This is a genomic window from Streptomyces pilosus (genome assembly GCF_014649835.1).
Taxonomy (GTDB): domain Bacteria; phylum Actinomycetota; class Actinomycetes; order Streptomycetales; family Streptomycetaceae; genus Streptomyces; species Streptomyces pilosus.
The window spans coordinates 230687-288357 of record NZ_BMTU01000002.1; the positions used below are offsets into that span (position 1 = coordinate 230687).

43 protein-coding genes (2 of these 43 running past the window's edge) are annotated in these 57671 nt (G+C 70.1%); 21 read left to right on the forward strand and 22 right to left on the reverse strand.

Annotated elements, in window-relative coordinates; all coding sequences use genetic code 11:
* The 7 genes from IE118_RS05960 to IE118_RS05995 form a co-directional block, all read right to left on the reverse strand.
* Positions 1–559, reverse strand: partial view of a GAF domain-containing protein gene (locus IE118_RS05960; protein ID WP_189556212.1) — the 5' portion only. Its footprint begins 83 nt before the window's first position; 559 of the gene's 642 nt are visible here — the first part of the coding sequence; the start codon lies at positions 557–559; the stop codon falls past the left edge of the window.
* On the reverse strand, positions 559–1146 hold the full coding sequence (locus tag IE118_RS05965; protein WP_189556213.1) for a GTP-binding protein: 588 nt from the start codon (positions 1144–1146) through the stop codon (positions 559–561). The genes IE118_RS05960 and IE118_RS05965 overlap by 1 nt, the downstream gene beginning before the upstream one ends.
* Positions 1147–1198: 52 nt before the next feature.
* A complete protein-coding gene (locus IE118_RS05970; RefSeq protein ID WP_189556214.1) occupies positions 1199–1612 on the reverse strand; it encodes a DUF742 domain-containing protein in 414 nt (137 codons plus the stop codon).
* Entirely contained in the window at positions 1609–2124 is a 516-nt protein-coding gene (locus IE118_RS05975) for a roadblock/LC7 domain-containing protein (protein WP_189556215.1), read from the reverse strand. The genes IE118_RS05970 and IE118_RS05975 overlap by 4 nt, the downstream gene beginning before the upstream one ends.
* A 71-nt stretch (positions 2125–2195) precedes the next feature.
* Positions 2196–3710, reverse strand: coding sequence for a sensor histidine kinase (locus IE118_RS05980; protein ID WP_189556216.1), 1515 nt, complete (start codon positions 3708–3710; stop codon positions 2196–2198).
* Positions 3711–3737: 27 nt separating this feature from the next.
* The gene (locus IE118_RS05985) at positions 3738–5642 is read right to left on the reverse strand and encodes a glycoside hydrolase family 15 protein (RefSeq protein ID WP_189556217.1); all 1905 of its coding nucleotides are present in this window, start codon (positions 5640–5642) and stop codon (positions 3738–3740) included.
* Positions 5643–5731: 89 nt separating this feature from the next.
* Positions 5732–6292, reverse strand: a complete 561-nt coding sequence (locus IE118_RS05995) for a DUF6415 family natural product biosynthesis protein (RefSeq protein ID WP_229846684.1) — start codon at positions 6290–6292, stop codon at positions 5732–5734.
* A 264-nt stretch (positions 6293–6556) separates the two neighbouring features.
* On the opposite strand from IE118_RS05995, the gene IE118_RS06000 reads away from it, so the two are divergent.
* Both IE118_RS06000 and IE118_RS06005 read left to right on the forward strand, forming a co-directional pair.
* The gene (locus tag IE118_RS06000) at positions 6557–7945 is read left to right on the forward strand and encodes an NsdA family TPR-like regulatory protein (RefSeq protein WP_189556218.1); all 1389 of its coding nucleotides are present in this window, start codon (positions 6557–6559) and stop codon (positions 7943–7945) included.
* A gap of 72 nt (positions 7946–8017) precedes the next feature.
* A complete protein-coding gene (locus tag IE118_RS06005; RefSeq protein ID WP_189556219.1) occupies positions 8018–8518 on the forward strand; it encodes an SAM-dependent methyltransferase in 501 nt (166 codons plus the stop codon).
* A 62-nt stretch (positions 8519–8580) separates the two neighbouring features.
* On the opposite strand, the gene IE118_RS06010 is transcribed toward IE118_RS06005, so the two are convergent.
* The gene (locus IE118_RS06010; RefSeq protein ID WP_189556220.1) at positions 8581–9090 is read right to left on the reverse strand and encodes an ATP-binding protein; all 510 of its coding nucleotides are present in this window, start codon (positions 9088–9090) and stop codon (positions 8581–8583) included.
* Between the two features lie 131 nt (positions 9091–9221).
* Between IE118_RS06010 and IE118_RS06015 the strand changes: the two genes are divergently transcribed.
* The gene (locus IE118_RS06015) at positions 9222–10463 is read left to right on the forward strand and encodes a helix-turn-helix transcriptional regulator (protein ID WP_189556221.1); all 1242 of its coding nucleotides are present in this window, start codon (positions 9222–9224) and stop codon (positions 10461–10463) included.
* A 63-nt stretch (positions 10464–10526) separates the two neighbouring features.
* Here the strand turns inward: IE118_RS06015 and cutA are convergent, their stop codons facing one another.
* Positions 10527–10853, reverse strand: a complete 327-nt coding sequence (cutA, locus tag IE118_RS06020; RefSeq protein WP_189556222.1) for a divalent-cation tolerance protein CutA — start codon at positions 10851–10853, stop codon at positions 10527–10529.
* Between the two features lie 89 nt (positions 10854–10942).
* Complete coding sequence (locus IE118_RS06025) at positions 10943–11614, reverse strand: nucleotidyltransferase domain-containing protein (RefSeq protein ID WP_229846685.1); 672 nt, start codon at positions 11612–11614, stop codon at positions 10943–10945.
* A 397-nt stretch (positions 11615–12011) separates the two neighbouring features.
* On the opposite strand from IE118_RS06025, the gene IE118_RS06030 reads away from it, so the two are divergent.
* Positions 12012–13070 carry a PDDEXK family nuclease gene (locus IE118_RS06030; RefSeq protein WP_189556223.1) on the forward strand — a complete coding sequence of 353 codons (1059 nt, stop codon included), beginning with the start codon at positions 12012–12014 and terminating at the stop codon, positions 13068–13070.
* 57 nt (positions 13071–13127) lie between these two features.
* Here the strand turns inward: IE118_RS06030 and IE118_RS06035 are convergent, their stop codons facing one another.
* The 6 genes from IE118_RS06035 to IE118_RS06060 form a co-directional block, all read right to left on the reverse strand.
* Positions 13128–15470 carry a UvrD-helicase domain-containing protein gene (locus IE118_RS06035; protein ID WP_189556224.1) on the reverse strand — a complete coding sequence of 781 codons (2343 nt, stop codon included), beginning with the start codon at positions 15468–15470 and terminating at the stop codon, positions 13128–13130.
* Positions 15467–22204 carry a DEAD/DEAH box helicase family protein gene (locus IE118_RS06040; protein ID WP_189556225.1) on the reverse strand — a complete coding sequence of 2246 codons (6738 nt, stop codon included), beginning with the start codon at positions 22202–22204 and terminating at the stop codon, positions 15467–15469. The genes IE118_RS06035 and IE118_RS06040 overlap by 4 nt, the downstream gene beginning before the upstream one ends.
* On the reverse strand, positions 22201–27621 hold the full coding sequence (locus IE118_RS06045) for a hypothetical protein (protein WP_189556226.1): 5421 nt from the start codon (positions 27619–27621) through the stop codon (positions 22201–22203). The genes IE118_RS06040 and IE118_RS06045 overlap by 4 nt, the downstream gene beginning before the upstream one ends.
* Entirely contained in the window at positions 27618–30677 is a 3060-nt protein-coding gene (locus tag IE118_RS06050; protein ID WP_229846686.1) for an SNF2-related protein, read from the reverse strand. The genes IE118_RS06045 and IE118_RS06050 overlap by 4 nt, the downstream gene beginning before the upstream one ends.
* Positions 30678–30807: 130 nt before the next feature.
* The gene (locus IE118_RS06055) at positions 30808–31983 is read right to left on the reverse strand and encodes a serine/threonine-protein kinase (protein ID WP_189556227.1); all 1176 of its coding nucleotides are present in this window, start codon (positions 31981–31983) and stop codon (positions 30808–30810) included.
* A gap of 233 nt (positions 31984–32216) precedes the next feature.
* The gene (locus IE118_RS06060; RefSeq protein WP_189556228.1) at positions 32217–32468 is read right to left on the reverse strand and encodes a helix-turn-helix domain-containing protein; all 252 of its coding nucleotides are present in this window, start codon (positions 32466–32468) and stop codon (positions 32217–32219) included.
* Positions 32469–33054: 586 nt separating this feature from the next.
* On the opposite strand from IE118_RS06060, the gene panD reads away from it, so the two are divergent.
* Genes panD through IE118_RS06075 form a run of 3 tightly spaced genes read left to right on the forward strand, consistent with a single transcriptional unit; the run spans position 33055 to position 34516 of the window.
* A complete protein-coding gene (panD, locus tag IE118_RS06065; protein WP_189556229.1) occupies positions 33055–33477 on the forward strand; it encodes an aspartate 1-decarboxylase in 423 nt (140 codons plus the stop codon).
* Positions 33478–33515: 38 nt separating this feature from the next.
* Positions 33516–33860, forward strand: a complete 345-nt coding sequence (locus IE118_RS06070) for a GNAT family N-acetyltransferase (protein ID WP_189556230.1) — start codon at positions 33516–33518, stop codon at positions 33858–33860.
* Between the two features lie 20 nt (positions 33861–33880).
* Positions 33881–34516 carry an aspartate/glutamate racemase family protein gene (locus tag IE118_RS06075; protein ID WP_189556231.1) on the forward strand — a complete coding sequence of 212 codons (636 nt, stop codon included), beginning with the start codon at positions 33881–33883 and terminating at the stop codon, positions 34514–34516.
* A gap of 526 nt (positions 34517–35042) precedes the next feature.
* On the opposite strand, the gene gnd is transcribed toward IE118_RS06075, so the two are convergent.
* Entirely contained in the window at positions 35043–36482 is a 1440-nt protein-coding gene (gene gnd, locus IE118_RS06080) for an NADP-dependent phosphogluconate dehydrogenase (RefSeq protein ID WP_189556232.1), read from the reverse strand.
* 396 nt (positions 36483–36878) lie between these two features.
* Here gnd and IE118_RS06085 point away from each other — a divergent pair, with 396 nt between their 5' ends.
* Positions 36879–38162 carry a transglycosylase family protein gene (locus tag IE118_RS06085; protein WP_189556233.1) on the forward strand — a complete coding sequence of 428 codons (1284 nt, stop codon included), beginning with the start codon at positions 36879–36881 and terminating at the stop codon, positions 38160–38162.
* On the opposite strand, the gene IE118_RS06090 is transcribed toward IE118_RS06085, so the two are convergent.
* A complete protein-coding gene (locus IE118_RS06090; RefSeq protein ID WP_189556234.1) occupies positions 38152–39378 on the reverse strand; it encodes a DMT family transporter in 1227 nt (408 codons plus the stop codon). The genes IE118_RS06085 and IE118_RS06090 overlap by 11 nt on opposite strands.
* Positions 39379–39606: 228 nt before the next feature.
* On the opposite strand from IE118_RS06090, the gene IE118_RS06095 reads away from it, so the two are divergent.
* From IE118_RS06095 to IE118_RS06120, 6 genes are all read left to right on the forward strand, one after another.
* Positions 39607–40341, forward strand: a complete 735-nt coding sequence (locus tag IE118_RS06095) for a (2Fe-2S)-binding protein (RefSeq protein WP_189556953.1) — start codon at positions 39607–39609, stop codon at positions 40339–40341.
* Between the two features lie 37 nt (positions 40342–40378).
* The gene (gene glgA, locus IE118_RS06100) at positions 40379–41530 is read left to right on the forward strand and encodes a glycogen synthase (RefSeq protein ID WP_189556235.1); all 1152 of its coding nucleotides are present in this window, start codon (positions 40379–40381) and stop codon (positions 41528–41530) included.
* A gap of 51 nt (positions 41531–41581) precedes the next feature.
* A complete protein-coding gene (glgC, locus tag IE118_RS06105) occupies positions 41582–42802 on the forward strand; it encodes a glucose-1-phosphate adenylyltransferase (RefSeq protein ID WP_189556236.1) in 1221 nt (406 codons plus the stop codon).
* A 293-nt stretch (positions 42803–43095) separates the two neighbouring features.
* Positions 43096–44547 (forward strand): wax ester/triacylglycerol synthase family O-acyltransferase, encoded by a 1452-nt coding sequence (locus tag IE118_RS06110; RefSeq protein ID WP_189556237.1) that lies wholly within the window; start codon positions 43096–43098, stop codon positions 44545–44547.
* Positions 44548–44651: 104 nt separating this feature from the next.
* Positions 44652–46145, forward strand: coding sequence for an SDR family NAD(P)-dependent oxidoreductase (locus IE118_RS06115; RefSeq protein ID WP_189556238.1), 1494 nt, complete (start codon positions 44652–44654; stop codon positions 46143–46145).
* A 496-nt stretch (positions 46146–46641) separates the two neighbouring features.
* Positions 46642–46815 (forward strand): hypothetical protein, encoded by a 174-nt coding sequence (locus IE118_RS06120; RefSeq protein WP_189556239.1) that lies wholly within the window; start codon positions 46642–46644, stop codon positions 46813–46815.
* A 226-nt stretch (positions 46816–47041) separates the two neighbouring features.
* On the opposite strand, the gene IE118_RS06125 is transcribed toward IE118_RS06120, so the two are convergent.
* Both IE118_RS06125 and IE118_RS06130 read right to left on the reverse strand, forming a co-directional pair.
* Complete coding sequence (locus tag IE118_RS06125) at positions 47042–47443, reverse strand: VOC family protein (RefSeq protein ID WP_189556240.1); 402 nt, start codon at positions 47441–47443, stop codon at positions 47042–47044.
* Positions 47444–47671: 228 nt separating this feature from the next.
* Positions 47672–48307, reverse strand: a complete 636-nt coding sequence (locus IE118_RS06130; protein ID WP_189556241.1) for a MerR family transcriptional regulator — start codon at positions 48305–48307, stop codon at positions 47672–47674.
* A gap of 88 nt (positions 48308–48395) precedes the next feature.
* Between IE118_RS06130 and IE118_RS06135 the strand changes: the two genes are divergently transcribed.
* Entirely contained in the window at positions 48396–48848 is a 453-nt protein-coding gene (locus IE118_RS06135; RefSeq protein ID WP_189556242.1) for a DUF3291 domain-containing protein, read from the forward strand.
* 127 nt (positions 48849–48975) lie between these two features.
* Here IE118_RS06135 and IE118_RS06140 read toward each other — a convergent pair whose 3' ends face one another.
* Positions 48976–49698 carry a FadR/GntR family transcriptional regulator gene (locus IE118_RS06140; RefSeq protein ID WP_189556243.1) on the reverse strand — a complete coding sequence of 241 codons (723 nt, stop codon included), beginning with the start codon at positions 49696–49698 and terminating at the stop codon, positions 48976–48978.
* A gap of 178 nt (positions 49699–49876) precedes the next feature.
* Between IE118_RS06140 and IE118_RS06145 the strand changes: the two genes are divergently transcribed.
* The 4 genes from IE118_RS06145 to IE118_RS06160 are packed head-to-tail and all read left to right on the forward strand — an operon-like array spanning position 49877 to position 53779.
* The gene (locus IE118_RS06145) at positions 49877–51217 is read left to right on the forward strand and encodes an enolase C-terminal domain-like protein (protein ID WP_189556244.1); all 1341 of its coding nucleotides are present in this window, start codon (positions 49877–49879) and stop codon (positions 51215–51217) included.
* Positions 51214–51969: an SDR family NAD(P)-dependent oxidoreductase gene (locus tag IE118_RS06150; protein ID WP_189556245.1), complete on the forward strand. Its 756-nt coding sequence runs from the start codon at positions 51214–51216 to the stop codon at positions 51967–51969. The genes IE118_RS06145 and IE118_RS06150 overlap by 4 nt, the downstream gene beginning before the upstream one ends.
* Positions 51966–52943, forward strand: a complete 978-nt coding sequence (locus IE118_RS06155; protein WP_189556246.1) for an aldo/keto reductase — start codon at positions 51966–51968, stop codon at positions 52941–52943. Before IE118_RS06150 ends, IE118_RS06155 begins: the two co-directional genes overlap by 4 nt.
* Entirely contained in the window at positions 52940–53779 is an 840-nt protein-coding gene (locus IE118_RS06160) for an amidohydrolase family protein (RefSeq protein WP_189556247.1), read from the forward strand. Before IE118_RS06155 ends, IE118_RS06160 begins: the two co-directional genes overlap by 4 nt.
* Here IE118_RS06160 and IE118_RS06165 read toward each other — a convergent pair.
* Positions 53767–55188, reverse strand: coding sequence for a lipase maturation factor family protein (locus IE118_RS06165; protein WP_189556248.1), 1422 nt, complete (start codon positions 55186–55188; stop codon positions 53767–53769). The two genes, IE118_RS06160 and IE118_RS06165, sit on opposite strands and share 13 nt — an antisense overlap.
* Positions 55189–55334: 146 nt before the next feature.
* Between IE118_RS06165 and IE118_RS06170 the strand changes: the two genes are divergently transcribed.
* Together IE118_RS06170 and IE118_RS06175 are read left to right on the forward strand one after the other, a co-directional pair.
* Positions 55335–57431, forward strand: a complete 2097-nt coding sequence (locus IE118_RS06170; RefSeq protein WP_189556249.1) for a SpoIIE family protein phosphatase — start codon at positions 55335–55337, stop codon at positions 57429–57431.
* Positions 57432–57462: 31 nt separating this feature from the next.
* Positions 57463–57671 carry the 5' portion of an Fpg/Nei family DNA glycosylase gene (locus IE118_RS06175; RefSeq protein WP_189556250.1) on the forward strand. The gene runs 655 nt beyond the window's last position, so 209 of the gene's 864 nt are visible here — the first part of the coding sequence; the start codon lies at positions 57463–57465; the stop codon falls past the right edge of the window.

A 57671-nucleotide genomic window follows, 5' to 3' on the forward strand; every position in this document is an offset into this window, starting at 1 on the left:
TCAGGGGCCGCTTCTCGGGGTCGATGACGCACACTGTGCCGAGCACGGTGCCGCTGTCGTGGATGAGCGGTGCGCCGAAGTAGGAGCGGATCCCGACCGCGTCGACCACATGGTTGCCGCTGAAGCGCGGGCTGGCGTGCACGTCGTGCAGCGGCAGGGCCTTCTTGCGGGCCATGACCTCCGGGCACCAGCCGTGGTCGCGGCTCATGGTGCGGCCGACGATGACGTACCCGCTGTCAGCGGGCGGCTGGTGCAGCCCGACGAAGGTCTGCTCCTCCAGGAAGAGATTGACGAACCCGTACAGGAATCCGGCCTGCGTGGCCATGTCGCGTGCCAGCTCGTCGAAGTCCCGGCTGGTCGCGGTGGGCACGCCCAGGCGCTCGAGCAGCTCATACCGCCGCGCCAGTTCGGTCGTCTGCTGGTCCTGCGGGCCGGGGACGGCAACGTCAGCCGAGACGGACGGCCCAAGGCCGATGTCTCGCATGTTGCGTCGCGGCAGTGACCGCGTTGCTCGGACGGTCTGCGGTACGAGGTAGGGGTCGTTGGGCTGATATGACATCAGGCGTCCTGGAGGGTAGTAGTGGCTGCTGGGCGAGCGGGGCCTGCTGATGCGCTCTTCACGGCGTGGCCGACGAGGGTCAGCAGGACGCCGGCAACGTGGTTCGGGTCGCGGGCATCGCAGGTGACCACCGGCGCAGAGGTGGGGAGTTCGAGGGCGGTGCGAACCTGTTCGGGGTGGTAGCGGTGTGCTCCGTCGAACTGGTTGATGGCGACGACGAAAGGCAGGCCGATGTCTTCGAAGAAGCTGACGGAAGTGAAGCTGCTTTCCAGGCGGCGGGTGTCGACCAGAACGACCGCGCCGACGGCTCCGCGGGAGAGGTCGTACCAGAGGTCGACGAACCGGTCCTGGCCGGGCGTGCCGAACAGAAACAGTTCCAGGGGCACGGGCGCGTCCGGCAGGCTGAGGCGGCCGAAGTCGAAGGCGACCGTGGTGGTCTGCTTCGCCTCGACGCCTTCCAGGCTGTCCACGTCAGCGCTCGCCTCGGTCAGGTACTCCTCCGTGCTCAGCGGCGTGATCTCGCTGACAGCACCAACGGCGGTGGTCTTGCCCGCGCCGAAGCCCCCGGCAATCACGATCTTCAGCACAGTCGGTGCACCGGCCTGCGGGCGCGACGGACTCCGCAGCGCCACGGTCGAGTCATCCGGCCTGGGGGTAGGCGACGGCATCGGGCCACTTCCTCTTCAGGCCCACAGAGAGGGCCGCCAATAGGTGGGTGGTGGGACGCTCATCCGCGTCTGCGTCGGAGGCGGCATAGGCATCGGTGACGGAGACGACCAGGGCATCGGCGTCCAAGAGGTCCGAGACGAGGATCTTGACGGCGGTGACGGGGCGGCGGAGTCGGCCGGCTAGCTCGGTCACGGAACGCCGGTGCTCTTGGCACAGGGCGAGGATCTCTTCGCACTCCGCGGCCTGCCCCGGGCCCGGCCGCCCCGACCCGGCGTCCAGCACGGTCTCCAAGCCCAGCAGGTGCCGCGGCTTGGTGCGCCCGCGCGTCAGCGTGTAGGTCCGCACGAACGTCGACTCCTCGGCCGAGCGGCCGTGTGTGCTCACCGGACCTCAGCACCCGTGCCGACGCGGACGGGGATCTGCATGTAAGGGGCGAACTTCTGGACGAGGCGCCCCATCTCGAACCCGACGGTGCCCGCGTCGGCGTCCGTGGTGCTGATGACGGCGAGGATCGTGTCCACCTCACCGCGTTCGTTGCCGGGATGGCCCTCGAACGCTGCGCTGCACCCGGCGCTCTGGACGAAGAACAGGCAGTCGTCTCGCTCGATGATGACTTGCTTGGCCGGCCTCTTCTTGTGGCTGGGGCCGGTGATGTTCGTCGCGAGGGAGGCCACTCCGCTGAGCGCGGCCGACAGTTCGTCCGCCCAGTCCTTGTCGACGTCGCTGTCCAGCAGCCGCAGTCCGTCGCGCGACAGCAGGACGGCGTGCGTGACGCCCGGAGTCTCGGAGGTGAAGTGACGCAGCAGCCAGGCCATGTTGTCCCGTTGACCGCTTGCCGTCGTCTCGGATGCGGGGGCGTCGCTGGTCATGTTGTTCATCGCGGGGTGGGTGCTCATAGGGATCGCTCCAGAAGGGGGAAGGGCCAGCGGATGTAACAGGCCACCGGGAACGTGAAGGAAGGGCGAAATCAGGGCCTGGGTTGCTCTGCGGAAGCGGGCGAAGAACCAGCGGTCCCGCTGGCCTGGATGCCTTTGCGGAAGGCGGCTGCGAGCCCTGGCGTCGCCGCGGTCACGGGGGCTTGCTCCCGCTCGCGTGGTGGACGGAACGAGCCGGCCTGACGCGTACGCGTGGGAAGGGCGGGCGCATCAGCCGAGTGACCTGCCTCTCCGGCTCTCGGCGCCCCTGCGGTGCCCGGGCGTGGTACCTGGCCCGCCGGGATGGCTGGAGTCGTGGCACTCTGCCGAGGCGGCGCGGAGGGGCGGGGTCTCCTGGGGAGCGCGCCCGAGTCCTCGGGCGAGGGAATCGCGACGATGAGCCGTGCCGGAATGACGACCAGGGCGGTGGTGCCTCCCGTCACGTTCTCCTGGAGGAGAACGGACAGCCCGTGCGACTGGGCGATTTTCGCGGCGACCAGCAAGCCGAGCTGTCCCGCTCGTACCTGACCGCTGACGTCCACCTCGTCAGGGGCCTTGAGCAGGTGGTTCATCTGCGCGCGTGTCTGCGGATGCATAGGGATGGCCCGGTCCTCGACCTCGATCGCCAGCCCGTTGGAAACCCGCTGCGCTCGCACGGTCACCTTCGTTGCCGGATCGGAGCACTCGCAGGCGTTCTCGATCAGCTCGGCCAGAAGGTGGGTCAGGTCCGGACCCACATGTCCCGGAAGGCCCAGCTCAGCGCCCACGGAACCAGCCGCGACGGCCACACGCGGATACTGCACAACTTCGGAGACCGCGCCGCGCAGCGCCGTCGCGACGGGGACGGGCCGACGCACGCTGCGCAGGGACTGCCCGCCCAGCACCGCCGTGCTCTCGACCTGTCGGCGCATCCGCGTCACGAGGTGATCGATCTCGAAGATCTTCGAAAGCAGCTCCGGGTCGTCGGTCAGTTTCTCCAGCTGGCTCAGTGCCTCGAGCGCCTTGCCGACCAGTGCGTGCTCGCGCATCGCCAGACGGCGCAGCACTTCCAGGAGAACGACGGACTGGGACTCGTCGTGCACGCGTATCAGCGACGCTATGGCCTGCGCCTGGAGGGAACTCAACGCCTTGTTGATTTCGACGGTCGGACTGGCCGGCGGTGGCGTCTGCATGTCCGGCAGCGCTGGGCGTCCCCCGCGGCACAGCTCGTCCGCCGACCACTGCACCGACTTCTCGACGGCCGCTCCTGCCTCGGCGACCGCTGTCAGCGCCGCTGCCTGGGCCTCCTCCACAGCTGCCTGCATGGCCCCTGCGGCCGTGCGCACTCCGCGAGCCGCCACCAGCGCGACCCCGGCCAGCCCACAGACAACGTCGGCCAGGAGCCAGCCGGGACCTACCGCAGACATCGACCACAGGGCGAAGGCGGCACCCAACAGCGCGGTCAGTAGCACCACGGGCAAGGCCACGGCGCGGCGGACACGGTGCAGCGTGATCGGGTCGATCCGTGGAGGCCGACGTCTGCGGTGGCCGGGAGCGGCCGGCCGTGCCGGGAAGGCGCTGTCAGGCATGGGAATCCTCGTCAGAAGGCGGGGTTGCTAGGCGTGCTGCGGCGTCAGGCTTGTGCAGGTCTGGAGCGTGTTGCGTGAGGTCGAGCGAGGCGCCGGAACCTCGACCGTGCCTCGCTGGCAGGAAGACTGCGTCGCCAGCTGATGAAGGAGCCGGGCACTTTGGATCAGGCCCATGTGGCTGAACGCCTGCGGGAAATTACCGAGCTGGCGCTGCTGGACGGGGTCGTACTCCTCGGCCAGGAGCCCGAGGCCGCTGCGCAGCGCGAGAAGGTGTTCGAACAGGGCGTGGGCCTCGCCGAGGCGGCCGGTCAGGGCGAGCGCATCGACGAGCCAGAAGTTGCAAAGGAGGAAGGTGCCCTCATCGCCGGCCAAGCCGTCCGCTCCGGTGCGCTTGCCGCGGGTCGGGTACCGGTACACGAGCCCGTCCGGTGTGGAGAGTTCACGACGTACCGCATCCACGGTGCCGATGACGCGCGGGTCGTGTGGCGGCAGGAAGCCGACGCAGGGGATGAGCAGCGTGGCGGCGTCCAGGTCCTGGGAGCCGTAGGACTGGGTGAAGGTGTTGCGCGCCGGGTCGAAGCCCTTGGTGCAGACCTCATGGTGGATCGTGGCCCGCAACTCGACCAAGGGGGGCAGGTCCACGTCGAGGGCACCGACTTCCGCCAGGCGGATGGTGCGGTCGACCGCGACCCAGGCCATCACCTTGGAGTGGACGAAGTGCCGGCGTGCCCCGCGGATCTCCCAGATTCCCTCGTCAGGCTCCTGCCAGCGCTGCGCCAGGTGGTCGACGAGGCGCTGGTGCAGGACCGCAGTGTCGGCGCAGTGGGCGACACCGCTCTGGTGCGCGAGGTACAGGGTCTCGATCACCTCGCCGTACACGTCGAGCTGGAGCTGGTCCGCCGCCCCGTTTCCGACCCGTACCGGGGTTGAGCCCTCGTACCCGGGAAGCCAGGCCAGCTCCCGCTCCCGCATATCGCGCTCCCCGGTGATCCCGTACATGATCTGAAGGTTCTCCGGATCGCCGGCCACCGCACGCAACAGCCATCGCCGCCACGCCTGCGCCTCCTGCCGGTACCCGGTCCCCAGCAGCGCGGCCAGCGTCGTGGAGGCGTCGCGCAGCCAGGTGTAGCGGTAGTCCCAGTTCCGTCCGCCGCCGATCTCCTCAGGCAGCGATGTGGTCGGCGCCGCGACGATCCCGCCGCTCGGCCCATGGGTCATCGCCTTCAGCGCGATCAAGGAACGAACCACGGGCTCGCGGAAGGGGCCGTCGTAGGTGCATTCCTGCGCCCACTCCTGCCAGAAGGTGAGTGTCTCGGTGAGCGCGACCTCCGGGTCGGGAACGTCAGGCGCGGCTGCATGGGATGGGCACCAACTGAGCGCGAAAGCCACGCTCTGCCCGGCGGCGACGGCGAAGGCGCTGACGATGGCACCGTCCTTCTCCACCTGCTGGACGCAGGTGTCGAGCCACAGAGCGTCCGCGCCGGCTTCCGCGACCATGCGGCCCCCGACCTCGTGGATCCACGGGCTGACGCTGCCGTACCCCGGACGCGGACGCATGGCCGAGACCATCGGCACTTCGCCGGTGAGACCCTCTACGATCCGGATCACCTGAGGTGCCCCGTCGCGTGGCGGCATGAAATCCAGGACGCGGACCGAACCGGTCGGGATGCGCCACACCGATTCGAGGACGAGTGAGTCACCGCAGTACCGGCGTTTGGCTTCCGCTTCGGAGCCGGACCGGCCAGGAGGCGGCGAGGCCGGAGCGATCTGCCAGGTGCCGTGTTTCTGCGTCCCGAGCAGGCCGGCGAAAACGGCCGGCGAGTCGAAGCGGGGCAGGCACAGCCAGTCGATCGAACCGTCGTCGCAGACGTGGGCACTGGTCTGCATGTCGCCGATCAGGCCGTACTGCTCGATACGCGGAAGACGTTCCATCGCTTGTGAATCTCCATTGACCCCGCAGGCCGGGGGTATCGGGGGCCGCTACGGCGGCCGGGAACACTGAGAAGGAGGGGCACCTGTGGTCACCGGGGTGAGGTCGGGTCGTTCAGGGTCGGCGGGGAGTCCTCGTCGGCCGCGACAGGGCTGGCTGCGCGCTCGCCGCGGAGGACCAGCCAGGCCATCGGCCCGAGAATCAGCCCGATGACGACGACCTCGGTTACTGTCACGTCCGTGGAACCGAAGCGGCCCAGACCAAACAGGCGAGGGCAACTGCGAAAACCGCCCCGCAGCATGTTGATCCGGGGCTTCCACGAACGCCGCCTGCGCTCCGGGCGCATCGACCCGGGACCACCGCGCTCCACATGCGTGACGAGCTCCTGCGTCGCTTCGGCGAGCTCGACCAGGTACACCCGGCTGGGCATGTAGCCCTCGGGGACGCTGTCCGAGCAGAGCCGCTGCGCGCGCAGCAGGACGGGGGTGCCCGAAGGGGTTCGTGCTCCCAACTGGGCAACGTGACCGCGCAGACGGCGAACGAGGTCCTCCACATCAGCAGCGCTCTCGGGTAGCGGTGAATCCTCGCCCAGCACGAGCGTCACCGTCTCCGACGCGGCCACCACTTGATCACGCTGCGGCGCCCGCTTCACGGTGACGGACCCTCGCTCTCCGCTCCCGCCCACGCTCTGGATGTCTCCTCCGCGAGGGACCAGCGAAAGGCGCATGACACAACTCCTGTTCGGATCAAGCCAAAGTGAGCCGAAATCGCCGGTTGGCACCGACGGCTGGCGTGCGAAGTGAGTGATCTGGCAGCTACGTTGAGCGAACCGTGAATCCCGTCTGAGGGGTATGCCTGTGCGGACCGGAAGGCCGCCAAAGGCGCCAAAGATCATTTCGGACCCGAGGGGCAGTCCATGGCCCGTGAACGAAACGTCGCCCTCGCCGCACTCCTGCGCGAAGCAGGCTGGTCCCAGCCACAAGCAGCCGCTGCCGTTGCTCGAGTGGCCGCGGAGAGCGGAGTGCGTGAGCTGGAGGCGATCTCCCGCTCGCACATCTCCATGTGGGTGCTCGGCACGAAGCCGAGTGGCAGAGCGCCGCATATCCTGCGCGAGACGCTGTCCCGCAGACTCGGCCGCCACCTCACCGTGGCCGACCTCGGGCTGGAAGAAGAGCCAACAGGCACGACCGACACCGGATCCGACTGGAGCGTCGACCCTCTGACTGCACTGGCCGAGCTGGGAAGCGACGATCTCGACATGCACCGACGCAAGCTGCTGTCCACCGCCGCCTACTCCGCGGCCGGCCTCGCCCTGCCCACAGCCTCGTGGTGGACAGCCGCCCCCGCCGCAGCGGCGAAGCGCCGACCGGCATCCCCGCGCCCGGTGACCCAGACAGACATCGACGACGTCCGCGACCTCACGGTCTACTACTCCGCGCGCGACCAGCAACGAGGCGGCGCTTCCGGCCGCAAGGCCCTCGCCAGCCACCTGCTCGACGGTGCGGTACCGCTGCTTGGCGGCCGATTCCGTACAGATCAGCTCCGCCGCGACACGTACTCCGCCGTGGCGGAGATGACTTACCTCGCCGGTTGGATGGCCTTCGACGCCAGTGAACACCGCACTGCCCAGCGCTACCTCACCATTGCCGCCCGCATCGCGGCGGAAGCTGGAGACGGACCGCTCGGTGGTCATGTCCTGCGCGCCCTCGCCCACCAGGCCGTGGACCTCGGGCATCCACGCCGGGCGCTCGCCCTGGCCGACGCCTCGATGTCCCGCGACCGCTACGGCCAAGCCAGCCATCGTGAAAAGGCACTTCTGGCGATCGTCCACGCTCGCGCACTCGCGGCCGACGGCGACCGGGCCGGCTCTCTCGCGGCCATCAGCCGCGCGGAGCGGGACCTCGCTCGCGCCGACACCAACGAGGCGCCGGCGCGCGTCGGCTTTTTTCAGGAAGCCTCCCTCGCCCACGAGACGGCCTGCGCTCTGCGCGACATGGGCCAGCCTCGGGATGCGGAGATCCACTTCAAGCGCAGCGTGGCCACGCGCCAACGCCAGCAGTTCGCCCGTACCCACGGCGTGACGCTCGGTTACCTCGGCGCCGTCCAAGTCCAGCAGGGACGCCTTGACGAGGCATGCGCAACCTGGAACGAAGCACTCGACGCCATGGCTGGTATCCAGTCCGGGCGAGCCCGCGACGTCATCGTCCGCATGCAGAGTGACATCTCGCCCGTCCGGCAGCGCGGTGGTCGCCACGTCGCCGAACTGGACCGTCGCGCGCGAGGCTTGTTGCGCGCCATAGGCTGACCACAGAACGGTTTCGCGGCGCTGACCGGAGGCCGCCGCGCACGCTACGCCCAGGGAGAGGAACGAGCGCTGATGCCGACCTACGAGGTCAAGTCGATCGCCGCGGTCGTCGGCGGCCACACTCGCGTACAGGACGACTACCAAGGCGGGGTCGAATCGATCATCCGGCTCGACGACGCGTATCCCCTTGAAACGCTGCAAGGAATCGAGGAGTTCTCCCACCTGACCGTGACCTGGCGCTTCCATCTGGCCCGACCTGAAGACGTCCAGCTCCACGCACGCAGTCCAAGGGGAAACCAGAACTGGCCGGCGACCGGTACGTTCGTCCACCGCAACCACCGGCGCCCCAACCAACTGGCGGTCAGTTACCCGCGGTTGCTCAAGGTCGAAGGCAGGGACCTCCTGGTCACCGATCTCGACGCCGTCGACGGGACGCCCGTGATCGACCTGGCACCGTACTTCGAACAGATGGGGCCTCAGGGCCCGATCCGTCAGCCCGCATGGCCTGGCGAGATGCTCGAACCGAACTACTGGGCGAAGGCAAGCGAACGGCCCTCCGCGCGTCCCCTGTAGGGGAAGTGACTGAGCTGCCCGACTCGTCAACCGCATGGCCGGGAACCATTTGGAAGTCTGGCTCAACCCTCAGCCCTCGCGTACCGGAACTCACACCACGTCTCCTTGCCGCTGCTCTCCCACGCGTCTGAGATCGCATCGACAAGCCGGATCCCGCGACCGGATTCACCGTCGGGTCCGGCTTCCTTGAGTACAGCTGGGGCCGGATTGTGATCGGTGACCGAGACACGCACCACGTCGACGGCCACCGTGATCCGGAGCACGACTTCTCCCTCACCGTGAATCACGGCGTTGGTGGCCAGCTCCGAGACGGCCAGTACGACGACCCCCGCCACCGGGTCCGAAACACGGCACCGCCGCAGGAACGCCCCGGCTGTCTGCCGCATCTCCCCAACGTTCGCGAGATCAGGGAGAAAGGCCGCCTGACAGCCATGGGGTGCCGCCGGTATGCCTGCCCTCGCCGATGTGCTGTGTCGGTCTTCGTGAACCGACCTCGCGCATGACACGCCTGCCACGTCGGCAAAGCTACGGATGCCCCCGCCGGGCGGGGTCTCCTCTTGGAGCCTGGTCATGGGGGCTATCGCACCGCGTGGCGACGCCGTCGACCAGGGGAATCCAGAGGGGGAAATATCTGTCAAGGGGGAAAGTCGGAGGGGGAATTGAGGCCATGATTGGATTCCGCCCACCAACAGAGGTCACACTCATGCCAGATCCGTTCGCCGACCTGCTCCTCCGGCTCCGGCAGGAGGCGGGCAGGACGCAGGAGGAGCAGGCAGACGCGATCAACGCTGTCTCCGGCCGGGACACCATGACCCGCCGAGAGATCAGCCGCTATGAGAACTTCGAGAACGTCCCTACCAATCACACAATCGCCCACATCGCGGCGGCCTGCGGTGTGCCCTTCGAGGAGCTTCAGGGGGAGGCCAAGGCTGCCCGCGCTCGGAAGAGAAAGGGGCATGCCAGTGCAGAGGAGGACCAGGACGCCGTGAAGCGTCGCACGCTGCTGGGTGGCGCCGCTGTCGGCGTGAGCGCGGCTGCCGAGCCCTGGGGGCGCCTCGCCTTCGCCCTCAGTAAGGGGTCCAAGATCGATTCGCCCTCCGCCGTCGCGCTCATCGACCGGGCCGCTGAACTACACGTCCAGGAACTCAATCTCAGCGCCCGGCGGCTACAAAGGACGGTCGAGTCGCATCTTGACGCAATCACCGCGGCTCTGCCTCGTGCTGGCGAGCACGAGCGGGCTCTCACTATCGCCGCTGGAGAAACCGCCGCCCTGGCGGGTTGGGTCGCCTGGGACCTGGGTGAGCACGACAAAGCCGACGCCTACTACAAGGTCACGTCGCAGTGCGCGACGACCGCCGGGCACCCTCCGCTCCGAGCCCTGGCCCTGACCTACAGCAGCTACGGCGCCTCGACGCCGAAGGCGAAGTTGGAGTTCCTTTCCCAGGCGGCCAGCGATGTGCGAGGCCACGGCAACGCTACTGCTGCCGCCTGGGTCCTCGGCAGGCACGCGGAGGAGGCTGCGGCGGCCGGCGACGAGATGGGGGCGCTCCGGGCGTTGGAGCGAGCGCGCTTCGCTTACGACTTCGCGGATCACACCAACGAGCAGGCGTGGGTCCGGTTCGTGACCCCGTACCGCATGGATTCGCTGGCCCTCTCTGTATACGGGCAGTTGGGGCGTCCCGAACTCACCGCTACAGCAGACACCGCAGTCGACCGACTCGGAGACGAACTACCGGACGGAGGCGTCGTGGTCCTCGGTGATCTCGCGTCGGCCCTGCTGCGTGGAGGTGACGTCGACCAAGGGGTCTACGTGTCACGCCAGTTCGCCGCAGCGGCACAGGCCAAGCCCAACACGATGGGCAAGGAGCGCGCATCGACTATCGCAGCGTGGCTCCCCGACCGAGAACAGGACCTTGCCGTCTACCTGCGGCAGTTCGCCTCCTGAACCCCCTTGCACCGATACAGGGCCAAACTCAGGACGCGAACGCCGTCGTAGTCCCGTCGCTTCTCAGCCCTGTGCCGTCTCCTCAACAACCCAGGACAAATACGCCTCCGACCCACCGGTCACTGGCAGAGTGATCCACTGGGGGATGTCGTACGGGTGCTTCTCGTGCAGCCATGCTTCCAGTGCCGGGAGGCGGTCCGTCGTAGTCATGTACGAGATCCGCCACTCCTGCGCCGTTTCAACCTTATTCTTCCACCAGTAGAAAGCGGTGATCGGCGCATCGATGTGAACGCCCGCTGCAAGCTTGCTCTCGACCGCGCCACGGGCCAGCGCCTTCGCCTGATCCTCGTTGTCGCTGGTCGTCTGCGCGATCACAATCTCGTTGGCCATGCAATTACCTCTCCAGCTCGGGTACCGCGACCCTATCTAGCCGCTGGGGGGCCGACCCCAAGGCCATCCGGGCGGCAGTCCGGACGTTGTCAGCGCTGCTCCCAGTCATAGGGCAGGTCGTCCAGAAGGTCCGCCTGGGGTGGTCGGCGGTGCCGGGCCGGCACTTCGAGGCGGTGGACCCACGGGTGATCCCCGTACGTTGCGAGGATGGCTTCGGCGAGCCAGATCCTCTGTGTCGGCCCGAGCGTCGGAAGTGCTGCGGTGAGGTCTGACTCATCCTTAGGCCGGGGGTTCTTGGCTTTGTAGTAGAGCTGGACTTCTGGGCGCAGGTAGGGGATGCCGGCCGTGCTGATCGCGCCCAGCTCCGCGATGGGGCGGTGCACGGCGGTGTCGCGGCGGGACACCCACAAGCCGTCTTGCGCTTCGTCCAGCATGATTTGGAGGCGCCACGGCTTGCCAGGCCCAGGGCGGCACCAGATGTCGTGGACGCCCATGGGCAGGTACTCGTCGGGTAGCCAGGGACGAAGCTTGCCGGGCGGATCAGCCGCCCACCACTCCCATCCAGCGAGCACATACTGGGCGGCGTGCTGGTCTTCGCGCAACAACAGGACATCGATGTCGCCGTGCTCTCGGATCGCGTGTCCAACGGCGAGTTCGATGGCGTGGCCGCCCGCGATCCACCAGGTGCAGCCCGCTCGTGAGAAGAGATCGGCGACTTCAGCTAGCGGGGCGGGCTCCCACGTGGACGGGTCGGTCGTCATCTTGGGAGCGTAGCCGCTCAGCGGCAGGTCAGGTCCTCGTTGGACAGGAGCTCCTTGCCGCCGCTGCTGCGGTGCACTCGCGCGATGCGCGCGTCGCCGACAGAGGAACGTTGGTCCGGCGGGTGGGCCAGAGCCAGTGAGACGGATCAGACCGTCGGCCGCCTGTTGGAGGGGGAGAGTGCCCATACAGGGATCCCGAGACCGGGGAGGCAGCGGGGCGCGACCCGGGCCAGTTCAGCGTGGGCCTTGCGGTCATCGCCTCACCTCCTACGAGTCAGGCACGCGGCACGAGCATGGCGATGTGGGGAGAGACGGCCACGGTCAAGGACCTCCATTTGACCGAGTGAGCCAGTGAGATGATCAAGCGGGAGATTGCTCGGTGAGTAGGGGGTTGACCATGATCAAGGGCGCCGCGCTGCGGGGGTACTTATTGGAAGAGGCGCTTGCCTGGCTTCTGCGCTCCTCTGGCTACCGCCTGCTGGTGCACGAGAGCCAGGACCCCGAGGAGCTGGTGACCGACGGGAACACGCTTCGGGTGCGGGGCCGGGGAGCACTGCATCAGGTTGATGCACTGGGGGAGTTCGCGTTTACGCCAGCGTTCTCGATGCCGGTGCGGCTGTTCCTGGAGGCGAAGTTCTACCAGGAGCGCTGCGGACTGGAGATCGTGCGCAACGCCCACGGCGTGCTGCACGACGTGAACGAGAACTTCGTGATGCACGCCGGTAGAAGGCCGCGGCAGCGGTACCAGTACGCGTACGCCCTGTTCTCGACGAGCGGGTTCACGCCGGACGCCCAGAAGTACGCCTTGGCCCACCAGATCTCGCTGGTGGATCTGTCGGGCGTCTCTTTCGCATGGCTGCTTGGGACGATCGGTACCACTGCGTGGACGCTGGAACAGGCACAGTTCCACCTCGGGACGTCCGGGACATTCCCGGTGACGTGGATGCGTACGGAGCTGCGCAAGGAGCTGGGGACCTGGACCGCGTCTGCGGGGCTGCTGCCGACGCCGGCGCCAGCGGATGGCAGATTCCGGGACGAGGCTCAGGCGGCGATCGCAGGCTTCGCAGCCGCGCTCCAGCAGAACAGCGGTGCCGAGTTGCTGCTGGGCTTCCCGTCGGCACCATTCATCCTGCCGCTGGCTGTCAGCGATCACCTGGCGTTCACCACGTACGCGGATGCCCAGCCGGACCATGCAGTGCGCATTCGGCGACGCGGCAATGGCGGTTCGGCGGAGTGGACGCTGTCGCCGCTGGGTGAGGAGAGTGCGTACGAGCTTGCCTTCAAGCTGCCGAAGCAGGTGGAGGACTGGATCAGTGACGTCGAGGGGAAGGAGCGGCGGCGCACCCTGGAGGTTAAGGAGCAGTTCCTTTCTGCGATCACGATCTACCGGATGAACGGCGGTGGCGTGCGGGCGTATCAGCTCCGCTACGAGGCGAGTTCCCTCTCGCACTTCTGATGCCCAGCGAGGAGAGGAATGTCGGCCTCCCCGAGGGCGGGGAGGCCGAGGTCCGTGTCAGACCGGCAGGTAGGGGCTGGGCTTGCCGTGCCAGCTGATGTTCAGCGCGTCTCGGGCCCGCGTAGTCGCCACGAAGAGCAGGGAACGGGACTTGCGCTGCTCGCGCTCGTAGCGGGGCGGATCCTCGGTGCGGTAGCGGTCGATGACGTGCCTGCGGGGGAGGATGCCGTCACTGGCGCCCACGATGGCGAGGCGCTGGTACTCGAGGCCCTTGAAGCGATGCATCGTGCCGACGTGGACCTCGCCGTCACCCTTGGGACCGTCCTTGGTGAGTTCGGCGCAGGTGATGCCAGCCTTGGTGACCAGGTAGTACATGGTCTGGCTGACCATATCGCGGTCGGCGACGCAGACGGCGATATGGCCGCTCGGGTCTATGGGTGAGCCGTTCTCGTCCGTGGAAAGCTCCTCGCGCCACGTGGCCAGGGTGGCGGCAAGGCCGGCGAGCTCGTCCTCCCAAGTGTCGTACGGCGTGAAGGTCGGGGCGGGGCCGTGGAGGACGGAACGGTATCCGGCGAGGTTGTCAGTGCCGTCGTCCAGGTCGTCGTAGTTCACCTGCTGCCCGGGCTTCACAGGGTCGACCACGCGGAGGGCCTCGGTGAGGATCTCCTTGGTGGTGCGGTAGCTGAGGGTGAGGCGAGAAGAACGGCCGCGGATGTTGATGCCGAGGCTGCCGAGGGCTACCTGGTGGTCGTAGATGCGCTGGTGGGTGTCGCCGGCGATGAACATGTCGTTGGGCAGGTCCGGGTCGGCCATGGCCCGGAGCATCTTCCAGTGCGCGGGGCTGAGGTCCTGGGCCTCGTCGACGACGATGTGCCGGTAGCGGTAGTTCAGGTAGCGCATGCCGGAGCTGTTGTCGCGGTGGATGAGGTCCTTGCCGTCGACCTCCTCTTTGTACTCGCGCCGGGCCCTGATCTTCGCGGCGCGCTCGATCTCAAAGCGGGCAGCGCGCTCGGACGCCTGGCCCCAGGTCTCCACGCCGAGCTTGTCCAGGCGGGCTGTGAACTGCTCGACGAGCTTCCAGATGTGGTTGCGCTCGGGCCGGGTCAGGGAACGGCCCCGTCCTGCACGGCGGGCCTGGAAGTAGGCGGAGCGGGTGGCGACGGACTGGCCGAGAATGACCTGCTCCCACTCTTCCAGGAGAAACTCGGCCTCCCAGCGGCGGTCGTCGAGTTCGGCGAGGAGTTGGCGCATCTCATTCAGCGCCACGTGGTCGTAGACACGCTGTCGGCCCCGGCCAGGTGCGGTGTTCTCACCCAGGACGCGGGCGGCGAGCTGGTCGATGTGAGCGATCTCGACACGGTCGAGGAGTTCGGGCTCGACGAGGGATGCCAGACGCAGGCGGAGGTCCGTTGTGAGGTTCTTGGTGAACGTGGTCAGCAGGATCGCCCTTTTGCTGCCGGGGGGCAGTTGCTCGGCCAGGTGCTTGACCCGGTGCAGGGCGACGATGGTCTTTCCGGTGCCGGGCCCGCCGGAAACGCGGGCAGGTCCGTTGTAGTGGCGGTGGACGATGCGTTCCTGCGTGGGGTGGAGGAAGACCTTCCAGGCTCGGAAGTCTCCTTCGTCGATGGCCGCCTGAACGGCATCGTCGACAGCGGTGACCTTGGTACGGCTCAGGGCCGCGGCGAAGTCACCGAGATCGGGCTCGTGGCCGAGCTCGACGGGCTGGGTGATCTCTTTGCGGACCTCGTCGATGGGCATACCGGCGGCGAGACCGTAGAGGACGTCCTTGGACAACAGCGGGGCGCCCTCGACGAGCTGGTCCAGCTCGGCGCTGTCGGTGACGGCGAGGGCCAGCTCGATCAACTGGTCGGCGACGCCCAGCTCACGCAGCTGGTCGGCGCTGTACGCGGCGAGCAGGGGAGGGGTCTCCACCGTCGGCTGCGGCTGCGGCTGCGGCTGCGGCTGCGGCTGCGGCTGTGGCTCGGGCTCGGCCCGCGGCGCGGCCCGGTCAGGTTCGGCCGGGGTCAGGGTGATCCCGGCGCGGCGCAGTGCGCTGTCGCCGACGACCGAGAGGTCGACGAACTCGATCTCGCCGGTGACACGGTTGACCGCGACCTGGAGCTCTTCGTAGACGTCCTTGCGGTGGCGGACGGCGATGACCAGCCAGCTCTCGGTGCCGTCCGCGTCTACTCCGGTCGGGGTCAGCAGCGCGCGGTAGGAGTCGTTGACCCGCGCGGACCAGATGCGCGAGTCGCCCTTGAGCTTCTTCAGCTTCAGGCCCGGCTGGTTGGGGTTGTTCCGGAAGACGTGGGAGAAGTCGTAGAACTGGGCCTTGACCGAGCGGTCGAGCTTGTACAGCTCCTGTTCGGCCTTGCGGTACAGGCTGAGCCGGGCGGTCATCGGGCGGTGCCTTCCGTATTGGGGAGCTGTACGAGCAGGGTGTCGAGGTGGTCGAGCCATGCGGCGGCGGTCCGGACCGTCCAGCCGTCCTCGGCGTAGGCGGCGTCGCGTCGCTGGGCCTCGATGTCTTCGTCGCCCTGGTGGGCGGCCACAACGGCGATCTTGAGGTCGGGAGTCTGCCAGGCGAAGTCCGCCTGCCAGCGGCTGCTTCCGAGCTCGAACCCGAAGACCGGGGCCTGCTTTCCGTGCTCGGCGAGCGTCTCGGCGAGGCGGAGAAGGGCAGGTGCCTCGTCGGGGTCGTCGCGCAGGATCTCCAGGATGTCTTCGTCCCAGACGGCGTCCCGGATGATCTTCCGGAGGGCGGCTTCCGCCGGCGAGTCCGTGCTCGGCTCCGAGGCGGCGGGTCGGGCTGTGGTCTCGGGCACGAGGGTGGGCGCGGGGGCGAGTGCTGCGGCGAGCGAGTCGAGTTCACCCAGGCCACCGCACACGGCGAGAACCTCTACCTCGAAGTCCGCAGCGCTGCTGACGGCGAGCTGGACACCGTCCCCGCCGACGAGGGACAGGAACTGGGTGATGTTGGTCCAGTACAGCCAGGACCGCCACCGCAGCTTGTGCTCGTCGGTGTCGAGGACAGCGTCGTTGTCGTTGAGGACCGTCAGAGCGGTCCACCGGAGGTTGTCAGGGGCGGCCGCGTCCAGCGCGAACACGATCGGCAGACCGTGCTCGTCCTGGGTCCGGAACACATGAACGGGACCGAGGCTGCCGGCGTCGGGTACCACCGGCTTGCCGTGCCGTGGGCTGGCTCCGAAGGAAGCGAGCTGTTCGCGCAGCGCGGCGACGAGCTCGCTGCGCTTGCCGGTCGCGGCGACGGCGGTCGTGGCGGAAACAGCAGTGAGGCCAGTGACAAGGGCGCGGGCCCGGCGGGCCCAACGGGTGGCGTCAGGGTCCCGCAGATAGGCGATGAGCGTGTCGATCGGGTTGGCGAAGACAGCTTCGCCGAAGTGCGCACGGTTGCCGCCGTACTGCTCGTAGGCGGCCTTGGCCTGCTCCTGGGCGGTGCCCCGGTACGGTGGCCAGACGGGCTTGGTGCGCCCCGGCCGCCGTTCGAACAGATCGATGTCGGCCCAGGTGATCTGAAAGACGATCTTTCCGTCGGCACGGAGCCGGGTGCGCTGGGCCGCGTTCTTGGCGATGAGGTTGTGCTCCCGGCTGGCGTGGAACCGGAAGCCTTCCAGATAGACGTGCACGCTCTGCACCGGACCGCCGACGCGGGTGAAGGTGAAGTCCGTTCGGGTGCCTTCGAGCTGCCGCTGGGCCGTCAGCCTCCAGTGCATCACGTCCGAGCCGTCGGTAAATCGCAGATGTCCGCTGGCGTGGCCCTCCTCATCCAAGGCCGCGTCGCCGGTGACCTTCACCCAGTCCCGCAGTGCGGTCAGGAAGCGGGCCTCCAGGTCGGATTCGACCTGAGCGTCCAGCCCGACCAGCCCGGTGTGCTCCACATCGCTGATGTCCCAGCCGTCCTCGCCGTCCCCCTTGAACAGCAGCGACTCCAGCATGCTGAGCGCCGCCTGGCGCGAGACGACGTCCTGGAACTGCTCGGGGGTGTAGCGGTGCAGACAGCGGTGGCAGGCGCGCCGTTGCTCCTCGGCGCACGGACATGCCTTGAGCTGTTCGTACGCCCGAGCGAGGGTGTCTCGGAAGGCACGGCGGTCGGTGAGCCGGTCCAGGTAGCCGGTACCGCCCGGGAGAGAGTCGAAGAGGACCAGGAACCAGCGGCGCTCGCCGCTGTCCATGTCCGGCATGGAGGCCACCGTGGTGTCCAGGTGCTGCGGGTCGCCGCCGAAGTGCAGGTCGACACCGAGTCGCAGGGCGGCCCGGAAGGAGTGCACCCGTGCGTCGACGTCGGCTGTCGCGGCCGGGATGAGGATCCGCAGGGCTTCGGTCTGCAGCTGGTGGGCCAGCAGCACCTGCTCCTGCGTGACGCCGTCCTTCTTGCCGCGGCGCAGCGGGCACCACGGGCGGTGGTGCTTGAGCTGCGGGGTGTGGGCTGCTGCCGATTCAAGGGCGTCGGTGTCGTGGTCGAAGACCGGACGGCCGTCCGCACTCGCGGCCCCGCAGGCGGTGCACACGTGGAAGGGGTTCAGCCGGACCAGGTGGCCGGCGAAGTCATCTCGGGCAGGAGAATCGTAGCGGACTGGGCCGACGTTGATCCGGCGGATCATCGCCGTGCGGCAGAAGTCCACGCCGAACGTCTCGCGGTCGTGCCGCCAGGACTTCCCCCGCTCGATCTTCTCGACGGGGATGTCCACCGCGTCCACAACGGTGTAAGAGCGGCGATCACGGTCGTCCTTGTCGTCCCGGATCCGTGCGTCCTCACGCTTGTCCCGCGACGTCACGGTGGCCGGCTCCACGACCTGGAACAAGCAGGAGCCGTCGTCGGCGATCTGGCTCGTCCTGCACCGGGGGCACGGAGAGCGATCGTCGGTGGCGCCCTCGGTGCGTACGTACCCGCACCCTGGGCACACCCTCCAGGTCCGCCACTCCTGGCGCCCACCCGTCGACAGCTCCAGGCCGGTGATCTCGTGCCGGTAGCCGTTGACGTAGAAGGTGTTGCCCGGCGCCAGCTCCTGGATCGCGAAGCGGCGGGGCCGCTCATAGGAGAGGGTCTCGGACGTGTACACCACCTTGCCCGTCTTCGGATCGATGCCGTCCTCGCCGTACAGGGTCGCCGACAGTGTCGTCGACGAGTCGATGAGGGCGTAGTTCGGCAGCAGACCCAGGTCACACAGCGCGGTCTGCGCCGTGGTGTCGCCCAGGTGGAGCAACTGCCTGCCCACCCCGCGCCGTTCGGCGTCCAGCTCCGCCTTCTGACGGGCCTGGTCGGGGTCGCTGTCGTGCAGCTCGCCGTGGGCCTCATCGATCTCCCGCAGCCGCGCCCGAAGCGCGTCCTCGGCGCGCCGCCACTCGCCTTCCGCCCTCTCTACGGCGCTGCGCAGACCGTGCGTCGCATACGCCTCCAGGTCGGCCCCTGCCTGCTCGCTGACGCCGACCGGGAACAGCCGCAGGAACCCCTTGACCAGCTCCTCGCCCTGGTCGAGGGCCAGCTCCACCAGATCGGTCAGATAGCCGGACGGGCCGAACAGGCGCGGCGCCTTGTGCGGCAGCGCGCGCAGCACGATACCGTCCGCCCGGACGAGACGGCCGGCCGCGGCGAGGTCCAGCAGATGCGCCAGGTACTGGCGACGAAGGATCTCGACGGCTGACAGATAGGACCCGGGCGGCACGATCGTGCCCGCGATCAGGTCCTTCGGGCGCTCAAGGAAGTACAGGTCACGGCGCCGCCGGTCGGGGATGGTCAGCAGGAAGGCATTGCCGGTGCGGCGACCGGCCCGGCCGACCTGCTGAGCGTAGGAGGCGGGGCGGCGCGGCAGCGCGGCCAGCACGACGGCGGACAGGTCGCCGATGTCGATGCCCATCTCCAGCGTCGGCGTGCAGGACAGCACATTGGGGTCCTTGAACCCGCCGCCGCGCTTGAACGCCTCCTCGACCTTCTCGCGCTGGTGCCGCGTCAGCATGCCCGTGTGCTCGGCGGTGACCACCTGATAGGTGCCCGCGCCGAGGTAGAGCCGCCGGTAGTAGTCGTCCCTGTAGTCGCGGTCGCGATGGTGTACCCCCAGCCCCTCGGGCCGGTCGCCGGCCACAAGGCGGCCCCGTCGGCACCGGTAGGAGGGACAGGGCTGGTCGTGCCACTGGTTCAGCAGCGACGGATGGACTGTCTGCTCCCAGAAGCACACCGGGCACCGCACGTACGAGACCCGCACCTGCTCGTCGTCCAGCAGCCGGGCCTCGATGTTGCCGGGCTTGAGCCCGTACACCCGCACCGAGGTGTCGTTCGGGGTGCGCACCGACAGCAGCCCCATCGAGGCGAGTTCGGGCAGCAGCCGGCTCCACAGCTCGGGTGCCAGCTCACGCGGCAGCTCCAGGCACCGCCCGGCCCACCGCTCGTACCAGGAGATCCGTCCGGTCGCGAAGTCGAACTCGCTGCCGTTCTTGGGCTGCCCGAGCAGAAACACGGGGGCGGCGATGCCCTTCGGGAAGGCCCGCATGCCTGGAGCCCGCTTGCCCCAGATGTAGTACCGGCTGGTGCCCGCCTCGTCGATGTACTTGTTCAGCCACTGATGGGCGACCGCACCCCGGGTACGAAGCCGCTCCAGGAAAATGCGTACGAACGCCAGATAGCGAGCGTCGTCCTGTGCCACCAGGGGCAGGCCGTCCCGCACGCACTCCTCGTGCAGCTGCTTGACCAGCGCGATCACTGCCGCCGGGTCGTCGATGCGGACCTGCGCGGCGGCGGTGCGGGTCAGCTCCAACGTACGGCCGTTCCGGGACCGGAAGCCGAACTCCATCAACGCCTCGAACGCCAGCCGCTGACCGACCAGCCGCCACGTCTTCAGATCCCCACCGCGACCCTGGCCGGACAGCAACCGGTTCACGCCCTTGAAGCCGTGCAGGTCTGGTGGCACCACAGCCGAGAGGGTGTCCTTGTCCGTCGTGGCGTCGACGACGTTCGCGATCAGATCATTCAGCGCGGTCGGCTTGTCGTGCCGCAGGTGGTCGGCGAGGAGAGCACGGAGCGAGAAGGTGTACGAGCGGTTGGCGACGAACCCGGCCCGGTGCGCAGCGTCCTGCACCGAGTCGTTGAACATCAACGTCTTTTTCTCGTGGAGCTTCTTGTCGAGCTCCCCACCGGTGAAAAGCTGGGTGATGGACGCGGCCGCCATCGCGGCGGCACCCGTTCCGAGGTAGCGGATCGCGTTGCGCTCACCGCACGCCGGACACCAGTCCTCCTTGGCCGCGGTGTTCGCCGTCTCCCCGAAATTCACGAGTACGAAGGCCGAGTCACGGGCCGTCAGCCGCGGCTCCTTGGTCTCCCGGTCGTAATCGTTCAGTGGATCAGGCAGTCGCAGCCGCTTACGGGTGCCGTCCAGCACCATCAGCACCCCGCCGGTACCCTGCGACGCAGCTGAGCTCCCCTTGCCGCTGGCCGCCGTGAGCAGCGCGGCCCCAGAACCCTCCCGGGCCTCCCGGTCCGTCGCGGCGATCAGGTTCCGCACCCGGGCCTTGTCCTGGCCCAGAGACGCCCGCCGGATCTTGTACGTGTCGAACTGGACATCGTGGTCATCGCTCTCCGGCGAGAACACCGCCCACCCCGACCGCCCGCAGTCACGGCAGTAGATCGCCGGCAAAAACAGGTTCGCGCTCTGCCCGGACGTCGCCGTCGTCACCGGCGCCATACGGCCGCTGTCGGCCGCGCCGGCATCGGCCGTGCCGGCCACATCCCAGCGGAACTCCGCCTTCGGCCACGGCAGCACCCCGCGCAGCAGCCGGGACACCGAACGCGCCCACTGATGCACCTCGACGTGCACGAAGGGCCGGGGCTCGGCGGGTGAGGACTCCGGATCGCGGGCGTACGACAGCAGCGCGACGAACCGCGCCAGCGCCTCAGCCGCCTTCTCCGGCTGCCGCGCCACGGCCTCGGACCAGCCGGCGGCGCCCGCACGCCACATCACGTCCAGCACTTCGGCACTGGTCTTCACCCCGCCGCCGAGGGCCTGCATCACCGCACGAGTGAACAGATGCCGCTTGAGGTTCCCACCGAGGAGGAACGGATCGAGGTCACGGACGTCCGTCACCTTCTCGATCAGATCCAGCAACGCCTCATCGTCGGTCGCCGGATCGGGCAGCGCCAGCAACTCGTCGGGTGTCGGCATCGGCTGCATGGTCACGTCGCCGAGCGGGATGAACTCCTCGACCGTGAGCCGGTTCTCCCCGACGATGGAGTCCGCCGCGAACTCCGTACCGAAGACGTGGGTGGCCACCTCCAGCAGCTGCGCCGTGCCGTCTTCGTCCGTGCCGGAAGCGAGAGTCGCCGACGTCGCGACCGGACAGATCTTCCCCAGCGGACGGCCTTCCTCGGCTGCCCCAACGGAGGCGGCGAGTCGACGCAGCAGCATCCCGACGTCCGTGCCCTGTGCCCCGTCGTACGTGTGGAACTCGTCCACGACGACGTAGCGGATATCCGACTCCCGCCACAGGGGCGCGTCGTCCGCACGCTGGAGGAGGAGGTCCAGCATCTTGTAGTTCGTTATCAGGATGTCCGGCGGGGACAGCTGCATGTCCGAGCGCCGCGTTCGCACCTTCTCGTACTGCGTCGCCGCGCGCTCTCCGATGTAGAGGCCGGCCGACAGCTTCCCGAGCTCGGCGTTCTCCGTGAGCAGATCGTTGATGCGCTGCGCCTGGTCGGTGGCCAGGGCGTTCATGGGGTAAAGGAAGACCGCCTTCACCCCGGTCTTGCCGGCGGCCCGCTCCCGACGGCAGTGGTCCAGCACGGGATAGAGGAACGACTCCGTCTTACCGGACCCGGTACCGGTGGTGACCAGCGTCGGTTGCGGGGTGTGGCCGTGCGCTGAGGATAGCCGTGCGAACGCGACCGCCTGATGCGCGTACGGCTTGAAGCCCTCCCGCTGCCACTCAAGGTGGGTGCGCCACTCCTGGCCGGCCACGGTGAAGGGTGTCCGGATCCGCAGATATGGGCCTCGGAACATCCCCGATGTCTCGTCCCCGAGGAACCGGTGCAGTGCCTCACGCGCGCCCTCGTCGGTGAGCGCATACGTTGTCGACAGATACTGCAGCAGGCTCTCCTTGAGCCCGCGTGCCTGAAGCGTTGGCCTCACGGCTTCGGCACCTCCTGCTTAACCGGATCCCACTCGCCACGAGCGACGGCCTCATCGAGCCGCTTCTGGAAGTAGGCGTGCGCAGCCCGCATCTCCGCTTCGCGGTCAGCCCTATAGAAGGGTGCGGTGTAGCCATCTGGCACTGGGCTGCTTGCGGGGTCTACTTGGAACTCCTTGAACTGGGCCCAGCTTTCCTTCGTCTGGCGTTGCCCGACGGTGCGGGCGTTTCCAGCAATCTTCCAACCTTCTGCGTCAAACCACGTGGTTTCCTCGAAACGGTTCATGACCGGGAATCGAGCGCGGTACATCGCAATCAGCGCTTCAGCAGAGAGGCCAATCCAGACAGCGACCAAGGCATCAATTTCTACCAAGGCGGCGCGGCGAGCGCGTTCTGAGCGCAATGGAGTATCCCGCTCCCAGCTGGACCTGACATTATTTAGTGGTTGAATTCCTGGCCACTTGTATGCCCAACTCTCGTTCGTCGGCCATTCCGCGTCGTAGAGCTCGGCCCACAGCTCACTGTAGGCATCGGTGAGGCAGTTGAGGCGAAGAGTCCTGAGAGTCAAGGGGGAAGCAAGAGGGTGTTCGACATTGGGGGCAGGAAGCGTCCGGACATCACCCGCACGCAAGTCTGATCTACCTGTTGTGCGGAGAAAATAGTCCAAGGGGATCGATGCCCAAAATCCCGAGTTCAGGACCGTTTCCCTATTGTTCGATGCGGTCAAACTGTTGACCAAATCGACATGGGCAGGACCTGGCGGGATGACGGCCGCGTACAAGCTCCTTTCGGTGTCTGGTGCGATCTGCCGACGCCATGCAAGGCGATAGAAATTGGTGTAACTGCGCACTGACCGCGAATTCGTGGCTGCGCCACTTTCTGTGGGTGAAATTCTCCCTTCGGAAGCTCCTGTTGCTTCTAGGAATTCCCTGGCATCGGCATCGGGCACATCTGGATACTCGTGGGGTGAGCTGAAATGTCCATGGTCAAACCACTTGTCATGGCATTCCTCGTACTCGGCGCGTCCGATGGCGCGCCGATACTCGGTCTGAGGTACGGCGTCGTCGGCAATTGTCATCAAGTTCATTCCGAGGACGTCATTACTTCCGGCGTTCGGGGCCTTGAATAGCGGTGTAGCGACCCCAATTTGTGGACCCTTGAGGATGACCTCGGACCACTCCTCCGGAGTGGATAGCCTGTACTCGATGATTCCCGCGTCCCGAGTGGGCGTCTCGTAGAACCCCTGCGACACTTGAACCGAGAATTGGCCCAATTTGGTCGGGTAGTCGGCGAGGGATTTGATAGCCTCTGCCTCTGCGGTGCTGACCGGGGAGAGGAGCCGGGACTGACTGGTGGGCTGGTCCAGCTTGCCGATTAGGCGCTGCCATTGAGCAAGTACCCCGAGGTCGACTCGGATGATGCGGGCACGATGGGGTCGTTCGTCGAGTGCGCCTTTGAAGCGAACTCCTGGCGCCTCGCCATTTTCATCGTGGCTTTCGGAAAAGCGGAGGGCGTCAACTGAGAAGAGCCAGCAGAGGTGATCGAAACCTATTTCTCCGGATGGTCCGTAAATGTGCAAGCCGAAATGGCTTGACTCTCCGACCGGGGCGGGAAAGAAGCGATGCCCGGGGTTTACGAAATCCGCATGGACGCGCAGTCTATGATATGCCTCCTCGCGAAGGCGTGCTTCTTTGTCCCCTGTGAAATGAGTGTCTGGGTGGATCAGGCCAATAATGCCGAGCCCTGTAGTGTTCGACCATGTGCGACACATGAACGCCCGATAGAGATCCGGGCGTGTTCCGGCGAGTAGCGGATACGTTGGAGTCGAACTCAGGAATGCTGAGGTTGAAGAAGTGGATGTCAATTCGCTCAACACGTACGCGCGTCCGTTGACGGTTCGATGGATGGCTGTGCGGCGTCCGCTCTTCTCTGTGGCGCTGTGCTTATCGGTTAGCTTGAACCAAGGATCAAATTCGGCGAGCACTGCGAGTTCGTCCCACTGGGGGCGCACCCAAGGCGGATTGCCAACTTGGATATCGAAGCCGCCTCCGTGTGCGAAAACGAGGGCGAACTCCAGCTCCCAATTCAGGAAGCCCTGCTCCTCCGCGATGTCGTGTACCTCTCGGAGCCACGGGAAGCGGTCCTCCGGGTTGCCGGCGTCCATGCCCATGAAGCCGGGCAGCGTCTCCTCGAAGCTCTTGAGCGCTTCGAGGTCCTTAAAGCTGTCGATGAGGGTGCCTTCGGGCACGTCGGCCGTGCCGAGCATGGCCTCGAGGAACTCCAGCCAGTCGTCCAGGTCCTTGAGCGGGACGATTGCCCGACGCTCCTGCGCCTTTGGCTTCGGAGGTGAGATCTGGGACCCTCCCCGCGGCCTGATCTCCTTGACCTCCACGACCGAGTCATCGGCGCTAAGCTCGAGGTCCTCAAAGCTGGTCTGCTCTGGGCCGAAAGCAAACAGGGCCGTCGCCTCGACGAACCGCGGAGCGGGTGTGGGTGTCGGCACGGCGACCGGTTCCGGATCGGCAGGGGGCGCGGGCGACTGCGTCACCAGCGGCGCGCCGTCGAGCAGGCGGCTGAGGTTGTCCGCTCCCGTCACTTCCAGCCGTGCCGCGTACTCCCCGGCCGTTCCGTCGAGCAGCCCGGCCTTGTCGACGGGCCAGAACCACAACGCGCACCAGGCATCCATGATCTTCTTCAAGCGCCAGTACGGGGTGTCGGCAGCATTGAAGAGGTCCTCGAGTACCTGCTCCTTGGGAACGGCTTGGTCGGGACGGTGGAGGAAGGCGAACTCGGGGTCCGTGGGGTCGGCGCCCCAGACGTCGATCCGGCGGGCAATCGCCCGCTCGGACAGCTCCATGCGCTTGACGACGAGCGACCAGAGGAACTCGACCCGCCGAGCGGCGTCACGGAGACGGGTGAACTGGGACACCGGCTCCTTCTTCGACTTGCCGGCCTTACCGCGCTTCGGGCGCTGGAGGATGCCCTTCTTCCAGGCGGCGAGCTGATCAACGCTTTCCTTGGCGAGTTCCTTAGCCTCCTTCGAGCCCGCGACCGCAGCCCACCCGGGACTCGGCAGAAGGAACTGGTGGACCGCGTCCTGGGGGAGTGGCTGGGGCTCGCCGTCCTTTAGGAAGGGGAGCGGGGTGGGCGCCAGGGCACCCTTGGCCTTTAGCCATTCCTTGCCGGTGACGTCGTCGGCCGCGTAGACGGCACGGCGGGCGCCGATGAGGCTGTTGCCTCGGCGCAGGTGCAGGCCGAACCAGGGGGCGCGCATGCCCGGGTGCATGGTGTTGAGCCAGAGGGACACCTCGGCCAACTCGACGCCCGTGGCGTTGAGGTCGACGCCGTACGCGTTGTGTAGAGCGATGTACGCCTTGGCCTGCTGCTTCTCGGTGAGGGCGTCCGCGGTCGGGATGGTGACGCCCAGCTCGTCCTGCCTGCGTCGCAGGTACTCCTCAGCAACCTGGTTGATTGCCTCGTTGAGGAATGCGCCGGAGCCGAGGGCGGGCTCGCAGATCTTGTACTTGAGCAGTTCGGACGCGCGGGTCTTGATGGCGTTGCCGTCGGCGTTGCGCTCCTGGTCCAGGCGGTGCTTGAGAGTGAGCTCGACCGTAACTTGGGTCAGCGACTCGGGCGTGTAGTACGAGGCGGAGGTCTCGCGGTCACGGCCGGCGAGGCGGTAGACGAAGGAGCCCTTCTCGTACTTCTTGACGCCGCGCAGGCCCTTGCGGGCGTCGTCCTCGTCGTAGTGGACGAGGGTCTTGTCGGGGTACTGGTCCTGCTTCTTGGAGGGGATGAGCCAGGAGCCCTTTTCCGGGTCACCGCCCTTGGCGACCTCGCACAGTTCCTCCTCGGCGATGATGCCGGTGTACGACATCAGGCCCTCGTAGACGGCGCCGAGCTGGTTGATGCCGAGGTTGCGGTAGGAGATGAAACCGCCCCGCTCGCCGCGCTTGCCCTTCTTCATGGTGAGCAGACGCAGCACCTCGTGCAAGGCGGCGTTGCGTAGGCGCAGGTCGAGCCAGCGTGGGTCGCTGTCTTCGTCGCTGCGGGGGTCGAGGACGCCCCTGCCAATGAGGCGTACCGAACGGGGCTCGAATAGCTCGCTGCGCAGGGGCTCGAAGCGCAGGCCGCGGTCGTCGCTGCGGCGGGCGGCTTTGGCCTTGCGGGTTTCCTCGTCGTCGCCGGGCTGGTCGTCGTCGGCCTCGGTGCCGTACGGGCGGTGGCCGAAGTTGACCTTGTTGAAGAGGACGTCCAGAGATTCGTGCAGGTGGAAGCCGTTGCGGGCCTCCTCCTCGACGAGTTCCTCGTCGCGTTCGACGAGCTCGCGCAGGCGGGCCATCGAGTAGCCGGCCTCGTAGCTGCCGTCGTCGGCGGGGAGGATGCCGAGTTCGGGGCGGGCCTCGGCGTAGAGGAGGAACAGGACGCGGTAGAGGTAGCGGAGGGATTCGCGGGTGAGTTCCCGGGCGAAGGGGATTTTGGGGCTCTCGATGTCAGCCGGGGTGACGTTGTTCTCCGGCTCGGCCATCCGCGCGAGGACTTCGTTGGCGATGATCTCTACCGAGCGCTGGAGCCCGTGGCGCAGTTCGCCGGAGACGCCGGCGGCGTTGGCGCTGGAGGACTTCAGCAGGGCATCGATGGTCCGGCTCTGGTCGTTCTCGCCGGGCCGGAGCATGTCCAGGCTGAACAGCGCCGCGATGGTGGCGAGTTCGCCCTGCTGGCTGCGGTCGTTGCGTTCGAGGGCTGCGTCGAGGTTGACGGCGAGGAAGCGGCCCTCGTTCCAGGACTGGCGATCAGCGAGGACGAGGACGCCTCCGCACAACAGCAGGACGAAGCGCGGGCGAGGCCCGCCAGCCTCGCCGAGCTCGCTCTGGAAAAGCCAGGACGCCAGGGCCGGTCCGGTCTCGTATATTTCGCTTGCACTGACACGCAGCGGGTGCAGGAGCCGACCGGGGCCTGTCGCGTTCAGGGCGGCGTCGTTGTCGGCGGCCCAGCCGCAGTCCAGGGCGATGATTCCGTGGCCGTGGTAGGCCACGGTCAGGTAGTGGTCGCGTCCGGCGCGGTGGACAGTGACCTCGGTGGGAGTGGCCTCGAAGCCGAGGGCTTGCAGGACCGTGTGGTGCCACTCGGCCAGACGCTTGCGCCACTCGGGGTTGTTGTGGGTGTTCGGTCGGACCTCATCTCCTGCATCGCGCTCGGCGGCCTCGGCGAAGTAACCGCGTACGTCTTCGGAGAGGTAGGCGCCGCGTAGCGAGCGGAGGAGCTCTCGAGGAGTCTTCCGCGGGTCGTGCTCATCGCCTTCGCGCAGGGCCCAGGTGGCGAACAGGCCCTTCTTCAGGTCGGTTCCGAGCTGTTCGGCGAAGTAGTGCGCGGCGAAATATTCGCCGCGGTTGCTGAAGGAGTCGAAATCGGTGCTCATCGGTCGGTGCCTCCCTCAGCGGCATTGAGCGGTTCCAGGACGGCGAGCAGGCGCAGCATCGGCTCGCCCGTGGTCTGCAGGGAGTTGAGAAGGCTCAGCCGCCTGCTGGCGCTGAGGTTCACTCCGCGCTTTCCCGTCCCATCAGAAGAGAACATGGCTTCCTGTTGCCAGTGCACGACGCGCTTGCGGGACGGGGCCAGGATCGCCTCGATCTCCTCGCCGTACGCCTCTTTCAGGTCCCGGAGGTGCTGTTCGGCCCTGTCGATGGCTGCAGGCACGAGCTCCGTCAGGCCGCTGAGGTCGCGCGGCGCGGCGCGGCCGGGCATCGTCGGACCCACGCCGTAGTCCTCCAGAACCTCCGGGGTCAGAGGCGTCACCTGAAGGTCGTGGGGGTCGCCGTGGACGGCCATCCACTCGACGATGGTCGGCCGACCCAGCGCGTTGGAACAGAGGCCCTGCACCAGGAACGTCGGAGAGTTCACGGAGGCGGCGAGCACGGGGGCCTGGTGGCGGCCGACCTCGACGAGCACCTTGTCGGTCAACCAGTCCAGTACGGGGTGGACGTCGGTGACGTAGGAGACGTTCGGCCACTGTGACTTGGACGACTCCCGGGCCGCCTTCAGACGCCGGTCCGCGAGGTCCTTGGAGAAGGTGATGCGCATCCGTCCCGGCTCAGTGTTCCGGGGCATGATCCGCTGCTCTTCAAGGTACGACTTCGGCAGTGCCTTCAGCCTGTACAGCAGGTCACGCGGAGGTTCGAAGGCGATCGTGCCGTCGTCGTCGCGGCGCATCGAGAGCTGGTCCTCGGGGTTCGGACGGCAGATCTGACGCAACGCTTCGTCGAAGTAGTCAGCGGTGGAGGAGAACAGACGTGGCACGTACGCCCGCCGCACCTCGGGATGCTCCGGGACGGCGCCCACCTGGCCGAGCAGTCCAGAAAGGAATGCCGCACCCCCTTGCTGGGACTGCTTGATCGACTCCTCGACGGTCCGGCCGGCGATCAGGTCCTGAGTGAGGCGGTTCTCTTCCTCCTTGGCCCGGTACAGGCCGGTTACCGCCTCCACTGAGCCCTCGATCTTGTGCGCTTCCTCCTCGCGCTTCAGGAGCTTCTCGCCCACGAGGCGGTCGTCCAGCGTGCGGGGCTCCCCGGTCCTCTCGTCCGTCCGCCAGGGGATGTCGCTGGTGAGGATCAGAGCGCGGAACTCAGGCCGGTGCTGCTGGCCGTAGCGGTCGATACGGCCGTTGCGCTGCTCGATACGGATCAGGGACCACGGCAGGTCGAAGTGGATCAGCCGGTGGCACTGCTGGTGGAGGTTGACGCCCTCGGAGGCGACGTCGCCGGTGAACAGGATGCGCACGGGGTCGTCGCGCAGCCCGAACTTCTCGACGATGGCCTGCTGCTCCTCGTCGCTGGTGGCATCGCCGTGCATGACCTGGACCGCGCCGCCGAAGGCCAGCCAGGGCTTGTTCTCGTCGGGGTCGGCGCCGCGACGGAAACCGAGCGCGGCCGGGACAGCCTCCGCGAGCCATTTCAGTGTGGGGATGCGCTCGGAGAAGACCACCACGCGGGTCTCCGAACCGGGGCCGACACCCATGCTGCGCAGCTCGTCCAGGAGGGCCGCCAGTTTCGCCGAGTCATCATCCTGGATCCGCTCGGCCACGTTCTGGAGGTCCAACAAGGCCGCGCGCTCCGCCTGCCTTGCCGCCTCCCGGGCCGCCGGGTCGACCGGTCGGGACGGCCTCTGCCCGCCTCGCGCCGAGTCGGCGGCCGGCTGCTTGTCCAGCGTCGTCAGTCGCGTCTTGACGGTCTCCAGCAGGGCCTTGTGTGAGGACAGGAAGGATTTCAGCAGCTGGTAGGGCACCAGTTGGTGTCGGCTGACCGACGGCTGGTCGGGATCGGCCGGAATCCAGCGCGTGGCGAGCTCCTGGAAGACGGCGAGTTCTTTCTCACCGGCCGTTACGTGGATCGGCTGGGACGGTCCACGGTCCGCCCAGGCGCCCTTCAACGAGTCGCGGACCTCCGCCGTCGTCTTCGTACGCCGGATGTAGAGGTGCTCAAGGTCCTTCACTTCGTACTTCGACGGGTTGGCGATGGCCGCCTCGTCCAGCATCTTGATCAACTCGGCGAACGACTCGGCACGACCGTTGTGGGGCGTGGCCGACGCGAGCACCAGCGCGTCGGTCTTCCGAGCCAGCAAACGGGCGAGTTCGTTGTTCTTGGTGCCCCGGTTGACCAGATTGTGGGACTCGTCGATGACGACGGCGTCCCAGTTGGTGTGCTCGAGGTGGTGCGCGTAGACGTCGCTCTTGAGCGTGTCCACGGAGATGATCGCGCGCTTGAAGTACGCGAACGGGTTCCGGCCGGCCGGGATGTCCTGCTGGATGCGCTGGATACCGGTGGAGTCCAGTCGGACGAGCGGAATGGCGAAGCGGGTCCACAACTCCCGCTGGAACTGCTCCAGCACATGCTGGGGGGTCACGACCAGGATGCGCTCGCCGCGCCCGCGCCGGATCAGCTCGGCCAGCAACACCCCGATCTCCAGGGTCTTGCCCAGACCCACCACGTCGGCGATCAGGATCCGAGGCTGCGGGTTCTTCTCCAAGGACAGCGCCAATTCGGCGGGGCGCAGCTGGTGCACCTGCTGGTCCATGAGGAACCCGTCGGCCAGGGCGAGCCCATGCTCGGTCTGCGGCAAAAACGTCTTGCGCATCACCGCTTCAAGGAACAGACGGCCCCGCCGGTGGTTGGGTGAGTCGTCCGGGACGAGACGCGTCTCCCTCGGGTCCAGCACCTGGATCGCGTCGAGTCGGCTGTAGAAGATTGCGTCCGTGCCTCGCACGAAGGACGAGATGCCGGTGACCTCCACCATCCACCCGTCTTTGCCGACGTCCTTGGAGTTCCGGACGAGCCACAGCTCGTCGCGAATCAATACCTGGGACCCCGGGGCGTAGCCGGACGACCCGCTGGTCCGCCGTGAGGCTGGAGCATCCTCCGGCGCCCAGGCGTCCCACACCTCATCGCCCTGGCCGCCCACGGCTTCCGCCTCGACGCTCAACGTCCACTCCGATCCATCACCAGCGGCCACCGACGGCCGCACACACCCCACACGCCTGCAAACGACGGACTACGCCGTCCCAGCGCGCCATTCCGACAAAGACTCTCACCCAGCACTGTCAACGCAGGAGTCACAGAACGGGATCGGCGGCATACAACGCGCGCAGCTCGTCCGCGATCCGCTTCGACGCCAGGGGGCGTCCCTTGGCCGCGCCGGCCTTTGGAGAGCCGCTCCGTCTTCCGGACCCCGGCGTCGGCTTGGGCAGGAGAACTTCAGGCTCTTCTGGCTCCCGCTCCGGTTCGTCGGCTTCGGCCTGTGAAGCCCGCGGCGGGTCGTCGAGCGGGCTCACGAGTTCGCCGTTCTCGACAAGATCGACCTGATTGGGGATGAGCTTCTCGAATGGCACCGTCGGAGGCTCACCAGGGGTCGACGGAGCCTCGCCCCCCTTGGTGTGGGCGATCAGCGCGAGCCGGGCAGCCGCCGGTGTCACTCCGGAGTCCGAGAGGACCCTCGCGCACGCTTCGGAGACCGCTGGCAGAGTCGGCCGCTCCTCCGGCGTGTGGGCGAGCATCGACTCCAGCAGGGGCACCAGCGGCGTAGGCACACCAGAGAGATCGGGAGCGATCTCGGGATTGGTGACTTGTGCCGCGATTGCTTCCCAGCGTGATCCGTCGTACGGATAGTGGCGGGCCGCCGCGTACAACAGGACCGTGCCCAGCGCGTACACATCTGCTGCGGGTGACACCTGTGGATGGCCGCCGGCCTGCTCCGGAGGCATGCACCGGACGGTGCCGATGATCATGCCACTGTGTGACAGCGTCTCCTGAGAGGAGTCCATGAACGCGCCCAGACCGAAGTCGATGATCATCGGGCCGTCATCGCCCAGGATGACGTTCTGCGGCTTCAGGTCTCGATGGAGCAACCCCGCGGCGTGGACTGCCGACAAGCCTTCGGCGAGCAACGCCCCGAGGCTGGCCGCCAGCGGCAGCGGAAGTACACCGTCGCTGTCCACGCAGGCCAGCAGCGTGCGACCGGCCACGTACTCCATGGCCAGCCAAGGCCGGTCTGCGTAAGGATCCGCGTCCAGGAAGCGGGCCACCCGGTTCGTGCCGATCACCGTGCGGGCGATCAACGCCTCCTTCTCGAAGCGCGCACGCGTCAGCGGATCGAGCTTGTCGTTGCGAATCACCTTCACCGCGACTGGATCACCTGCGGGCGTGTAGGCGAGATAGACCTCACCCATCCCGCCCGAGCCGAGCTCCCGCGCCACCGTGTACCGGCCGATCCGCGTGGGCACCCCGCTCATCCGCACCGACTCACCTTTCCACCGCGCCTCACCCGATCGGCGCTCTTGCCCGCCACACTCTAATCGGCCAAGAGGTCAGCCTGAGGTGCTTTCGTCCTGATCAGGACACCGGGCAACGCTATGCAAGCCGAAACCGGCCGTGAGGAAGTCGGGGCACTCTGATCTCCAGCAGCCGCTGTGTCGACGACTGCTGGGTGTCTGTGAGTCCGGGGCGGGCAAGAAAATGCCCGCTTCTAATGGATCTTCTGCTGCTCCAGCCACTTGAAGACCTCGGCCCTCTTGTAAAGGACCTTGGCGTTCCTGCCTCGGCCGAGCTTGTAGCCCTTCAAGCCCAGTTTCGATGCCTCCCTATAGACCCAGCTCGTGGACATATTGAGCATCGCAGCGACCTCATAGGTGTCCATAAGGACGGGCTCGACGCTACGGCGCCTGCGCGACGAGTCGATATCGGTGCGGGTCTGGTCGGGGTGCGACTGCGGTTCCACGGGCAAGATGCTCCTTGAGGCTGGCCTGAGCCTGATCGCTGGAGCGGCTCGCGCTCTGCTCTGGCCGAATTCCAAACGTCCTTGACGCCCGCCCTGTGCCACCGCCAAGAGTCACCGGACGAGCCACAGCCATGGTCGTGAGAATCGCCGGTTTGGCTAACCGGCGATCCGCCGCTATGTTGCCGCGCTGCTTCCGCCACTCAAGTTCATGGAGCTGTGGGCGCCTCCTCCTTGAAGACGGGATGCGAGGGGCCTGGGCCGGCTGACCCATGGCGGTGCGTGGTCCGACTTCCGGTCGAGTGCCTTCGCTCCTGACTGCCGTCCAGACCGTCCGCGTGACGGTGATCACGGACGCCCTTCGGGGGGTGCTGCGTAGGCTTGGGCCGTCGTCACGGCGGGGTCCGCGAGAGTGGGCGAAGCCCTCCTCCAGCCACCTGACGAGGCGTCAGAAAAGTCAGCAAGTGGTCAGCATGAGTCCTGAAAAAGCTGGGGACAGCTGCCCGAACATGCGACTCGTTGTAGGGTGTCGAAACAGCCCTTGACCTGCAAAAACGCAGGCAGGGAGCCTACTTGTGGGAGTGCCCCGATGTTGCGTACAATGTTCAAGTCCAAGATCCACCGCGCCACCGTCACCCAGGCCGACCTGCACTACGTGGGCTCCGTGACGATCGACGCCGACCTGCTCGACGCCGCGGACCTGCTGCCCGGCGAGCTCGTGCACATCGTCGACATCACCAACGGGTCCAGGCTCGAGACGTACGTCATCGAGGGGGAGCGCGGGTCGGGTGTGGTCGGGATCAACGGGGCCGCGGCCCACCTCGTCCACCCCGGCGATCTGGTGATCATCATCAGTTACGCTCAGGTCACCGACGCCGAGGCGCGGGCGCTGGAGCCCCGGGTGGTGCACGTGGACGCCGACAACCGCGTCGTCGCCCTGGGTGCCGACCCGTCCGAGCCGGTGCCGGGGTCGGACCAGGAGCGCAGCCCGCAGGCCGTGAGCACGGTCTGACCTGCGCACAGCGAGGCAACCGAGGCGGGAGCACAGCCATGGGTGACATCGAGATCCGTGACGACCGGGCGGCGGGCAGGCTCGAGGCGGTGGCGGACGGTGAGGTCGCCGGGCGGATCGAGTACTTCGTCCTCGACGCCCCCGGGCGCGCGCTCGTACCGGTGCACACCGTCGTGGAACCCGCCCACGAGGGCAAGGGCATCGCGGGCTCCCTCGCTCGCGAGCTCTACTCCCTCGCCGCCCGCGAGGACAGCGCCGTCGCCCCGCTCTGCCCCTACGTCGCCAAGTGGGCCGAACGGCACCCCGACGACGCTCCCGCGGCCGGCCCGGAACTGATCCGGGCGGCGAAGGCGTGGCTCGCGGCCCGTCCCGGCCGGTTCTGAGGGCGGGGGGCGACCGTTCCGTGCTGGCGCTGCTGCACACCTCGCCCGTTCACGTGGCCGTCTTCGACCGGCTGCGTGACGAGGACCATCCCGGGCTCCGGCTGCGGCACGTCGTCGCCGGGGAACTGCTGGAACGCGCCCGCGTCGAGGGTCCCGCCGCCGTCGCCGATGCCGTACGGGCGCGGGTGCGGGAGGCCGTCGACGCCGGCGCCCGGGCCGTGCTGTGCACCTGCTCGACCATCGGCCGGGTCGCGGAAGCGGCCGCCCCCGAGGCGGGCGTGCCGGTGCTGCGCGTCGACCGGCCGATGGCCCGCGCGGCCGTGGCCGCCGGGCCGCGGGTGGTCGTGCTGGCCGCGCTGGAGAGCACGCTGGGGCCGACGGTCGCCCTGATCGACGAGGAGGCCGGCCGGGCCCGGCGGTCCGTCGACGTGCGGACCGTGCCGGTCGAGGGAGCCTGGGAGCGCTTCGAAGCGGGCGACGAGGCGGGCTACGTGCGCCGGGTCGCCCGCGCGGCCGACGAGGTCACCGGCGCGGACGTCATCGTCCTCGCCCAGGCGTCCATGGCCCCGGCCGCGCCGCTCACCACCACGCCGGTCCCCGTGCTGTCCAGCCCCCGGCCGGGGCTCGCCGCGGCGGTGACGGCCGGCCGTCTGTAGCGACACCGTCCCGGCGGCGACGGCGGCGGTGCGCCGTCCGGCCCCGCGGCCCTCACACGGGCGGGTGACTGGAGCCACCGCCGTCGGGTATGCGGGGGAGTAGTCCAGAGCCGACGCCGACCCACTGGCCGGAGGACACGAGCCATGACGAACCCGTACCCGGACCCCGTCCCCCCGGGCCCCACTCCCGGACCGGCCCCCGGCGGCCCGGACCCCTCGCACCGGGACCCCTTCCCCGACCCGGTGCCGCCTCCGGAACCCCCTCCAGGCCCGGGCCCCGCACCGACCCCACCGCCGCCGGGCCCCGGACCGGAACCGACGCCCGCGCCACCGGGGCCGCCCCCGCCGCACCCGGGACCGCCCGAGCCGTCCCCCTCCCCGATCCCGCCGGGCCCCGAACCGACCCCGGACCCCGAACCCGGCCCGCCCCTGACCTGAGCGGCCGCACACCCCGGGACGCACCGAGGGCGGTGGACGACCCCGCGGGGCCGTCCACCGCCCTCCGGTGGGGCAGGGGACGCGACGACTACGCCGTCACCTCCGTACGGTCACCGCCCCACAGCGTGTGGAACGAGCCGGCACGGTCCGTGCGCCGGTAGGTGTGCGCACCGAAGTAGTCGCGCTGGCCCTGCGTGAGCGCGGCCGGCAGGCGCTCCGCGCGGAGGGCGTCGTAGTAGGCGAGGGCCGCGGCGAAACCGGGCGTCGGCACGCCCTGACGGGTCGCCGCGATCAGCACCTCCCGCCAGTCGTCCTGCGCGTCGGCGATCTCCCGGGCGAAGGTCTCGTCGGAGAGCAGGCTCGGCAGGTCGGCGCGGGCGTCGTAGGCGGCGCGGATGCGGTCCAGGAAGGCCGCCCGGATGATGCAGCCGCCGCGCCAGATCGCGGAGACCGCGCCGAGGTCGATGTCCCAGCCGTACTCCTCGCTGCCCGCGGCGACCTCGTGGAAGCCCTGCGTGTACGACACGATCTTCGACGCGTACAGCGCCTGCTCCACCCGGTCCGCGAACGCCGCCGCCTCCGACTCGCCGAGCGGCGCCGCCTTCGGGCCGGCCAGCCCGCGCGAGGCCTCGCGCAGCGCCGCGTGGCCCGACAGCGAGCGGGCGAACACGGCCTCGGCGATGCCGGACACCGGCACGCCCAGGTCCAGCGCGATCTGCACCGTCCAGCGCCCGGTGCCCTTCTGCTCCGCCTGGTCCACGACCACGTCCACGAACGGCTCGCCCGTCGCCGCGTCCACGTGCGACAGCACCTCGGCCGTGATCTCGATCAGGTACGAGTCGAGCCGGCCGGTGTTCCAGGTGCGGAAGATCTCCGCGATCTGCGCGGGGGAGTACCCGGCCACGTCACGCAGCAACTGGTACGCCTCACCGATGAGCTGCATGTCGGCGTACTCGATGCCGTTGTGCACCATCTTCACGAAGTGACCGGCGCCGTCCGGGCCGACGTGCGTCACACAGGGCGTGCCGTCGGCCGCCTTGGCGGAGATCCTCTCCAGCATCGGACCGAGCGAGTCGTACGACTCCTTCGGGCCGCCCGGCATGATGCTCGGCCCGTTCAGCGCGCCCTCCTCACCGCCGGAGACGCCCATGCCGACGAAGTGGATGCCCTGCTCGCGCAGGGCCTTCTCCCGCCGCCGGGTGTCGGCGAAGTGCGCGTTGCCACCGTCGATGATCATGTCGCCGGGCTCCAGCAGGGGCGCGAACTCCTCGATCACCGCGTCCGTCGGCTCACCGGCCTTCACCATGACGACCAGCCGCCGCGGACGCTCCAGCGCCGCCACGAACTCTTTCGCCGTCTCCGCCGCCACGAAGCCGCCCTCGTGCCCGAACTCCTCCACCAGCGCGTGCGTGCGCGTCGCCGTCCGGTTGTGCACCGCGACCGTGTAGCCGTTGCGGGCGAAGTTGCGCGCGAGGTTGCGGCCCATGACCGCGAGTCCCGTGACGCCGATCTGCGCTGAACTGCTCATTGGGGTGGCTCCTAGTGACTTCGGTATCGGTACTGCCGGTACTGCCGGTGCGCCGGTTTGCCGGTCGGCGCGTCCCCGTCGTGCCACCGACCATCCTGGCGTGCCGCACCCGCGGGTGCATGCGCGGGTCGCCGGGACACCGCGCAGGCACATACGGGCGAAGGCACCCCCCTTACTCAGCCGCACCGCCCGGTGCGCCGGACCGGCGCACGCACGCGCGCGCCCCAGCGGACGGACACACCCGCCCGCGCACACGCCCCACCGGGCGGCAACGGGGGCGCAACGGGCGAAAGCTCCCGGCCATGTGGCGCATCCGTGCGGCTGATAGCCGCCTTGTCACGGCCAGTTCGCAGCGCTTACTTTTGCCCCTCCTGACGCATTGTCGAGGGGGATTCCATGGCCGTGCGCGGCCGGCACCGCCGGTATCAGCCGAACAGGATCAACCGGGCTTCGCTCACCGTCACCGCGGGCGGTGCCGGAATGGCGCTGCCGCTGATGGGCACCGGCGCCGCCCAGGCCGCCGACGTGGAGACCTGGGACAAGGTCGCCGCCTGCGAGTCCACCAGTGACTGGGACATCAACACCGGCAACGGGTACTACGGCGGGCTCCAGTTCAGCCAGTCCACCTGGGAGGCCTTCGGCGGCGCCCGGTACGCGCCGCGTGCGGATCTGGCCACCAAGGACCAGCAGATCGCCGTGGCCGAGAAGGTACTGGACGGACAGGGGCCGGGCGCCTGGCCGGTCTGTTCGGTGCGCGCCGGACTGACCCGGGGCGGCGACACCCCCGACATCCAGCCGGCCGCCGGCCCGAAGAGCACGAAGAACACGAAGAGTGCGAAGAGCACGCAGGGCGAGCGGAGCGGCGGGAGGAAGGCCGACCGGCCCTCCGTCGAGGACGTCAAACCGCACACCACGCCGCAGTCCCGGGCCGGCCGCGCCGAGATGTACATCGTGGTGAGCGGCGACACGCTCTCCGGCATCGCCGAGGACGAGCGGCTGCGCGGCGGCTGGCGGGGCCTGTACGACGCCAACCGCTCGACCATCGGCGCCGACCCCGATCTCATCGTGCCGGGCCAGCGCCTCTCCCTCTCCGGCGGGACGGCCGGGGCACCCACGGCGCCCGCGAAGAAGAAGCCGGCCGCCCAGAAACCGGCCGCCCAGAAGCCGGACACCAGGGCGGAGCAGAAGACACAGAAGAAGAAACCGGCCAAGCAGTCCGAGAACCGCACCGAGAAGCGCACCGAGAACCGCGCCGACCGCTCCGTCAAGACCGGCACCGGACGGGTCGCGCCCGTCAGCGGCGCCCTCGGCACGCCGTACCACAAGGCCGGATCCGCCTGGTCGAAGGGCTACCACACCGGAGTGGACTTCCCCGTGCCCACCGGCACGACCGTGAAGTCGATCGGAGCCGGCACGGTGGTGAGCGCGGGCTGGGAGGGCTCGTTCGGCTACCAGGTGGTGGTCCGGCACACCGACGGCCGCTTCAGCCAGTACGCGCACCTGTCGGCGATCTCCGTCAAGGACGGTCAGTCCGTCGGCGCGGGCCAGCGCATCGGACGCTCCGGGTCGACCGGGAACAGCTCGGGCCCGCACCTGCACTTCGAGGTGCGGACCGGACCCGGCTTCGGCTCGGACATCGACCCGATCGCCTACCTGCGGGCGGGCGGCGTCAGGATTTGACGCGTGCCCGGTGCCGGTCCGCCACCGGCACCGGCACGTACGGGCCGCCGTAGAAGGGCGCGTACGACACCAGCGGCACCAGTGCCGGGCCCACGTCGTCGGGCCGGTCGTCCGGCGCCGGCCCGCGCAGGGCCGGGAGCCGCACGTCCTCGGGGAGCGTCAGTTCGGCCAGCAGCAGCTCGGCGGGGTCCGCCGTCGGCCGCCCACCGGCCTCCGCGCCGTCCCACCCGCCGGATCCGGCGTCGGAGCGGGCCGCGGGAACCTCCACCGGCCCGGCTCCGGACACGACGTCCGCACCGGACACGACGCCGGCCCCGGCGACGAGGTCAGCCCCGGCCGTGACGTCGGCCCCGGAGCGCACCGCGTCGGCCGCCTCCTGCTGCTCGCGCGCCAGCCGCTCCGTCGTGAGCAGGATCAGTCCGCCCGCCGCGACCACACCGCAGCTCAGGGCGAGCACCGTGCCCGTCGTGCCGTAACGGAAGGTCTCGCCGAACATCGTGATGCCGACCGCGGCCGCCACCACCGGGTTGACCACGGTCAGCGTGGCCAGCGGGGCCGCGAGGCCCGCACCCCGGTAGGAGGCCTGGGAGAGCAGCATGCCGGCCGTGGCCAGCACACCGATCACCGCGAGGGACGGCAGGTTCGCCGCCGAGACCCCGCCGGTCCAGTCGACCGCGACGGTCTTGGTGAACACCGAGGACATGCCGAACGCGACACCGGACGCCGTCGCCAGCAGGATGCTGCGCACCGCCGGGTGCCGGCACGCCGCCCGCGCCGCGACCATCAGCGCCGCGATCGCCACGGCCGTCCCCAGCGCCGCGGCCACCCGCTGCGCGGTGTCCAGCGACTGCGCCTCGGCCGAACCGACCAGCGAGAGCAGACCGGCGAGGCCCACCGTCGCCATGAGGGCGCCCCGCCACGCGGTCGCCCCGGCCCTGCGGCCCACGAACAGCGCGGCCATGGGCAGCGCGAACACGATGGTCAGGGCGCCCAGCGGCTGGACCAGGCTCAGCGGGCCGTAGGCCAGCGCCACCACGTGCAGCAGTCCGCCCAGTCCGTTCAGCGCGACCGCCGCCCACCAGCCCGGACGGCGCAGCGGCGCGTACTGCTGCGCTCCGGGGGAGGACACCGCGACCTGCTCCTGCACGATCGCTCCGCCGGCGTACGCCACGGCGGACACGAACGACAGCAGCACGGACAACGCGAGGGCGCTCATCGGCTGCTCCTCTGCGTGAGGCCGGAGCGGTGGGCCCGGCGCGGCGAACGGTCGGCTTCCATAACCAACACCATGCCGTGCCGGACTGTTCCCGTCGTCGTCCCTGAGCACCCAATCGGTCCTACTGCCGATGGAGTACGGCGACGCCCCCGTCATCCCCTGGGTGGGTGTCCCGCGGTGGAGACCCCCTGGATGCCACCCCTAGGGGACTTGGTACTACTGCACGTCGTGGACCTCGACCCCGCCCTCACCGCCCTTCACCGCATCGGTGGCTTCTTCGTCCTGCGCCCGGCGGGAGCGGCCGACCCCGCCCTGCCCACGCTCGCCCACGCATACGGCCCCGCACGCCCGGGCGTTCACGACGACGTGCTGGCCGTGCGGATCCGCCGGGTCGCCGGCGCGCTGGACGCCGAGGCGCGGGTCGCCGCCTCGGTGGCCCACCAGGGGCTCGCCGCGCGCCTGTGGTCGGTGACCCTCGGCTCCGCCGCCCTCTGCGGCACCGTCCCCGACCTCGCCCCGCACCTCCTGCACTGGGACCCGGAAGCCGGCGCCCCCGACGACCTGTGGGCGGCCGAGGCGCGGCCGCTGCCCGGTGACGCGGCGACACTCGCCCGCCTGGTGCTGCGCGGTCACCTCGACCCCCTCGCCGCCGCCCTGCGCTCCCGCCACCGTCTCGCCCCCGGCCTGCTGCGCGGCAACGCCGCCTCCGCACTGGCCGGCGCCGCCCGGGAACTGGACCGCTGGGGGCGCCGCCACGGCCGCACGGACGTCGCCGACCGGGCCGGCCGCCTCGCCCGTGAACTGCTCAGCGACCCGTCGCTCGCCGGGGCCGGGACCCTGACCGGAACCGCCTTCCGGCGCCGCAGCTGCTGTCTGTACTACCGGGTGCCCGGCGGGGGCGTCTGCGGTGACTGTTGCTTCGTACGGCCGCCCCGCTCTTCCCCACGCGCCCCATCTGGGTGACCATGGAACAAAGTCCGCGCAGACAGGGGGTTCACGGGTGCGAGTGGGACTGCTGACCCGGGAGTACCCCCCGGACGTGTACGGCGGCGCCGGAGTGCATGTGGAGTTCCTCGCCCGGGAGCTGCGGCCCCTGGTCGACCTGGAGGTGCACTGCTGGGGCGAGGGCCGGACCGACGGTGTGCTGCGCCACCGCTCCTGGTCCGCGCTCGACGGCGCCAACGACGCGCTGCGCACCTTCTCCGTGGACCTCGCCATGACCGCCGCCCTCCAGGGCCGCGAACTCGTCCACTCCCACACCTGGTACGCCAACCTCGGCGGTCACCTCGCCAAGCTGCTGTACGGCATCCCGCACGTGATGACCGCCCACTCGCTGGAGCCGCTGCGCCCCTGGAAGGCGGAGCAGCTCGGCGGCGGATACGCCCTGTCGAGCTGGGCCGAGCGCACCGCGGTCGAGGGCGCCGACGCCGTGATCGCCGTGTCGTCGGCCATGCGCAAGGACATCCTCGGCTGCTACCCCGCCCTCGACCCGGCCCGGGTGCACGTCGTGCACAACGGCATCGACACCGCTCTGTACCGCCCCGATCCCGGCACCGACGCCCTGGACCGGATCGGACTGGACCGCTCCCGCCCTTATGTGCTGTTCGTCGGCCGCATCACCCGGCAGAAGGGCGTGCCCCACCTGCTGCGGGCGGTGCGCGGCATCGACCCCGCCGCCCAGGTCGTGCTGTGCGCCGGCGCCCCGGACACCCCGGAGATCGACCGGGAGTTCCGCGAGCTGTACGAGGACCTCAGCCGGGTCCGCGAGGGCGTCCACTGGATTCCGCAGATGCTCCCGCGCCCCGAGGTGATCCAGCTGCTCACCCACGCCGCCGTGTTCGTGTGCCCGTCGGTGTACGAGCCGCTCGGCATCGTCAACCTGGAGGCCATGGCGTGCGGCACCGCGGTGGTCGCCTCCCGGGTCGGCGGCATCCCGGAAGTCGTGGCGGACGGCTCCACGGGGGTACTCGTGGACGCGGACGACGACTTCGAGGCGGGCCTGGCGCGGGCACTCGACGCGGTGCTCGGCGACCCGGCCGCGGCACGCCGGATGGGCGAGGCGGGACGGGAGCGCGCGGTCACGGAGTTCGGCTGGGACGCCGTGGCCCGGCGGACGGTCCGACTCTACGAGGAGGTCCGCAAACAGGCTTAGTCCCGCGCGTCCGGGGCAGTCTTGGGAAGATTCGGCGTGAGGGGAGCGGCCATGCGTCGTGGTGGGCCTTCGGTCCTGGGAATCGTGCTGGCGGGCGGCGAGGGCAAACGCCTGATGCCCCTCACGGCGGACCGTGCCAAACCGGCGGTCACCTTCGGCGGCACCTACCGGCTGGTCGACTTCGTGCTGTCCAACCTGGTCAACGGCGACATCCTGCGCGTCTGCGTGCTCACGCAGTACAAGTCGCACTCGCTGGACCGGCACATCACCACCACCTGGCGGATGTCCAGCCTGCTCGGCAACTACGTCACCCCGGTCCCCGCCCAGCAGCGCCTCGGCCCGCGCTGGTACCTGGGCAGCGCCGACGCCATCCTGCAGTCGCTGAACCTGGTCCACGACGAACAACCCGAGTACGTGGCGGTGTTCGGCGCCGACCACGTGTACCGCATGGACCCGCGCCAGATGCTCGCCCAGCACATCGAGAGCGGCGCCGGGGTCACGGTCGCCGGGATACGGGTCCCGCGCTCGGAGTCCTCCGCCTTCGGGGTGATCACCCCGGGCTCGGACGGGGTGAGCGTGGAGGGCTTCCTCGAGAAGCCCGCCGACCCGCCGGGTCTCGCCGACGACCCCGAATGCGTGTTCGCCTCGATGGGCAACTACCTCTTCACCACCAAGGCGCTCGTCGAGGCGCTGCACCGGGACGCCGAGGACGAGAACTCGGTGCACGACATGGGCGGTTCGATCCTGCCCCAGCTCACCGAGCGGGGCGAGGCCCACCTGTACGACTTCAGCTCCAACCACGTGCCCGGTGAGACCAGCCGCGACCAGGGCTACTGGCGGGACGTCGGCACGCTGGACGCCTACTACGAGGCGCACATGGACCTGATCGCCGAGCGGCCCGCCTTCAACCTCTACAACCGGCAGTGGCCCATCTACACCACCTCCGGCCAGCTCTCGCCGGCCCGGTTCAACGCGGGCGGCATGGCGAGCGAGTCGATCATCAGCGCGGGCTGCCTGATCCGGGGCCAGGTCACCCGGTCCGTGCTGTCCCCGGGCGTGGTGATCGACCCGGGCGCGGTGGTCCAGGGGTCGGTGCTGCACGACAACGTCCACGTCGGCCGGGGGGCCGTGGTGCGCGGGGCGGTGCTCGACAAGAACGTCGAGGTGCCGCCCGGCGCGACGATCGGCGTCAATCCGGAGCGGGACGCGGAGCTGTACACGGTGTCCAAGGGCGGCGTGATCGCGCTCGGCAAGGGCCAGCGGGTGCCGTAGCGGCGACGGCCCGCGGGCCGTCGCCGGGGCCCGGGGCGGCCGAACGGTGAACGGCACCCCCCGGCGGGCCGCGTCCGTCCGGGTGGCGTCCGTGACGCCGTGCGGCGGTGATCACCCGGTCCCGGCACCGCCTGTCGCCGCCGGTCACTCGTGTCCCGCCCCTTCCGCCGCCGTGCGGGAGGGGCGCTGACGTCACATGGTGTTAACCATGTGTAGCCGGATCGTACTTGACCGTAATCGGCCGGGAGCGATTGACTGCTGATCCTTTCCCGTCACGACTTGAGGCCCCGCCCATGACCGCAGACCCGCTCGCCCCCCTCGATCTGGCGTTCTGGAACATCGAGTCCGCCGGTCACCCCATGCACCTCGCGGCGCTCGGCGTCTTCTCCGCGGGTTCGCCCTCCGCCGCGGCCCACGCGGCGGACCTGCTGGCCTCCCGGGCCGCCGCCGTGCCCGGACTGCGGATGCGCATCCGGGACACCTGGCAGCCGCTGGGCCTGCGCCAGTCGCTGAAGGCGCTGCGGGACACGCTGCCGGGCCCCGGCGAGCGGCAGCCGGCAGCGCCCCGGCAGTCGCTCGCCGCCGCGCTCCGGCAGCCGTTCGCCTCGGCGGTGCGCCGGTCGCTCGCCTTCGGCGGCGCCACCCGCGAGCCCGACCCCGGCTTCGACCCCCTCGACCACGTCCGGCTGCACCCCCCCGCCGCCTGCTTCCACACCGCCGCCGGTCACCTCATGGGCCGCCCGCTGGAACGCACCCGGCCGCCCTGGGAGGCGCACGTGCTGCCGGGGGAGGACGGTCTGTCCTACGCCGTGCTGTTCAAGTTCCACCACGCCCTCGCCGACGGGCTGCGCGCCCTCACCCTGGCCGCCGCGCTGATGGACCCGATGGACCTGCCCGCGCCCCGGCCCCGCCCCACCGCCCCTCCGCGCGGGCTGCTCCCCGACGTGCGCGAGGTGCCCGCCCTCCTCCGGGACGCCCTCTCCGACGCGGGCCGCGCCCTGGACATCGGCGCCGCCGTCGCCCGTTCCACCCTCGACATGCGCTCCTCGCCCGCGCTGGCCTGCGCCCCCAGCGGCACCCGCCGCACCGCCGGCGCCGTGATCGACCTCGACGACGTCCACCGCATCCGCAAGAGCGCCGGCGGCACCGTCAACGACGTCACCATCGCGGTCGTCGCCGGCGCGCTGCGCCGCTGGCTCGACGAGCGCGGCGACGGCAGCGAGGGCGTCGCCCCGCGCGCCCTCATCCCCGTCTCCCGGCGCCGGCCGCGCACCGCCCACCCCCAGGGCAACCGGCTCTCCGGCTACCTGATGAGGCTTCCCGTCGACGAACGGGACCCGCTGGCCCGGCTCACCCAGGTGCGCACCGCCATGGACCGCAACAAGGACGCGGGACCGCACCGGGGCGCCGGCGCCGTCGCCCTGCTCGCCGACCACGTGCCGCCGCTCGGCCACCGGCTCGGCGGACCGCTGCTCGGCCAGGCGGCCCGGCTCTGGTTCGACGTCCTGGTCACCAGCGTGCCGCTGCCCGGCTTCGGCCTCAGGCTCGGCGGCGACCGGCTCGGCGCCGTGTTCCCGCTCGCGCCGCTCGCCCCCGGCCACTCCCTCGCCGTCGCGGTCTCCACGTACCGGGGCCGCGTCCACTACGGTCTCGTCGCCGACGGCGCGGCCGTCCCCGACCTCGACCGGCTGGCCCATGCCCTGACCGAGGAGGCGGCCACGCTGACCGCCCTCTGCGATCACTGAGCGTCGCGGTTTGCCGCTCCGGCCGGGCGCTCCGTAAAATCCCCCGTTCGACAGCGGATGCGAACGGAGCGCCGCGAGAAGCAGAGCGGGAAACGGCAGCGGCGATGACGGTGACACAGGACGGCCCCGAGGCCACGGACGCGGTGGCATACGGGCCCGGCATCGACCCGGAACGGCTCGCCGTCTGCCTCGGCGTGCTCGAGGAACTCGACAAGCTCGACGTCGACCACCCGGACGCGATCCTGGTCCGCCGGGCCACCTCGCACATCTACCGCACGGTGAAGCAGCGCCGCCGCCAGGAACGCCGCGCCGCGAAGACCGCCCACGACAAGGCCGTCACCGAGGCCACCGCCACCGGCTCCGCCGAGCGCATCGACGACGAGACCGAGGGCATCCTGCCCTCCTCCCGGGTCGAGCCCGGCAAGATCGCGGGAATACTCCAGCGCCCGCGGTCCTGCTACACCTGCAAGACCCGTTACGTCGAGGTCGACTACTTCTACCACCAGCTCTGCCAGAAGTGCGCCGCCGAGAACCGGGCCCGGCGCGACGCCCGCACCGACCTCACCGGCAAGCGGGCGCTCCTCACCGGCGGACGTGCCAAGATCGGCATGTACATCGCGCTGCGGCTGCTGCGTGACGGCGCCCACACCACGATCACCACGCGGTTCCCCAAGGACGCCATCCGCCGCTTCAAGGCCATGGACGACTCCGGGGACTGGATGCACCGCCTGGAGGTCGTCGGAATCGACCTGCGCGACCCCGGCCAGGCCGTCGCGCTCGCCGACCAGGTCGCCGAACAGGGCCCGCTGGACATCCTGATCAACAACGCCACCCAGACCGTGCGCCGGCTGCCGTCCGCGTACGCGGCGCTCGTCGAGGGCGAGAGCGCCCCGCTGCCCGCCGGTGAGCTGCCCGCCCACCACGTCATCGGCGCCTTCAACTCCGGCGCCGTCGACGGACTGACCGCGCTGCCCGTCGGGGCCAGCGGTCTCGACGCGCAGAAGGTCGCCGACCTCGCCCTGGTCGCGGGCAACGCCAGCGTGGTCCGGCACCGGGACGGCACCGCCATCGACGCGGGCGGCCTGCTCCCCGACGTCGTCGACTCCAACACCTGGGTGCAGACCATCGAGCAGATCTCCCCGGTGGAGCTGCTGGAGACCCAGCTGTGCAACTACACGGCGCCGTTCATCCTCATCAGCAAGCTCCGTCCGGCCATGGCCGAGGCGGCCCGCCGGGCCGCCGCCGGGCGCGCCTACGTCGTCAACGTCTCCGCCATGGAAGGCGTGTTCGACCGCGGCTACAAGGGGGCCGGGCACCCCAACACCAACGCGGCCAAGGCGGCCATGAACATGGTGACGCGGACCAGCGCCCAGGAGATGTTCGACACCGACCGCATCCTGATGACCTCGGTCGACACCGGCTGGATCACCGACGAGCGCCCCCACTTCGACAAGCTGCGCCTCGCCGACGCGGGTTTCCACGCCCCGCTCGACCTGGTCGACGGCGCGGCCCGGGTCTACGACCCGATCGTGCGCGGCGAGGCGGGCGAGGACCTGTACGGCGTCTTCATGAAGGACTACGCGCCCGGCCGGTGGTGAGGGCGGCGGACCCCGGAGGCCGTCGGTCGATGGCCTCCGGCCGCGCGGCGCTCGGCTCCGGCGGCAGCGGACCATGGCGGGTTCGCGGCCTGGTCGACGGGACCTCAACTGTGCCGTGAGCGGGCCGCCTTGTCGCGAACGTCGACGCCCGCGTAGTCCGATCGGGTGAATGAAGAAGGCGCGGCCATGCTGATTTAACCGCATATGGTGGTGGATTGCGTACGCCTCGTCGCGTGATTGTTACCGCCAGTTTTGAGCCCCATCGAGCGGGGGGCCGCTCATTTGGTTACCCTGAGGCGGACGGACAGCAGCAAGGGTTCTACCCGCACCCACGGTCCGTCTGGGACCAGCCGGTTCACAACGGCCTGCTCTTTCCCGAGTTACCGGCGCCACCGCGTCCGAACGGCTTTCGACTCAGACCCGAGCGGACGTCAGGCGCCAGGCACCGGGCCGACGCGGTACGTCCCCAGGGTGACCGACACATAAGGAGTGCGCGGTGACACCGGAGCAGACGCAACGCGAAGAGATCCCCACGGAACGCCTCCAGCGTTCCCGCCGCAAGGCCGGGGAGCTCGGCAGCCTGGACGTGTGGGCCCGTTCGGCCCCGATCCGTCTCGCGGGCTACGAGGACGACCTCGCCGAGCCGCACATCCTGCCCAGCGTCGACTGACCGGGGCCACCCGCCCGGCCTCCGCGCGGGCGCGCCGGACGCGCACGCACGCTCATCAGGGGGCGCCCCCGGCGACCGGCCCGTCGGGGCCAATGCGGCCGTGGCGCCGGGGACTTCACCCGGCTCCACGGCCCTGGGCGCCGTGCCCGGGGGGTTCGGCCACCCCCGGCACGGCCCGGTGGGACTGCGCGTCATGGACGGGGCGCTGTGACCCCGGTGTCCCGGCTCAGGGCCGGGCGTACGGACGGGTCATGATCTCCATGTTGTGGCCGTCCGGATCCTCGAAGTAGGCGCCGCGGCCGCCGAAGAGGCCGTTGACCCTGCCCGGCTCCGTGTGGCCGGGGTCCGCGTAGTAGGTGACCCCGGCCGCCTCCAGGCGGTCGATCATGGCGTCGAACCGGTCCTCGGGCACGAGGAACGCGTAGTGCTGGGACTGCACGGGCTCGTCCCGCAGTTCGTAGTAGTCGAGGGTCACGCCGTTGCCCAGGTCGACCGGGAGGAACGGGCCGAACGGAGCGCCGACCCCGAGCCCCAGGAGCCCGGCGAGGAACTCGGCGGAGGCCCGGCGGTCACGGGCGTAGACGGCGGTGTGGTTCAACTCGATGTGCGGTGTGGCGGTTTCGGGCATGACTGGACACGTCTCCGGTTCTGGTTTCCTGGGGATGGGTGCGCGCGCACGAGGGCGCGACGGAAAGGGAAACGCGGAGAAGGGGCGGGCCACGGGCCCGCGCGGGCGGGGGCGCACCCCGCGCCGGCCTCACGACGAGGCCGGGAGTGCCCTTCGTGTATGGCCCATGGCCGACCCGGCAGTCACCCGGCCGACCCTAGGCCCTCCCGCCGGTGCTCGGCAAGATCCCTAGGCGGATCCGTCGCCGGTGTGGCGTGCCGTGGACTCGTTCTCCTGCGCGAGCCGGCGCAGGGCCATCAGGGCCGGCTCCAGCAGGAAGGTCAGGAGCACCGCCTGTTCGGCCTTCTCCATCGGGTCCGTGGTCGCCTCGATGCGGTCCAGGTCGAGCCGGGCCGTCCGTTCCGCGAGTTCGGCGTAGGGCAGCAGCGTCCGCCAGTCGTACGCGATGTCCAGGGAACGCAGGGTCCGGAGCGTGCGGTCGACGACCTCGCGGGCCGGGTTCGACCCGGAGACCGACCAGCCCATCGCGTCGATCAGGGCGGCGGCCTCGGGGCTCGGCTCCTCCTCGGTGGTGTCCGGGGTGCCGCTCCCGGGCGGGCGGATGCCGAAGGCGATGCCGAGCACCTCGTGCGGGTCGCTCCGGTGCTCGTCCATGGCGTGCAGCACATGTCCGGCCGCGGCCACGGACAGTCCGCGCACACCGATGAGCGCGCGGATCAGCCGCAGCCTCCGCAGATGGGTCTCGTCGTACTCGGCCTGGGTCGCCGCGGTGGCCCGCCCGGGCGGCAACAGGCCCTCGCGCAGGTAGTACTTGATCGTCGCGGTGGACACCCCGCTGCGGCGGCCGAGTTCCGAGATTCTCACATGCTTCTCCGCTCTTCCTCTGGCAATTGGGTAGTGCCACTGTCTAATCTGGATAGCGCCACTCACCAATCGTGGAAGCGAGACTACCGTGCCCGTACTTCCCTGGGTGACGCCGAACCCGGCCCGCCCCGACACCCACGCCTACGTCATGGCCTCACGCTTCGAGGTGCGGTCACTGAAGGACGTCCCCCGCTTCTTCCTCAAGTCGCTCGTCGCCTGGCGGCAGGTGCGCAGGGCGCCCGGAGCGCTCGGCGCCTCACTGGAGGCCAGGCCCTTCCGCAAGGTCTTCCACACGCTGTCCGCGTGGGAGAGCCGGGAGGCCCTCTACGCCTACGCGCGGGCCGAACCGCACAGGAGCGTCATGACCGGACTGCGCGCGGCGATGCGCGACTCGACGTTCACCTTCTGGGAGGTGCCCGTCGACCGGCTCCCGATCGACTGGGACGACGCCAAGCGCCGGATCGACGCCCGGGCACGGGACGGTGCCGCGGCCCCGGAGGGCCGAGACGGCGCCCCGGACGGTCACGGCGCCGCCCGCTGAACCGTGCGCCGGTCCGAACGGGCGGGTGCCGGGGGAGTGCTCTCGCCCTGTCCACCGGGACCGGGCACCGGTCCCCGACGCACGGTGAGCCGAGCGGGCCCGGCCGCGGGGCCCGCGTCCGGACCGGTCAGTCCTCCAGCCGGCCGCGCAGCCATTCCTCCACCGCGCCCACGTGCGCGGCCGCCGCCGCCCGCGCGGCCTCCGGATCGCGGGCGACCAGGGCACGGTGGATCGCGGCGTGCTCGCGCCGGGTGCGCTCGAAGGCGCCCTCCTCCTGGTGGCCGCGCCGCACCCGGGCCCGGAAGGTGCGCGAGGACAGGCCCTCCAGGATGGCGGCCATCGTCCCGTTGCCGGCGGCGGCCGCGATCTCCCGGTGGAAGGCCAGGTCGTGGGCGAGGATCCGCTCCGGGTCGTCGGTGGCGTCCATGGCCACCAGATGCCGCTCGACCTCGGCCAGCCGCTCCGGAGTGATCCGAGCCGCGGCCAGCGCCGTCGCCGCCGACTCCAGGGCGCGGCGCACCTGCAGCAGTTCGACCAGCCGGGACCCCCGGGACAGGTCGGCCACCACCCCGAAGGTCTCCAGCAGGTCACCCGCCTCCAGCCGCGTGACGTAGATGCCCGAACCGTGCCGGGCCTCCAGGACGCCCAGCACCGTCAGTGCCCGGATCGCCTCCCGCATCGAACTGCGGGAGATGCCCAGCCGGGCGGCGAGGTCCCGCTCGGTGGGCAGCCGCTCGCCGGGCTCCAGTTCACCCTCGCGGATCATCGCCGTGATCCGCTCGATGGCGGCTTGCGTCACCGTGCCCTTCCGCGGGGCCGGCTCCTCCGCCCGCGGGGCCGTCTCCTCCACGCCACTCCTCCACTCACCCGGACCGCCGCAGTCTACCGACGGAAGTGGTCGGACCACTCGCGAGCCAAAACGGACCGATCCCGGCCCGAAGGGTGTTCCGCTCGCCAAGTGGTCTGATAAGTATGCCTCGGTACCCAGGACCGGCGCCCCGCCCCCGCTCCCCACCGAAAGGCCCTCCGTGCCCCCGAAACCCGCCCGGATCACCGCCGTCGACACCTACGACATCCGGTTCCCGACCTCGCGGGAACTCGACGGGTCCGACGCGATGAACCCCGACCCCGACTACTCCGCGGCCTACGTCGTCCTGCGCACCGACGCCGCCGACGGACACGAGGGGCACGGCTTCGCCTTCACCATCGGACGGGGCAACGACGTACAGGTCGCCGCGATCGAGGCACTGCGCGGCCACGTCCTCGGCCGGTCCGCCGACGACCTCTGCGCCGACCCCTCCCTGCTCGCCCGTGACCTCACCCGCGACAGTCAGCTGCGCTGGCTGGGACCGGAGAAGGGGGTGATGCACATGGCGGTCGGAGCCGTCGTCAACGCCCTGTGGGACCTGACGGCCAAGCGCGCGGGCACACCGCTGTGGCGGCTGCTCGCCGAGGCCGACCCCGCCTGGCTGGTCCGCCAGATCGACTTCCGCTACCTCACCGACGCCCTCACTCCCGAGGAGGCCCTGACCCTGCTGCGCCGCGGCCGGGAGGGCGCCGGGCGGCGCACGGCCCTGCTGCTGGAACGCGGCTACCCCGCCTACACCACCTCGCCCGGCTGGCTCGGCTACGACGACGACAAGCTCACCCGGCTCGCCGCCCGGGCGGTCGCCGACGGCTTCCGGCAGATCAAGCTCAAGGTCGGGGCCGACCTCGACGACGACATCCGCCGCTGCCGGACCGCACGCGCGGCCGTCGGACCCGACGTGCGCATCGCGATCGACGCCAACCAGCGCTGGGACGTGGACGAGGCGATCCGCTGGACCAAGGCGCTCGCGGAGTTCGACCCCTACTGGATCGAGGAGCCCACCAGCCCCGACGACATCCTCGGCCACGCCACCGTCCGCCGGGCCGTCGCCCCCGTCAAGGTGGCCACCGGCGAACACGCGCAGAACAGGATCGTCTTCAAGCAGCTCCTCCAGGCCGACGCCCTCGACATCGTCCAGATCGACGCCGCCCGCGTCGGCGGCGTCCCCGAGAACCTCGCCGTGCTGCTGCTCGCCGCCAAGTACGGCGTCCCGGTGTGCCCGCACGCCGGCGGGGTCGGCCTGTGCGAACTCGTCCAGCACCTGGCGATGTTCGACTACGTCGCCCTGACCGGCACCACCGAGGACCGGGTCATCGAGTACGTCGACCATCTGCACGACCACTTCCTCGACCCCGTGGTGATCCGCGACGGCCACTACACCGCACCCCTCGCGCCCGGCTTCTCCGCCGCCCTGCGGCCCGAGTCACTGGCGCGCCACACCTACCCCGACGGCGAGTACTGGACCACGGACGCGACCACGCGCGAGGAGCGGCAGGCATGAGCGAATGCGAGGGCCTGACGGCCCTGGTGACCGGCGGCGCCTCCGGCATCGGCCGGGCCACCGCGGAACTCCTCGCACGGCGCGGCGCCCGGGTCGCCGTCCTCGACCTCGACCCCTCGACCGTCGGCGAGCCCCTCACCGCCCACCGCGCCGACGTCACCGACGACGCCTCGGTGCGTGCCGCGGTGGCGGCCGCCCTCGGGGAGCTCGGCGGGCTCGACATCCTGGTCAACAACGCCGGCATCGGCGCCCGGGGCACGGTCGAGAGCAACTCCGACGCGGAGTGGCACCACGTGTTCGACGTCAACGTCCTCGGCATGGTCCGCACCGCCCGCGCCTGCCTGCCCGCGCTGCGCGCCTCCGCGCACGCCGCCGTCGTCAACACCTGCTCCGTCGCCGCCACCGCGGGCCTGCCGCAGCGCGCCCTCTACAGCGCCACCAAGGGCGCCGTGCACGCCCTGACCCTCGCCATGGCCGCCGACCACGTCCACGAGGGCATCCGCGTCAACTGCGTCAACCCGGGCACCGTCGACACCCCCTGGATCGGCCGGCTGCTCGACGCGGCCGACGACCCGGCCGCCGAACGCGCCGCCCTCGAGGCCCGCCAGCCCACCGGCCGCCTGGTCACCGCCGCCGAGGTCGCCGCCGCCATCGCCTACCTCGCCGGCCCGCTGTCCGGCGCCACGACGGGCACCGCCCTCGCCGTCGACGGCGGCATGCAGGGACTCCGGCCGCGGACGGGGACCCGGTGAAGCGCCGCCGGCTGGGCCGCAGCCGCGTCGAGGTCACCGCCCTGGCCTTCGGATCCGCCGGGATCGGCAACCTCTACACCGAGGTCGGCGAGCAGGAGGCCCACGAGGCGGTCGAGGCGGCCTGGCAGCGCGGCATCCGCTCCTTCGACACCGCCCCGCACTACGGCCTCGGCCTGGCCGAACGCCGTCTCGGCGCGGCCCTGCGCGCCCATCCGCGCGCCCGGTACACCGTGTCCACCAAGGTCGGCCGCCGCCTCGAACCCGCCGGCGCCGGCGGCGACGACCTCGACGACGGTTTCGCCGTGCCCGCCACCCACCGCCGCGTCTGGGACTTCAGCGCCGACGGCGTCCGGCGCACCCTGGAGGCGAGCCTGCTGCGCCTCGGCCTGGACCGGGTCGACGTCGTGTACCTGCACGACCCGGACGACCACGCCGAACAGGCCTTCCGCGAGGCCTACCCGGCCCTGGAGCGGCTCCGTGCGGAAGGCGTCGTCGGGGCGATCGGCGCCGGCATGAACCAGAGCGCGATGCTCACCCGCTTCGTCCGCGACACCGACGTCGACGTCGTCCTGTGCGCCGGCCGCCACACCCTGCTCGACCAGAGCGCCCTGTCCGACCTGCTGCCCGCCGCCCTGGAACGGGGCCGCTCGGTCGTGGTCGGCGGTCCCTTCAACTCGGGCCTGCTGGCCGACCCGAGACCCGGAGCGACCTACGACTACGCACGGGCGCCCGCCGAGCTGCTCGACCGGGCCCTGCGCATCAAGGCGGCCGCCGAGCGCCACGGCACCACCCTGCGCGCCGCCGCCCTGGCCTTCTGCGCCGCCCACCCCGCGGTCGCGAGCGTCCTGGCCGGTGCCCGCTCGGCCGCCGAAGTGCACGACTGCGCCGACCAGTTCGCCGCACCGGTGCCGACGGCCCTGTGGCAGGAACTGCGGGCCGCCGGCCTGCTGCCCCCCGGGGAGGAGCCGGCGTGACCGTGGACGCCCACCACCACGTCTGGGACCTGTCCGTCCGCCCCCAGGACTGGCTCACCGGCCCCGGACTCCGGCCGCTGCGGCGGAACTTCGCCCTGGACGACCTCGCGCCGCAAGCGAGCGCGGCCGGAGTCGGCCGTACGGTCCTGGTGCAGACCGTCACCGCCGCCGGGGAGACCCCCGAACTGCTCGCCCTCGCCGAGGCGCACCCCCTGGTCGCCGGCGTCGTCGGCTGGACCGACCTCACCCGCCCCGGCGTGGCCGGGGAACTGGCCCGGCTGCGGGAGCTGCCCGGCGGACGGTACCTCAAGGGCATCCGCCACCAGGTGCAGGACGAGCCCGACCCCGAGTGGCTGCTGCGACCTGCCGTGCGGCGCGGACTGGCCGCCGTGGCCGAGGCGGGCCTGGTCTACGACCTCGTCGTCCTGCCGCACCAGTTGCCCGCCTGCACGGCGGCGGCCGCGTCGCTGCCGCGGCTCACCTTCGTCCTGGACCACCTGGGCAAGCCGCCCGTCGCCTCCGGCGCCCTCGAACCCTGGGCGTCCGCCGTCCGGGCCCTGGCCGCACTGCCCAACACGGTGTGCAAGTTCTCCGGGCTGGTCACCGAGGCCGACCACGCCACCTGGACCGTCGACGACCTCAGACCGTACGCGGACGTGGTGCTGGACGCCTTCGGCCCCCGGCGGCTGATGTTCGGCTCGGACTGGCCGGTGTGCACCCTGGCGGCGGCGTACGGCGACGTCCTCGCCGCCGCCCGGGCCCTGACCCTCCACCTCGCCCCCGGGGAACGCCGTCGCCTCTTCGACACCACCGCCACCCGTGTCTACGGCCTCTGACCCGCCCGCGTCAGCCGGGTCGGCGGCAGGAACTCCCGCACGTACGTCCGCTGCCAGCACGCGCCCGTCTCCCGCAGCTCCCGCCAGGTCGTGTAGCGGTAGCGGAAGAGCCGGGCGCGGACGTGGCGGGGCGGGGCGTCCGCGGGGAACGGGGAGCGGCGCAGCAGCCGCAGCGTGTCCCGGTCGTTCTCCAGCAGCCGCTCCACCAGCACCCCGAACCAGGGGCCGGCGTACGCGGGCGACAGCGCGGCGAACCACATCAGCCAGTCGAGCCGCAGGTGGTACGGGGCGAACTGGCGGGGCCAGCGCCGGGGATCACCCGGCTTGCCCTTGAACTCGTACTCCCGCCAGTCGCCGTCCTCCCGGGGCACCTCGTCGGCCGTGCCCTCCACCACCACCTCGTAGCGGACGCGGCTGACGCTGCCGAACGCCCCGTAGGTGTTGACCAGGTGCAGCGGGTCGAAGGAGCGGTTCATCACCTGGCGGCGGGAGAGCATGTTGCGCACCGGCTGCCAGGACAGGCCCAGCAGCAGCGCGGACACCGCGAGCACGACCACCACGTACCACAGCGGGGCGCCGGGCACCGGGGACGCGTCGTGGGGGAACGCGATCACCGGCAGGGCCAGGACGATCGTCACCCAGTTGAGCCAGGCGAAGTTGCCGGACAGCACCAGCCACAGCTGGGTGAGGATCATCAGCGCGGCCGCGGCCGAGGCGACCGGCTGCGGGGCGAACAGCAGGAACGGCACGACCAGCTGGGTGACATGGTTCGCCGCCACCTCGACCCGGTGCAGCGGCTTGGGCAGATGGTGGAAGAACCAGCTCAGCGGCCCGGGCATCGGCTGCGTCTCGTGGTGGTGGTCCAGGCAGGTCAGCTTCCGCCAGCACGCGTCGCCGCGCATCTTGATCAGTCCCGCCCCGAACTCCACCCGGAACAGGACCCAGCGGAGCAGGAACAGCACCACGACCGGCGGCGCCACCTCGTCGTTGCCGAGGAACACGGCGAGGAAACCGACCTCGAGCAGCAGCGACTCCCAGCCGAACGAGTACCAGGTCTGCCCCACGTTGACGATCGACAGGTACAGCGCCCACGGCACCAGCCACAGCAGCATCCCGCCCCACAGCGGGAGCAGCGAGTCCAGCCCCGCGAGCAGCGCCGCCGACACCGCGCAGCCCGCCCACGCGCACCCCGCGAAGAACCGGTCCGAGTAGTGCCAGTGGAAGAGGCTCGGGGAGCGGCGGAACGGGACCCGTGCCACGTGCCGCGGCACCGGAAGCATGCCGCGCTCCCCGATCAGCGCGCGGAACTGCAGGGTCGCCGTCAGGAACGCGACCAGGTACAGCCCGGCCAGCGCCCGCTGGAAGACCAGCCGGCTCAGCCAGTAGTCGGATGCGGTGAACCACTCCACGGCCCCGCGCTCCTTCCGCCGTCGTCCCGCCCCGGACCACTGTCACCTCCGTATACCACCCGGGGACACGGGAAACCCGTGGGGAAGGAGGAGGCGGACGGGGCCCAGCGGTCGAAGAATCGCGCGAATCCTGGCAAGGTGGCCCCATGTCTGATCGGGGAGCGAGCCCCCTGTCACTCCCGGACGACTGGCCGGACCACCCGGATCCGATCCTGGTGCTCAACCGCATGGGCAGCTTCGACTGGGATCTGGACGCCGGGGTGATGCAGATGGACGCCCAGGCGCACGAGATCTTCGACGTGCGCCCCGACGAGTACGACGACCGGCCCGAGACCCTGGGGAAACGGGTACCGCCCGGCGAGGCCAGGCGGCTGGACGCGGCCGTCTCGCAGGCGTTGAAGAACGGCAGCGAGAACTACGGGGCCTACTTCCGGGTGCGCCGCCGCGACGGCGTGCTGCGCTGGACCCACACCCAGGGCTACATCCGCCGGGACGAGACCGGCCGGCCCCACCGCATCATCGGCATCGTCCGGGACGCCACCCAGGAACTGAGCGACACCGAGGCCCGGCGCGCGCAGGCCGAGCAGGAGGACGCGCGCCGCCGCCAGACCAACATCGTCCAGCTCGCCACCGCCGCCCTCGCCCACGCCCGCACCGTGCGGGAGGTCATCGACGTCCTCAAGGACACCCACGGACTCACCCACCTGGGCGCCACCAGCCTCGTGATGGGGCTGATCGAGGCGGGCCGCATCCGGCTCATCGCCGAGGGGCCCGACGGCAGCTACGTGGAGGGCACCCGCATCACCCGGATAGACGAGCCGTACCCGATGAGCGAGGCGGTACGGACCCTGAGCCCGTGCTTCATCGAGTCACCGGAGGAGTTCGAGGAGCGCTATCCGGGGCTCTGGCAGGGGCTCACCGGGCTGAACATCACCTCGGCCGCCTACCTGCCGCTCATCGTCCAGGGCCGCCCGATCGGCGCCATGGGCCTGCTCTACAGCGACCGGCACGGCTTCACCGCCGAGGAGCGCAACGTCCTGGTCGCCCTGGGCAGCAGCATCGCGCAGAGCCTGCAGCGGGCGATGTTCTACGAGCAGGAGATGGACCTCGCCCAGGGGCTGCAGCAGGCCATGCTGCCCCGCACCATCCCCAGCGTGCCCGGCGCCGACCTCGCCGTGCGCTACCGCGCCGCGAGCATCGGCGGCACCTTCGGCCGGGACATCGGCGGCGACTGGTACGACCTGATCCCGCTGCCCGGCGGCCGGGTCGGTGCCGTGATCGGCGACGTCCAGGGCCACGACACGCACGCCGCGGCCGTCATGGGCCAGTTGCGCATCGTCCTGCGCGCCTACGCCGCCGAGGGGCATCCGCCGGCCACCGTGATGGCCCGCGCCTCCGTCTTCCTGGACGAGCTGGACACCGACCGCTCCGCGACCTGCCTCTACGCCGAGGCCGATCTGTCCACCGGCGTCTTCCAGGTGGTGCGGGCCGGGCACATCGACCCGCTGGTGCGCCGCAACGACGGCTCCTGCCACCGGATCCCGGTCCCCGGCGGGCTGCCGCTCGGCCTGTCCGCGGAATTCGGCGGGCTCGACTACCCGGTCGGCACGATAGAGCTCGACCCCGGCGACACCCTGCTGCTGTGCACCGACGGCCTGGTCGAACAGCCCGGCGCCGACCTCGACGACGGCATGGAGACCCTGGCCGCGCTGATCACCGTCGGCCCGGACGACGTGCGTGACCTCGCCGACCGGCTGATCGAGGTCGCCGAGGAACGCGGCGGTGACGACGACGTGGCGCTGCTCCTGCTGCGCCGGCGCGCCCTGGACAGCCCGCGCTCCGGCGGCCGGCTGAAGCAGTACGTGCCGCCCGGCGACCCCCGGGCCCTCTCCGAGACCCGCCGCATGATCCGTACGGCGGTCAGCGCCTGGGGCGCGGCGGACCGGGCGGACGAGATCGAGCTGGTCGCCGACGAGATGATCACCAACGTGCTGATGCACACCGAGGGCACCGCCGTCGTCACCCTGCGGGTCCTCACCGGCAAGGACCGGCGCCTGCGCGTGGAGGTCGAGGACTCCTCCAGCGCCCTCCCGCGCCGCCGCGAGGCCGGTGAGTCGGGCGTCTCCGGCAGGGGGCTGCTGCTGGTCGAGATGCTCACCGACGTGTGGGGCGTCGAGGCGCGGGGCGGCGGCAAGTGCGTGTGGAGCGAGTTCGTGGTGGCCGGGGACGCCGGAACGACCTGACCCCGCCGGGCCCGGGTGGCACCCTTGACGTATGCCGGAACTTCCCGAGGTCGAGGCGCTCAAGGACTTCCTCACCGAGCACCTGACCGGCCACGAGATCGTCCGTGTGCTGCCCGTGGCGATCAGCGTCCTGAAGACCTACGACCCGCCGGTCACGGCGGTCGAGGGCCGCGAGGTCACCGCCGTGCGCCGGTACGGCAAGTTCCTCGCCCTCGCCACGGACGGCGGGCCGTACCTCGT

Excerpts from the sequence above, each read along its gene's own strand:
- cutA (WP_189556222.1), bottom strand. The coding sequence starts at position 10,853 with ATGGCCAACGAGATTGTGATCGCGCAGACGACCAGCGACAACGAGGAT.
- IE118_RS05980 (WP_189556216.1), bottom strand. The coding sequence starts at position 3,710 with ATGCCTGACAGCGCCTTCCCGGCACGGCCGGCCGCTCCCGGCCACCGC.
- IE118_RS06045 (WP_189556226.1), bottom strand. The coding sequence starts at position 27,621 with ATGAGCACCGATTTCGACTCCTTCAGCAACCGCGGCGAATATTTCGCC.
- IE118_RS05985 (WP_189556217.1), bottom strand. The coding sequence starts at position 5,642 with ATGGAACGTCTTCCGCGTATCGAGCAGTACGGCCTGATCGGCGACATG.
- IE118_RS06170 (WP_189556249.1), top strand. The coding sequence starts at position 55,335 with ATGTCTGATCGGGGAGCGAGCCCCCTGTCACTCCCGGACGACTGGCCG.
- IE118_RS06005 (WP_189556219.1), top strand. The coding sequence starts at position 8,018 with ATGCCGACCTACGAGGTCAAGTCGATCGCCGCGGTCGTCGGCGGCCAC.
- IE118_RS06010 (WP_189556220.1), bottom strand. The coding sequence starts at position 9,090 with ATGACCAGGCTCCAAGAGGAGACCCCGCCCGGCGGGGGCATCCGTAGC.
- IE118_RS06085 (WP_189556233.1), top strand. The coding sequence starts at position 36,879 with ATGGCCGTGCGCGGCCGGCACCGCCGGTATCAGCCGAACAGGATCAAC.
- IE118_RS06030 (WP_189556223.1), top strand. The coding sequence starts at position 12,012 with ATGATCAAGGGCGCCGCGCTGCGGGGGTACTTATTGGAAGAGGCGCTT.
- panD (WP_189556229.1), top strand. The coding sequence starts at position 33,055 with ATGTTGCGTACAATGTTCAAGTCCAAGATCCACCGCGCCACCGTCACC.
- IE118_RS06025 (WP_229846685.1), bottom strand. The coding sequence starts at position 11,614 with ATGACGACCGACCCGTCCACGTGGGAGCCCGCCCCGCTAGCTGAAGTC.
- IE118_RS06015 (WP_189556221.1), top strand. The coding sequence starts at position 9,222 with ATGCCAGATCCGTTCGCCGACCTGCTCCTCCGGCTCCGGCAGGAGGCG.
- gnd (WP_189556232.1), bottom strand. The coding sequence starts at position 36,482 with ATGAGCAGTTCAGCGCAGATCGGCGTCACGGGACTCGCGGTCATGGGC.
- IE118_RS06055 (WP_189556227.1), bottom strand. The coding sequence starts at position 31,983 with ATGAGCGGGGTGCCCACGCGGATCGGCCGGTACACGGTGGCGCGGGAG.
- IE118_RS06125 (WP_189556240.1), bottom strand. The coding sequence starts at position 47,443 with ATGCCCGAAACCGCCACACCGCACATCGAGTTGAACCACACCGCCGTC.
- IE118_RS06090 (WP_189556234.1), bottom strand. The coding sequence starts at position 39,378 with ATGAGCGCCCTCGCGTTGTCCGTGCTGCTGTCGTTCGTGTCCGCCGTG.
- IE118_RS06110 (WP_189556237.1), top strand. The coding sequence starts at position 43,096 with ATGACCGCAGACCCGCTCGCCCCCCTCGATCTGGCGTTCTGGAACATC.
- IE118_RS06150 (WP_189556245.1), top strand. The coding sequence starts at position 51,214 with ATGAGCGAATGCGAGGGCCTGACGGCCCTGGTGACCGGCGGCGCCTCC.
- glgC (WP_189556236.1), top strand. The coding sequence starts at position 41,582 with ATGCGTCGTGGTGGGCCTTCGGTCCTGGGAATCGTGCTGGCGGGCGGC.
- IE118_RS06070 (WP_189556230.1), top strand. The coding sequence starts at position 33,516 with ATGGGTGACATCGAGATCCGTGACGACCGGGCGGCGGGCAGGCTCGAG.
- IE118_RS05975 (WP_189556215.1), bottom strand. The coding sequence starts at position 2,124 with ATGAGCACCCACCCCGCGATGAACAACATGACCAGCGACGCCCCCGCA.
- IE118_RS06000 (WP_189556218.1), top strand. The coding sequence starts at position 6,557 with ATGGCCCGTGAACGAAACGTCGCCCTCGCCGCACTCCTGCGCGAAGCA.
- IE118_RS06035 (WP_189556224.1), bottom strand. The coding sequence starts at position 15,470 with ATGACCGCCCGGCTCAGCCTGTACCGCAAGGCCGAACAGGAGCTGTAC.
- IE118_RS06115 (WP_189556238.1), top strand. The coding sequence starts at position 44,652 with ATGACGGTGACACAGGACGGCCCCGAGGCCACGGACGCGGTGGCATAC.